Here is a 56373-nt window from a genome sequence, read left to right as displayed (position 1 = left end):
TGCAATCAGCAGCGCGCGGCCCGGAAACTCCATCCAGCTCAGCGCATAGGCTGCGAAGGCGGCGATCAGGATCGGGATGATGGTCGCCGGAATGGTCACCGTCAGCGAATTGATGAAGGACTGACCGATGCCCTCGCTCGTCAGAACGGTTTTATAGTTCGCCAGTGTGAATTCCGGCGGAGCCGATGCCGCGACATAGATGCGACGCGGGCGTTCGTCGGGCGCGAAGGCGACATTCTTCATGTAACGGTAGCTGCCGTCGCTGTTGATGAGCAGGCTTGCGCCGTCACCGAGATCGGCGGTCTGACCGGCCTCGAAGGCCGAAGGCTGTTGCACGCGTATGCCGAAGGCCTTGACCGAGCGGCCCGGCTGGTCTGCCAGCACATTGCCTGTGATAACGAAGATATCGCCTTCCTGCTTCTGCTGGTCGGGCGTGCCGAGGCGTGCGGCCACAGTCTGCGTGGAGCCGGCAAAGGCGGTCCACCAGCCGGAAACGGTGATCTGATCCCTGTCGCGCAGCGCGCTGACGAAGATGCCGAGTGTGGGTACCAGCCAGACGATGACGATGACGAGAACACAGAAGTGGACGAAAAGACGGGCGGGTCCGATCTTGAAGTAGCGCGTGGCTGTCGTCATCTCAGCGTCCCCTCAGTTCGGCATTGGCACGGCGCACGTTCCACACCATGATCGGCGTGACGGCGAGCATGATGATGATGGCGATGACAGCGCTTCGGCCGGAATCGCCGCCGCCGCGGAATAGCCAGTTGAACATCAGGTTCGCCAGCACCATGGTCTGCCACTGACCGTTGGTCATGGTGAGCACGATGTCGAAGACCTTGAGGACGAGGATGGTGATGGTCGTCCAGACGACGGCGATCGTACCCCAGATCTGCGGCACCATGATGCGCCAGAAGATCTGCCAGCCATTGGCGCCGTCGATGACAGCAGCCTCGATCGTCTCTTCCGGGATGCCGCGCAGGGCGGCCGAGAGGATGACCATGGCAAAGCCGGTCTGGATCCAGACCAGGATCACCATCAGGAAGAAATTGTTCCAGAAAGGAACGGAGATCCAGACCTCCGGCGTGCCGCCGAATGTCTGGACGATGGCATTCAGGAGGCCGATCTGCACATCGTTGCCGCCGCGGTATTCGTAGATGAACTTCCAGATGACGGAAGCGCCGACAAAGGAGATCGCCATCGGCATGAAGACGATGCTCTTGGCGATATTGCCCCACCAGATGCGGTCGGTCATCACGGCGATGACGAGGCCGAAGAAGGTGCAGCAGGCGGGCACGACGGCTAGCCAGAGAATGTTGTTGAAGATCGACTGGCGGAATTCGCGGTCGTTCAAGGCCCACAAGTAATTCGTCGCGCCGACGAACTCGTTGCCCGACCGGTCGTAGAAGGACAGAATGAAGGTCGCGACAACAGGATAGACGAGGTAGACGATCAGCAGGAAGAGCGCCGGGAAGAGAAACAGCCAGGGGCGGATCATCGCGCGCCGGTTCAGATTGCGCGAGGCCTGACGGATATCTCCGTCCTTCACCGGCAAGGCGAGATCGAGGATCTTGTTCGAGAAAAAGAAATAGGCCGAGCATGCAAAAACGGCGGCGACCACGACGCCCAAAGCGGACACTATCTGCAACAGCATTTCGTCCCTCCCCTGCTTCCCTGTCTTATTTTGAAGGGTTAACGCCGGATACCGTCAATAGAGCTTGTGTGTTTGACCACAGGATCCGACACGACCGGGCTCCCCCTCCGGAGCCCGGTCGCTCATTCCGGCAATGCCGCCGGCTGCCCGGCGGCATGAGCTTAAAGGAAATTACTTGATGCCGTCCCAGGCGCTCTGGATTTCGGCTGCGGCGTCCTGAGCGGACTTGCCGCCGACGAAATCGACCATGCCGGTCCAGAAGGCGCCGGCGCCGATCTTGCCGGGCATCAGGTCGGAACCGTCGAAGCGGAAGGTGGTGGCCGAGGTCAGGATCTCGCCTTCCTTCTTCATCTGGTCATTGGCGTAAGCATCGACGTTGACGCCCTTATAGGGGGTCAGGAAGCTCGACTGCGCCATCCAGAGCTCATGAGCAACCGGCGTCTTCAGGAAGTCGACGAAGGCGCGAGCCGTCGGAGAATCCTTGGCGATGGTAACGAGCGTGCCTGCGCCCAGAACCGGCTTGCCGAGATCGGCATGTGCGGCATAGGTCGGCATGTAGAAGAAGTCTGCATCAGTGCCGAGCTTCGTGCCTTCAGGGAAGAAGGACGGGATGAACGAAGCCTGGTGGTGCAGGTAGCACTTCGGCGGAACGGCGAAGAGGCCCTTCGGGCTGTCGCGGAAGTCGGTCGAAGCAACGGCTGCAACACCGCCATCGACATACTTCCCGTTCTTGGCGAACTTGCCGAATTCGTCGATCGCAGCAACGACGGCCGGATCGGTGAACTTCACTTCATTGGTGGTCCACTTGTCGTAGACATCAGGCTTCTGCATGCGCAGCATGATATCTTCGACCCAGTCGGTTGCGGGCCAGCCGGTCGCGCCGCCGGAACCGAGGCCGATGCACCACGGAACGCCGCCATCCTTGACGATCTGGTCGGTCAGGGCGTGCAGCTCTTCCATTGATGTCGGGATCTTGTAGCCTGCTTCCTCGAAGTTTTCAGGAACATACCAGACGAGCGACTTCACGTCGGCCTTGTAAGGGAAGGCGAAGAAGGCGTCCTTGCCGTCCTTGCCCTTGTAGGTGCCGTAACCAACCCAGCTGTCGCCGGCGCCGTAGTTGTCCTTGACCCACTTGGAAGTATCGTCGCCGAGCGGCGTCAGATAACCTTTGCTGGCGAGATCGGCCAGCAGACCGGGCTGCGGCAGGATGGCGATATTCGGCGGGGAGCCTGCCTGTGTATCGATGACGATCTGCTGCTCGTAGTTTTCAGAAGAGGAATACTTTGCGTCGACGCCGGTCGCCTCGACGAAGTAGGCAAGAATGCTCTGGAAGAAGGCTTCGTCTTCACCGCGCCAGGGACCGAAGATCGTCAGCTGCTGTCCCTTCAGGTCGGCATGGGCAGACTTGAAGTCATCATAGCTCTTCCAGTTGAACTTGGAGTCCTGGCCGGGCGGGAACTTCAGATCCGCGGCCGACGCAGCGCCGGCAAAAAGCGCCGCAAGTGCAACGCCCATCAAGAATGACTTTTTCATGTGATCAACCTCCCATCACAATCCGATAGCGCAGAATTTCATTCAAAGGAAATCTCAAAGCGCTTTGACAACGCAACTCATTCACTTTCGGTGGAATGAAGTCAAGCCATTTCACGAGAACGGCTGGAATACAGGCCTGATATCGCGTTGCAGCAAGGCTTGGTGGGGAATATGGAGCGATTTTTCTTGAGTCAAGCGCAGCAGATGCTACATATTTTAAAGCGCTTTGGAAGCCACTGGGAGGCGGCGGCCACTATTTGACGGCCATAGGGCAGGCCGGGAGGAAGCATAGCAGGTGAATCTCAAACAGCTATCGGAATTGCTGGGGCTTTCGCAGACAACCGTGAGCCGCGCGCTCAACGGTTATCCCGAGGTCAACGAGGCGACACGGGAACGCGTGCTCCGGGCAGTCAAAGAAACAGGATACCGACCGAATAAGGCAGCCCAGCGGCTGGCGACCGGCAAAGCCGGGTCGATCGGCCTCGTGATGCCGACCGCGCCCGGCCATCAGTCGGACGTGCATTTCGGCGAGTTCCTGGCAGGTCTCGGCGAGGAAGCGGTGCGCCATGACTTTCACTTCGTGATCATGCCGGCGGACCCGGACGATGAGGTCGCAGCACTGCGGCGCCTTGCGATCAGCGGCAATGTGGATGCGCTCTTCGTAGCCTATATGCGCGGCCACGACCCACGGCTCGCCATGCTGAAATCGCTTTCCATGCCCTTCGTGGTGCATGGGCGCTCCTTCGGTTCAGAGCCGGACTATCCCTATCTCGATATCGACAACGAGGCGGCTTTCTACGAGGCGGCGCGGCTTCTGCTGCAGCTTGGCCATACGCGCTTTGCGCTGATGAACGGGCCGGCGCATCTCGACTTCGCCATTCGCCGCAGGAACGGCCTCATTGCGGCGCTCGGCGAACGCGGGCTGGAGCTAGCGGACGACTGCACGAGCCATACTGTGATGTCGGATGAAGAAGGGCTGATCGCCATGGAGCGCTTCCTGCAGCTTGCCGAGCGGCCGACCGCCATCCTATGCTCAAGTACGGTGCTTGCGCTCGGCGCGATCCGGGCCGTCAATCAGGCCGGACTGAAACTTGGTGAGAATATCTCGCTGATCGCCCATGACGACGTACTGCCGCTGTTGAAGCCCGAAAACTTCTCGGTGCCGCTGACAACCACCCGGTCGTCACTGCGCGCTGCGGGCGTGCGTATCGCGCAGCGGCTCATCGGCACGGTCAAGCAGGCTGGCCCCTTCCCGGAGCAGGAACTCTGGAAGACGGAACTGATCGTCAGGGCCTCGACAGGCCCGGCCCCGCAAAGCTGATCAGAATACCGGCGGCGTCAGTCCTGCCGAGCGATGGGCGGCAATCACCGTATTGGCCATCAGCATGGCGATCGTCATCGGGCCGACGCCACCCGGCACCGGGGTGATGACGGCGGCAACCGGGGCGACCTCGGCAAAGGCGACATCGCCGACAAGGCGGGTCTTGCCCTCGCCGCGTTCGGGGGCGGCGATGCGGTTGATGCCGACATCGATGACGGTGGCACCGGACTTGACCCAGTCGGCCTTGACCATTTCCGGACGGCCGACGGCCGCCACCAAGATATCGGCGTTGCGGCAGATGCCGGCCAAGTCCTTCGTGCGCGAATGGGCAATGGTGACCGTCGCATTGGCATTGAGCAGAAGCTGCGCCATCGGCTTGCCGAACAGGTTGGAGCGACCGATGACGACAGCGTTCAAGCCTGAGAGGTCCTCGCCGTGGGTGCGGCGGACGAACACCATGGCGCCGGCCGGCGTGCAGGAGACGAGGCCGGTCTTCAGGTCGCCGGTCGCAAGCTTGCCGGCATTGACGACGCTCAGGCCATCGACATCCTTCTGCGGCAGGATCGACTGGATGATCGGCTCGCTGTCGAGATGTTTGGGCAACGGCAGCTGCACGAGAATGCCGTGGATCGAGGGATCGGCGTTGAGCGACGCGACGAGGGCTGCAAGCTCCTCCTGGCTCGTCTCGACCGGCAACGTGTGCTGGACGGACTTGAAGCCGCATTCCTTGGCCATGCGGCTCTTGGAGCTGACATAGGTGTGGCTCGCCGGATCGTCGCCGACGATGATGACGGCAAGCCCCGTCTGAATGCCTTTGGCGGCTTCCAGCGCAGCATTTGCCGATTTCACGGTTTCGATTACGGAAGCGGCAACCTGCTTGCCGTCGATTACTGTCGTCACGCGTCTTCTCCGCCCAATTTCGCGCCAGTCTATTCGCCCGCGGCGGGAATGATTTCCCGATAACGCCCTATCCCGTTTAAAAACGGCAAATGCAAGAGCAATCTGCGGTCGGGGCGTTCGCTTACCGCGAGGTCTGGTGAGCGTGAAAGCGATCGCGCAAGCTGGCGATCTGCGAGCGCAGCGCATCGACTTCGTCAGCTGCCTGCGTGACCAGTGCCTGCTCTGGAACCTGCACAAGTTCGGGCACGGGGGCAAGGATTGGAGCCTGGATGGAAACTTGGAGCGGCGCCTGTTCTGGCTGCCGGCGGAAGAGACGCGGCAAGAAAGTGAGACCGAGGCCCACCGCCAAACCGGCAAGACCACCCATCAGCGAATGGACACCGAAACCGTCGTCGCCGGAAGCCGGCAGCGCAAGGGCGGGTTTGCGAACCGTGACTCGGCCATCGCCGATGGCACCTGTCGTGGAAACCTCCTCTTCCAAGCGCGAGCGGGCGGCGGACGCCTTTTCCCGCAGTTCGGTCAGCTTGGCGAGATCGACGCCGGTATCACGGCTCTGGGCAATCAGCGCGTTGCGGCGATCGCTGAGTTGCTTGCGCGCATCGACGGCAGTCTTGGCTGCTGCATGTGCGTTCTGGGCGAGGCGCGCCAGCTCCTTGCCGATGTTATCCTTCAGACCATCGACCTCGGACTGCTGTTGGAGCAAGCGCGGATGGCGTGGGCCGAGGTCCGCCGAGAGCTGTGCCAATGCGGTCTTGGCGATCGCGTATCTGTCACGCAGATCCTGCAGGGCGGGCGAGATCATATCTGGAGCGAGCGAGCCGTCCAGCACGTCCGCGAGCTTGGCGGCCTTCAGTCTGTCGGCCTGCTCCTTGGCGGCCAGAATATTATTGTCGGCATTCTTCAGATCGGCATCGAGCCCGGTGATCTGGCGCTGCAGTTGCGTCGCAACCTTGACGTTGCCCTCGCCGTTTTTCTGACTGAAGGCCGTGAGCTCTGCCTGAGCCTGATCATTTTCCTTCCTCAAGGCGGTGGCCGTCTCGGCCGCCTTGCCTGCGGCGCTGCCGCCGGTCACGGTATCGGACAACCGCATGGCGATGCGCGTCGACTTGTCGGCATCGCCCGTCGTTACCATCAGACGGATCGTGCCGGTGCGCTCGTCGGGAATAACTGCCACGGCAGATTTCAGCGCGGCCTCTGCGCGCGATGCCGGATCGGCGGCTGCACCATTGCCGGAGAGAAGATCCAAGGCGACACCAAGCGCATCGGCGCTGCTGCCGGCAAATTCCGGATCGCGGTCCAGCTTCAGTGCCGTAACGGCAGAGGCGACGACAGGTACCGATGAGAGCCTTTTGACGGTATCGCCAACCAAGACGGTCCGGTTGCCTGCGCCTGCATCCACGGCAAGTGTCGCCTCTGCGGTGTAAAGCGCGGGTGAGGATGGGGCCAGGGTGGGGGTGGCAGCACCGCCGAACGAGAGGACAGCCACGATGAGAGCGCTTCTGATCCAGTTCGGGCGCCGAACTTCACGCGAAACCGTCGAAGTGGACGCTTTTTCAACGGGAGCGACTTCGCGAACCCGGGCGAATTGCGTCGTTGGCTCCGGCGCAGGGCGAGAGGGTTCAGGAGCGGGCGCAGCGGCGATATCGTTTGCAGCCTGCAGACGCGAGCCGAGGATCGTTTCGATACGGTCCACCAGCGGTTCAGTCAGCCGCGCTTTCGCACGCTGTTCATCGAGCAGCCGGCCTATGACGCGCAGCAGTTCGGCCTCAGAAGGGCGGATTTCCGGCGGCGGGCTTTTTCCGAGCGGAGGGCTCTTTTCGACACTTTGCCGCTGGCCGCGCGACGAGGTGGTTGCGCGATCATGGAAACTGTTTTTCGCCCTGGAATCGTGCATTGGCGTCACATCTCACGCGCATGATGGCCGAGTTCGCTCAACCGCGCCGACGCGGATGATTAAGCTACTCTAAATATACATGGCAAAGAAATGGTTAACCGGAGCCTGCAGAAATCTGTAATCAGCCGGCTTTTTTCGTCTGCTCGATTCTCTTCGGTTCGCCTGCAGTGTGCGCCGCAGCCGCCCGTTCATCCGGCTGACCAAGAATCCGCGCATGCCGGCTGAAGCGATACTGGAACACGCGGAAGAGGAAGACCGGAATACCGAGGATATAACGGCGCCAGAGGCGCCCCGGCTCCTGAACTAGCCGATAGGCCCATTCCAGACGCATCATGCGCACCGTCTTCGGTGCGCGTGGCACAGTGCCCGAGACGAAATCGAAAAGTGCACCGACCGTCAGAACGAGCCGCGCGTGATCGGCGCGGATATTCTGGTGAACCCATTTTTCCTGCAGCGGCGTGCCCATGCCGACGATCAGGATATCGAGCTTCCGGCGCTCCACCTCGTCGGTAACGGCTTCTGGATTGGCCTTGTCGAAGAAGCCATCGGAGATCACGAAGAACTCGTGCCAGGGCGCGTGCCTGGAAAAGTTCTCGGCCGCCTTCTCGACAACCGCCCGTGTGCCACCGATGAGACCGATACGACGCGGCGTTTCCATAAACGTCAGGAAGGCCGGCACGAAATCGGTGCCGTTCAGATTGGCGGGAAACGGCGAACCATGCGTGACCTGGGATGCGATATTGAGACCGATGCCATCAGGCAGCACGAGATTGTGCGACATGATCTGATAGTATTCGTCGTCGCGCAGAGCCGTCAGCATGTTGTGGGCATTGACGAAGCAAACCACGGTCTGCCCGACAGGAATGGAAGCCAGTTCGTTGATGAAAACCAGTGCATCGTCCCAGCCGAGATCGCAGACCGGCAGATCGAAGATCGTCCGCCGCGATGCGAGCACCGCGAAGTTTGCAATCAGATTCATTCCAACCTCCTGCCGAGGGTGCGTCATGCGCCCGACATCCCGGAAAATAAGCCCACATTTCCGCAGCGGAGGTCTTGTAAAGACCAGCAGCGTCCTGCCTGGAACGACTTCCCCCAACCCCGTGGCGGTATCTTCCCAAGCTTGTGCCGCGTTTGTATCAGTTCGGTTTCAAACAACCCTTAGGAAAAAGGGGCGGATTTTCATACTCGCATAAGTGGTTTGTTAACCAAGGCGAGAACGCGAAAACGGCGCCTTTCGGCACCGTTTTCAAATGACTGGAGATGGTGATCAGTGACCAGAGGACTGAGCCGACGTTTCGGAAGCCGGCGCGGTCTCGACGATCTTGACCGGCGCGCCGACCTTCGCCGGTTTGCCGCCGGAGGTCTCCTTCACATCTTCCTTCGAGAGGTAGTCAAGCTGTTCCAGCATGACTTCGGCAACATATTCGCCGCCGAGACGCTCGTTCATGCCCTTCTTGATCTCCTGGCGGAAAGCACCGGGATCGAAGGCCTTGACGTTGGAGACATCGATCATCTTGTTGCCGACGAGCAGGCTGAAGAGTTCGTCGGTCGTCATCTCCGTGATCGGCAGATTGAGGCCCGCGATCATGTCCTTGTGCATCATGAAGGAGATGCGGCCGAGGAAATAACCGTTGACCGCACCGTTGCCGATGACAGGCACGGTGATCGTCTCGCCCTTCACCAGTTCAAGTGCGCTCTGTTTGGTGTCCGCTACAGCCGGCGCCGGCGCGGTCGCCATGTTCACCGAGAAATAGACCGATGCCAGCGTGACGGCGCAGACCCAGACACCTGTAAGGACGAGCTTGATCATCAGGCGTCCCGCGCGACGAACTGTTCCTGGGAATAGGTGCCATCGGCATCCGCATCCTGCACGGCATTCTTCAAAAGATCGGCAACGGCGCGAACCGCCTCCAGATGCGCTTCCACACGACGTGCGTTCAGCACCAGCTTCTTTTTCAGACCATGAAGCTGGTCAAGATGTGAAGCGGCAAGTTCGGCCGGATCGGTGTCACGGAAAAGCATCGAGAGCTCGTACAGGCACCGGCTCTTATGCGCATTGGAGACCTTGAGATCGAACTGCGGATCGCTGCCGATCCGAGTATTCTCATTGTCGATTATCATTTCGAGGCGCCCGAGAACGGATTTGATCCTATATTCGTTCGAAACTATTTCCATTTTATCCTCGATTATGCGTCGCTTGTTGCAGACTTATTGTCGGCAGTCGGAGTGCCGAAGGTCTTGCGCTGAAACTCGTCGATCATGCTCATGGCCGTCTTGCGATCGTCTTCATCCGTGGAGGCATTGACGACCTTGCCTTCCTGGCGGCGCAGCTGCTCGGAATACATCTGCTTGGCAATGCCGATGCCATCGCCCTTGGCCATGACGTTGCCGAGCTGCTCGGCCATCATGCCCTTCCAGATGTCACCCGTCGCGCCCTTGCCGAAAACATTCTCGGCATCGCTCGGCAGCATGGACTTCACGAAGTTCTGCAAAACCATAGCCTCGAACTTCCGGTAGGTTTCCGGCACTTCCTCGGTCTTGGTGCGATTCTGAATGTTGTTCAGGCCGCTCTTCTGCTTGACGTGGTCGAGAATGTCGACTGCGGAAGAAAAGCCGTTACCGCTGTCTGCCAGGCTTGTCGCAGCAAAGGCCGCACGGTTGGCCTTCAGTTTTTCCTGGGCAGCCTGAACCTCCATGGGGTCGGCCGCCTTGACGACGTCCATCACCAGATCGCTGGGGGGTGAAATAGCCACGTTACAATCCTCTAATGTAAGATCGTGGCGATTATTATTTTTGAAGCTTGCTGGAGGCTGGCGTTGCGAACTGCTGATCGATTACGTCGTAAACGGCATTGTCATCCGCCTCGCGACGCTCTGCCTGAAGGGCATCGAGCATGTTTTCTTCCAGCCGGTCGCCCTTGGCACGCTCGCGCGTCAGGCGCATTTCGTGCACCTGCTGCATGCCGGTCAGTTGCTGGTCCTTGATGCTCAACCTGCCGAAGCGGTCGGCATAACTCTGCGAAAAAGCACGATGGATAGGGTCCAGCGAACCGAGCGCAAGAATGGCGACATCCATGGCTGCATTGACCTCAGCACGCTGACGGCTGGTTTCTGCGAGATCGTACTCCGCCATCTTTTCAAGATGCCGCTGCACCGCGACCAGGCGCTTGAGCTTGTCGGAGCGCTTCTTCTCGATCACCGCCCTCACCTCCCCACGAATATGCCGGCGAATGACTGGCCGAATTGGCTGATCAAGGCAGCGATGGAGAAATAGAGCAGGAAGAGGCCGCCCATCAGCAGATAGGGCGTGGAGATGAAGTAGACCGGGATCTGTGGCGCGAGCTTGTTGATGAAGCCGATCGAGATGTTGAAGATCAGCCCGTAAATCAGATAGGGGCTCGCCAGCCGCAGCATGATGTAGGTGGTCTGCTCCAGCGTATCAGTGAAGGTGATGAGCGTGGAACGCATCTGCATCAAGCCGCCGAAGGGCATGGTCGTGTAGGAATCGATCAGCGCGCGGAAGACGATGTGATGGAAGTCCATGATGAAGAGAACCATCAGACCGGTCATCGTGATGAAAGCCGTCAGGCTGATTTCGGCCGAATCTTCGACGACATCACTCGTGCTCGGCTGCGTGTAGCCGACCATCATGGACACGATCGAGGCCGAAAATTGCAGCCCGAGCGTATAGAGGCGGGCAAGCATGCCATACATCACACCGATCAGCGATTCGCTGAAAATCAGGCCGATATAGGTGCCGGAGCTGGTGTGAACGGACGGATAGACCGTGTCCCAGAGTACCGGCAGCACCGCAAGCGAAAGTCCGGCTGCGATGAAGACGCGCAATTGCTCCGGCACGCGGGCGGAAGAGAAACCCGGAAGGGTCAGCACGCAGCCACCGATCCGGCAGAAAACCAGAAACAGCGCCAGAACTGTCCCTTGCGGGTCTGAAATCATGAAATCGAGCCCAAAATCTTGATTTCGATGCCCTTGGCCAGTTCCACATGCGAGAGCACGGGAAGCGTTGCAAAGAGTCGCTCGATGATCATGCGGACATAGGAGCGCGTTTCCGGCGACGTGACAAGGGCGAAAGGCAGGCCCCTGTCCATGAATTCACGGATAACCTTCGTCGCCTGTTCGCTGAACTCCTCCAGCGTGCGCGGATCGATGTCGAATTCGACGACTTCGCCCTTCGCATCGCGCTTGAGAGCCTGATGGAAGGCCAGATCCCACTTGCTGCCGAGCCGCAACACGCGCAACACGCCGTTGTCGGCAAGGTCGCCGCAGAGCTGCTGGGCCATGCGGATGCGGACATGCTCGACGATCTGCTCCGTCTTTCTGACATGCGGGGCAAGTTCGGCGACGGCTTCCAGAATGAGGTGCAGGTTTCGGATCGAGACGCGCTCGGCAAGAAGCAGTTTCAGCACCGCCTGCAGGCCCGAATAGGACATGTGGGACGAGCAGATTTCATCGGCGAGCTTCTTGTATTCAGGGTCGAGACGATCGATCAGGATCTTCACGTCCTTATAGGAGAGAAGCTGCGGCAGGTTGTTTCTGATAACCTCGCTCATATGCGTCAACACGACCGAGACGTTGTCGATCGGCTGGAAGCCTTCGCGCTTCAGATCGTCGGCGAAGTTTTCGAGGATCGAAACCGCCGGCATGCCGAAAGCGGGTTCGCGGATTTCGTCACCCGGAATGCTCGGCTTGCGGCCGGCGCCGGTGACGACGAGGACTTCGCCGACACGCAGCAGGTTCGAGGCGACCGTCGTGCCGTGAATGCGGATCTGATACGACTTCTCGGGGATGCCGATATCGTCCGTCACCTTGATTTCCGGCACGACGAAACCGTACTGGGTGGCGAACTTCTTGCGCATCTTGCCGACGCGGAAGGCGAGCTCCTGGTGGGCGCCAAGCAGGCGGGTCGAGACCATCTTGCCAAGGGCAAGCTCGATTTCGGACGTGCGGAGAACCGACTTGACCGAATCCTTTTCGAGCTCCTTGCTCTGGACGACCTTCTTTTCTTCGGCATCACGGCGGATCTTGTTTTCGGCTTCGACCTGACGCGGAATGAACCAGGCGCCGAAGGCGAGAAGACTGCCGAGGATCACGAAGGGAACAAACGGCAGACCCGGCATCAGGGCCAGGACGAACATCAGCACGGCCGAAACGGAGAGCGCGCGGGGATAGCCGCTCAGCTGATTGACGACCGCCTGGTCGGTGGAGCCGGTGGTGCCGCCGCGCGAAACGAGAAGGCCGGCGGCGAGCGAAACGATGAGAGCCGGCATCTGCGAGACGAGGCCGTCACCGACCGACAGCTTGACGAAAACGTCGGCGGCTTCGCCGATCGGCATGCCGTGGCGAAAATAGCCGATGATGATACCGCCGAAGACGTTGATGGCTGTGATGAGGAGACCCGCAACCGCGTCACCGCGAACGAACTTCGATGCACCGTCCATCGCGCCGAAGAAGGAGCTTTCTTCTTCCAGCTCCTTGCGGCGGCGCTGGGCTTCCTTCTCGTCGATAATGCCGGCCGAGAGGTCGGCATCGATCGACATCTGCTTGCCGGGAATGGCGTCCAAGGTGAAACGCGCGCCGACTTCCGCGATACGCGTCGCACCCTTGGTGATGACGATGAAGTTGATGGTGATGAGAATCAGGAAGACGATCAGACCAATGACGAAGTCGCCGGACATGACCAGGCTTGCAAAACCGGCAATGACGCCGCCTGCGGCATCATGCCCCTCGTTGCCGTGCGAAAGGATGACGCGCGTCGTCGCGATGTTCAGCGCCAATCGCGTCATCGTCGCGATCAGCAAGATGGTCGGGAAGGACGAGAAATCGAGAGGCTTCTGAATCCACAGCGCGACCATGAGGATCAGCACCGAGAAAGCGATCGAGAAGGCCAGTCCCATATCGATCAGGAACGGCGGGATCGGCAGGAAGAGGATGCAGATGATACCGACAATGCCCATGGCAAAGCCGATGTCACGCATACTCGGAGCGACTTTCGGAAGGGGTAGTGCAGGTGGTTGCGCCATAGCGATTCCGTCTCTTCATGAGAGGAGGCGGACATCAGAATCCGCCCAGTTCGGATCGACAGTTAAATGGCGAAGCTTGCGCGAAGTTGGCTCAGAAGCCGGACTGGATGCGCGAGAAGACCAGGTTGGTAAAAATGGAAACCTGAGAGCCCACGAAGGGAGCGGAAATACCGATCGTGACCAGAACGGCGACGATCTTCGGGACGAAAGTGAGCGTGGCTTCCTGCACCTGGGTGAGCGCCTGGATCAGCGCGATCACGAGACCGACGACCATTGCCGCAATGACCGCAGGACCCGCGGCAATGAGAACGGTCCAGATCGCAGCCTGGAACAGGTCGAGTGCATCAGCTTCATTCATCGTCAGGCAACCTCATATCGCCTTGAAAGCAGCCAGCCCGGCTTAACCGGACCGGTATTTTTGGCATCATCCAAACGAACGCGCGTCAGGCCGCTTCGTCACTTCAGGTATCGTCCGAACCACTATCGTCGCCAGAAGCTTTGGTCGGCGCCGAATCGGAAAGCGAGATGCCCGGCTGGATGAGAATTTTACCGCCATTGTCGAGCGTTGCAATAAGGCCGTCCGAATAAACCTTGACGGATTCGACCGTGCCCTTGGTCTTGCCATCGGCACTTTCCATGTACTTACCGATATAGCTGCTTGCCTGGGTCAGGCTGGAGCTCGTCAGCAGCGTGTCGAGCTTCGAGTTCGTCTGGATCGTCTGCTCGACCTGCGAGAAGCTCGCGAGCTGCGACATCTGCTCGCTCGCATCCATCGGATCGGTCGGATCCTGGTTCTTCAACTGCGCGACCAGCAGCTGAAGGAAGTTGTCGTAGTTCAGCGTCGCCTTCTGCTGTGCGGTATTGGACGAGCCATACGTGCTGCTGCCACCGCCTACGCTCTGGGTTCCGTCTACCGCCATGGTGCGATCTCCCTGCGAATCTGCTCGACCATGGTCGGGGGCAGCTCGTGATTGTTGAGGATGCTGTCTTCGATCGCGTAGAGACCGCGGATCGCCTTCAGCGCGTCGAAGGCGCGACCAGTCGAAACGAGTGCGTCGATACGCTTCAGTTCGGCGAGGATTTCCTCGTTCTTGAAGCATGTGAGCAGCATCGTGATCGACTTGCGGAACATCGCCGTCGAATGTTCCTTGCCCTCGGGATTGATGAGGATCATCTGGGCAATGAAGTAGAGTTGGCGAAGCGGCGTGGTCGCGCCTTCCGGCTGCAGCACGTGGTTTTCGAGAAGGAACGTCACATCATTCAGGAATTCCAGTGCGACCTTACGGTCGACACGCAGGACAGCGCCGTTGATGAAGATTCTTTCCCCGGCTTTCAGAGAAATGCGAAGTGTACTTTTCATTTAAGTCCATCCCTGATGATGGTGGTAACGTCGATGATGCCCTGGTAGTTATTCGACTGACGTTTTCTAATTCTGTCGCATTCCTTCAATATCCAGATCGCAATCGAGATGAGGTTTGCCCTGAGCTCGACTTCCAACTGGTTGTCGGGATGTTTCAAATCCTCAATGAAGCTGATCCACACCCTGCGGGTATAAAAGAGAGCTTCAATAGCCTCCCGGGTATACTTCTCCTTGTCGCGCGCCACCGAGAGCAGTTCAATCGAACGTTCGAGAACCTGCCATTCCCGCTCTTTCGCGTCGGCAACCGAGTCTTGCATGACCTCGGCATACGAGAACTGATACATTCATGCATCCTTCTTTATATTGCGCGCCTTTGCTCATCAAAGGTAGTTCACGAGACTCAACTGCTGGATCTTCGATACGATCGTGTAAGCGGTTTCGAGCTGGGTTTCCAAAGTCTTGACAAGGGTCGAGGCCTCATAGGGATCGACGCCCTGGATATCGACGAGCTTGGTCTGCATGATGTTCGCCTGGGCATCGAGGGCGTCATTCGCCTTCTCGACACGCTCCTGCGACAGACCGAGCTGGCTACCCTGGGTGATGATGCCCGTGGTGGCTCTGGTCGTGTAGGTGATCGCCTTTGAAGAGACCGCGCTCATCGCGTCCGTGCTGAGGTTCTGACCCATCAGCGCGGAGGTCATCACAGTCGCCAGAGCGAAGTAACGCATGCCCTCGGAATTGGCATTGGTCGAGGATTCAACGACTTCCGAATTGCTGATGCGGCTCGTCATGTTCTGGCTCGACGCCTTAGACCAACCGGTGGTCGGATCCGTCCAGGCCGCTTCGCTGAACATCGGTTCAACCTGCGTTTCGATGAACGTCTTCATCTCGTCGCCGGTCATCTCCTTCACCGGCTTGCTGAGTGTCGCCGCGTAGGCGTTCAGCCTGTTCGTGATTTCCGTCGTCGTCGCTGCCGTCTTGTCCGTCAGCGGCTGAATGTCAGTATTGATACCGGCGAAGAGATACTCGCCATTCACCATGGAATTCGACGTATCCATCATCGTCGAAAGCGCGCTCGTGGCCGACTGGATTGCGACGGTGATGCTGCCCGGATCGTGGCTGCTCTGCAGGGCGGTCAGCTTGGAGAGGAAGCTATCACCCGCCTTCTTCATTTTATCGAGCCCGGTTTGAGCCGATTCCATACGGGCGTCTACGAGAGCATTGCTCAGCTTGATCGATTTGATACGGTCGACTTCACGGGTGAAGTCGATGCTCTTGGCTGCGTAACCGCCCAGCGACACACCAATATCGGCGTAGGTGCCGGTGGTCGCTTCCATCGTCGCCTTCGTCATCTGGTTCTGCGCCTGGCGGATTGTCAACCGCATGGCGTTCTGGATGGCCGAACTTGAAATAAATGAGCTCTTCATGGCTTAACTCGCAATATCCAGCAATGCTTTCAACATCTCGTCAACGGCGTTCAAAATCTTGGTCGCCGCCTTGTAGGACTGCTCTATGTCGAGAAGGAGCGTCAGTTCCTCATCGAGGTTGACGCCGGTTTCATTGGAATAAGCTTCATCGGTTCGCGCTGAGGCAGCCTGGGTATTTTCCGCAGCCTTGGTCGCATCGCTCCGGTTCTGCTCGAGCCAGCCAATCGAATTGGTGGCGTAGCTCATGATGCTGACATTGGTGTCCAGACCCGAATCGGTATCGAAGGGAATGCCGCTGTCCATCGCCGTGTAGAGCCGGTCGAGCTCCGCGGAGTAGCCGCTCGAATTACCCGGATTCGAACCGGGACCTCCGTTGATGTTGCCATTGCGCAGGCGCATGGGATCGCCGGCCGGAGTGCCGCTCGTCAAGACACCCTTATTGATAGCAATCGTTCCAGCAATGCCATCGATAATGCCGCCGACCGGCGGATCCACCGGAAGTCCGCCAGCCGTGCCGGTCGCCGGGTCTGTCCAGACGAAAAGACCGGGAGCGCCCGCTTCCTGATAGAGATCGACAAGACCGCGGGCGACTTCGTCGAGCTGGCTCTGGAACTTCGGCGCGATATCGTCGCGGATCTGCAGGAGCGAGCCCAGGCTGCCCTGCGCACTGGTCGACGCACCTGAACCCATGTTGGCGGCCACACCGTCGACATAGACCTTGTTGCCTTTAGTGCCTGCCGCGTAGGACTGCGTCGGCTCGAAGCTCACCGTACGCGGGATCGTTTCGAAAAGGGTGGTGCCATCGGCCGTATAAAGCACCATATCGTTGTTGCTGCGCGTCACCGTAGAGACACCAACGATCTGGTTGATCTGCTTGAGAACCTTTTCGCGCTCATCGAGAGCGCTCGAAGGATCCTCGTTGCCGGCCGTCGCCTTCTTGACGGCGTTGTTGGCCGTTTCGAACTGCTTCAGCAGGCTGTTCAGCGAATCGACCTGGTTCTTGATCTGCTTGTCGGCGTCGGAACGCTGCTGCTGCACTGCCTTGGAAGCATTGTTCAGCGACGTCACGACATCCTGTGCCGCCGTGATCGCACCCTGGGCGGCAATAAGGTCGCCCGGGGTCGCGCGGAACGTGCCGAGCTTGTCGCGGAAGGTGCGGAGGGCAGTTTCAGGCGAAGTCTCGTTATCGTTGCCGCCCATGATCGATTTCAGATCTTCAAGGCCGCCCAGCAGGGTCTGCTGGGCGCTGTCCTGCGAGGCCGCCTTGAGATACTGTTTCAGCAGTGCATCTTCCTGTGCGCGGCTGATCTTGACCACCTGGGCGCCGTTCAGCGAGGTGGTGAGCATCGCCTGCCGGCGCACATAGTCCTTGTTGCCGGCGTTCGAGATATTGTTCGATACGATGCTGCTCTGCGTGCCCGTATTGTTGAATATGCTCTGCGCGGTGTTAAGTGCTGAAGTGAGCGACATGGCTTACCCGTTACCCTGATTAACGCTTGAGGTTGACGAGAACGTCCATGAGATCGGAACCCGTCTGGAACACCTTGGAGTTGGCGGTGTAGCTGCGCTGGGATTCGATCATTTCGGTCAGTTCACCGGCGAGGTCGACGTTCGAACCTTCGAGTGCGCCCGACTGGATCTTGCCGAAGCCGCTGGTCTGCGGGAAACCGGTGACGGTCACGCCCGATCTGCCGTTGGCCGAGTAAACATTGCCGGACATCAGCGTCAGCAGGTCCGGGCTTGGAACGTTGGCAAGCGGGATTTGGAAGACGGGCTTGGTGCTGCCGTCATCATACTTCGAGTAGACGATACCGTCGGAGTCGATTGTGATATCAACCGGCGAATTTGCGCCCTGACCGTCAACATTACCCGAACCGGAGAAATTGTCGCCGACCTGGGAAAGGTCGAGATTGAGGTCAATGCTGAGGCCGGTCGCGGGATCGGTGATCGTCGAGTTGGCCGTCGAAGTCATCTGGCCTTTGTCGTCAAAGTAAACCGTCTTGGTCGCAACAGGACCAGAGCTGTATGGGAAGGAGCTGGTGCCAGACGTGGCTTTGTCTCCGTTGCGGAATACGGCCATTTCCCACTGGTATTGCGAACCCGCAGGAGGTGCCGGTATTGCCGCAGCGTCGTAGGGAACTTTGGTGAAGTAGATGTCGTACATCACCTTACTGCCAAGCTTGTCGTAGGTGACTATCGAATACTTCTGAGTATTCGTCGTCGTGGGGTCTACGGCAGCGTTGGCGCTCGGCAGCGTATCGGGATCCGTGACGACAGTCGCACCGGGCTTGAGGTTACCAGTCCAAGTGCCGTTTGATGTCGCAATCGCTTCCAGCTTCTGATTGCCGAGAACGTTGATCGGAACCAACCCGTCAAAACCGTTGACGACGACGGCCGGAGCCGAGGAACCCCACGGATAGCCCATGAGCGTGAAGCCGGCCGAGTTGACGAGGTTGCCGGTGTCGTCCTTCGTAAAATCGCCGGCACGCGTCAGGACGGGAACGCCATCGCCGCCCTGGACGATGAAGAAACCGTCGCCGGAAATTGCGAGGTCGTAACCGGAGGTCGTGTAGGAGATATCACCCTGGTCGGAAACAGCCTGACGAACCGTCGTCGTCACGCCGCCCGAATTGTAGTTACCGGAGCCCGATGGCAGGACCAGCGACGAGAACGCGGTCGAAACTGCCTTATAGCCGCTGGTGTTCACGTTCGCGATGTTATCGGAGACGGTGCTGAGGCGGTTTGCCTGCGCGTTCATCCCCGATACTGCCGTCTTCATGCTGCCGAAAATGCTCATCTGAAAACCTCGTTTTACCTGTTAAGTACAACAGTATTTGGCGGGCCTTGCGTGAAGCTGTCTGTTGTGCCGGGTCGCCGATCGAAATATTCCGGCTTTCCCGCGCGGCACGACCCGCGCCGAAAAAATCAATTCCAATCAATGCAATAGCCAAGGAAGCGCTTGGAATCGACCGGGTCGACGCCGAGCTTTTTGCGCAGCTTCTTGCGCAGCTTGGAGATGTGGCTTTCGACGACGTTTTCTTCGACTTCCTCGTCGAAAATGCCGTAGATCGCATTGAAGATCTGGGTCTTGGTGACGCGACGGCCACGATTGGCGATCAAGTATTCGAGGATGCGGCGCTCGCGGCGCGGCAAAGCGAAGGTTTCGCCGTTGATTTCCGGATCGCGCCCATCGGAGAAGACGCGGATGGCGCCGATGTCCGTGTAGTTTGCGATCGCCTTCAGGCGACGACGGATTGCAGCGGCGCGCGCGAGAATCTCACGCGGATGCACCGGTTTGCGTACAACGTCGTCGACGCCGCAATCGAAAAGGGCAAGCGTGTTTTCGAGCGACGGCTGGTCGCTGACAGCGATCACAGGCGCCATCGAGCGATCCCTGATCGCGCGCGGCAACTCCAGTGCGCGCTGGCCCTGGCCGATCAGGAATGCCTCGACCGCAGCGATATCAGAATCAGCCGCCGTCTGCACCCATTCGCCGAATTCATTGGGATCAAAGCCGGTCGAGGGAATACCCTCACGGCCAAACAGAGAAGTGTAACCATCCTTCACGAGCTCACGCTCATCAACCACTACGATCATTCGTCCGCCTCCGAATCAGTGTGGCACATCGATGATCTATGGATACGAATCGCGCGAATCAGCGGCTACTCGTGAAAGTTAATGGCAGAAATTAATAATTGATTAAGAATTGGGTGCCGATTTGATCTAGATGTAGTAGGTCAACGTCGTTATGCACACAAAAATTTCGTGGAAAAGTTAACATCTACTTAATTACACCTTGCACGCAGGCTTCATGCCGAATTCCTGCCACACTCTGACACAGTTCGGTCATAATTGACCGATTCAATTATTAATTGAATTAATTTTCGCAGAATTTGCTCGCATTGGGAGTCCACTTGCCATAGCCGGTGGCAACCAGATTTGCGATGACGCGACAGACATACCGCTTCTGCGCCGGATTGTTGTTCGGTCCTGCGTGGTACCTTGCTACCGCCATCGTCCATGTCTCATGGCGGTCGTGAAGGTTGCGCAAGAACTTTGCGGCATATTCCACGTTGCGATGAGGATCGAACATTTCCTCCACGGAACTGAAGTTCTCGCCGTGAAAATAGTGATTGATCTGCATACATCCGATATCGATGAGCTTCGCGCCGCCTCTGCTGGCGGTGTCGAATTGCCGCAGCGCGGCCTGCTCGGAGGATGGAAACAGAGCCTTGCCTTCGACGTTCATCGCATAGGGATAGAGCGATCCCTTGCGCCCGGTTTCCGTCAGTCCGACCGAATAGAGAATGCCTTCCGGGATCCCGTATTTGGCCGCTGCAGACTGAATTTCACGCTCGCAGGCGCCTGTGGAGGCCGATACGCTAGAGGTAGACGCTGCCAGAGCGGCTACCGCCAGCATCGACAGCAGAAGCGTTCTCAACACCGTTCCCGCCCACACCATTGAAGCCTCCATCCGTCTGCCGCGCTGTCTGGTTCTGGCGCTCGCGCGCCTCGCCGCCCTGGCCCTGCTGGGCGAGCGACTGTTGCTGCTGCTGCTGTGAAGTCTGTCCCTGGCTGGTTGCCTGGTTACCGGCATCGGCTCGCTCCACAGGGGCCATGCTGATCGTCACGTTATCGACCGCGTAGCCCTGACTGCGCAGCGCCTCGAGGATCTTGCCGTGGTCTTCCTTGAGCTGGCGATAGGCAGCACCCGTCTCGACCTTGAGATCGACGTTCAGCGTATCGCCTGACAGACGCATCGTGGCGGTGACGAGGCCGAGGTCAATCGGGCTCATCTGGATCTTGAGGGTGTTTACCACCTTGCCAGTGCTCGTCCATTCCGCGGCGTTCGACAACGCGGAGCTCGGCTGCATGGCCTGCGCCCATTCCTTGTCACCCGAAAGCGCCGCTGTCACGTTCGCGGAATTCGGGTTCTGAACCAGACCGAGATAGCGGCGTGATTCCAGAACGGAGACATTTTCAACGCTCGACTTTGTCGATTTCTCGGAGCCCGGCTGTTCAGCGCCGATCTGCATGTCCATCGTCTGGCCACGGCCATCGGCGCGGCTGATCCTGAACGTTTTGCCTTCGACACCTTCAGCATTCTCCGTTCCCGGCACATGCGCGTCATTGCCATGCGAGGCAACAGCTGCCAATGCATCCGACACATGCGCATCAGCCTTGGCACCGTTTACACTTTCGGCCTTGGCGTCTTTCTTGCCGGCCGCAGCGTCGTCCGCCTTCGCGACGGCATGATGAGCGGAAGCCTGCAGGACAGCCGCGGCATTACCGGGCTCCTGCTTCAAAAGGCCGAGGACATCGGTGATATCGCCGTCGCCGGCCTCGCTAACCGCGCCCGCATCGGTATCGATATTAAGCTCATTGGTCTTGGTGTGCTTGGCGGGCTTGCTCACCGTTTGTGCGGCGGTCTCGGCTGCCTGATCCCTGGCGCCCGGCTTGCCCAACCCAAAGACTGCCGTGTTCTTGCCCTGGTCCTTTTCGGATTTCGCAGGCATATTGTCGGCGTTTGCGATGGTTTCGGGCTGCACGTCCACCTGTCCCTTGAGCGAGGCGTCGTTCAGATCGATCAGCGGCTTCGGATTGCGGCCGCGCAGATTATGCGCCGCTGTCTCGTCAGCGGCCTGCGGGTCGGACGTATCAGCTGCATCCGCATCCTGATCGGCATTGCCGGCCTTGGAGAGGACATCGGAGAAGCCGCCGTTCTGATCCGCAGCCTCGCCCCTGCCGGCCTGCCTTCCGGTTCCTACGGACGCAGACGCGCCCGTGCCGGGCGCTCCGCCCGAGACGCTGATATCCATCATCATCTTATTTGCCTTCTTGGGCCAGGAGACCGTCGATTTCGTCGAGCTTGGATCGATTGGTCGTCACGAAAGAGGTGAATGAAGGGTCGACATCCTGGCCTCCCGAGCCAGCAGAAGCCGTGCCTTCGACAACAGGTTCCGGAGCAGCGGCCGGCGCTCCTTCCGGTTGCGCAGCCGTGGCGGCTGCAGCCTGTTCAGAAGTGATTTCTTGATTAGTACTATTAGGGGTGGAGCCTTGTGTCAGGCTTGCGGGATCCGGAGCCCGCAATATCTGCTCGGCAACGGATCTTGCAGCAGCCTGCAGCGCCTGGTCCTGTGGCGAGAGCGATGCCCCGGAGATGTTGGCGATATATTTGGCAGCCTGGTCGATGTCGTCGGTGGGAACGTTCGCCATACCGTTGTAGAAATCGGCGAGCGGTCCAAAAGGATTGGCCGTCCCCTCGCCCAGCGACTGAACGCGCTGGGCGGCCATACGGGCGAGATTGGGCTTTCCGGCAATCGCGGCAGCGCGCGCGACACGCAGATAGACCTCGCGCTGGCGCGGCGCATCCATGAAGGACAGAATATCGACAACCGTCTGCGGATCGACATCGTGGTCGTGGCTGACGATCAGCTTCACGAAGAGATCGGCAAACTGGCTGGCATAGGGCGAATGAAGGAAACGGCGGACATAGCGCTGCGAATAGGCAAGTCCCTTGTCGACATCTCCGGTTTCCACGCAGATGGCAAGCGAGCGGCGCAGCGCTGCCTCTTCCACGATGGTGCCGGGCGCATTGAGCCGCGCCCTGTCATACATGGTCAGGGCGTCAGCTGGTCTTGTGGCGATCAGCACGTTGCCACCGATCAGCGCCAGATAGGGTCCGATCTTCTTGCCGTCATATTCCTTGGCGGTTTCTTCCAGCGTCTTGGAGACGAGCAGGCCCTTGCCACCAAGATATTTCCGCAACACGTCGGTGACGCGATTGTCGAAATAACCGTTGACGTCATGAGAAACGAGATATTCCAGCGTCTGCGGATTACCGCCGCTCATCACATAGATCAATGCCGCATCGACATTGCGGTCGTCGTCGTAGACGGACAGATCGACGGTTCGCAGGCGCTGATCGATCTTGCCAAGCATGAAGCGCTGCATTTCACCGGCGGAGTGATCGCCTGTTACAACCGAGTCCTGAACGAACTGCAGGGACCGCAGCATCTTGTATGGCGCGAGATCGTCCGCATCTGCGGCACGACCGACGGCTGGCGACATCATCGCCAGGCCGAAGACTGCATATCTGAAATAGCGATGCTGCCTGCGCGTCATGCGGCTATCCTTGATCTGCCTGCACGAGAATCTCGATCCGGCGGTTTGACGCGTCGTAGGGCGCCTCGGGCAGCTTCAGGCGACGGTCGGCGAAGCCGGAAACCTGGGAAATACGCTTCTCGTCAAGGCCGCCACGAACGAGCATGTAGTAGGCGCTCTGGGCACGGTCCATCGAAAGACGCCAGTTCTCGTTGAGATCGCCCTTGAACTGCCGGCCGTCCGTATGGCCGCGGATGGCGACAGCCCCTCCCCTCTGCTTCAGGATCGCGCCGATCTTCTGCATCGCGAGGACCATTTCCTGCCGCGGCACCGCAGAGCCGATGTTGAACATGGAGTCGTCGTTCTGGTCGGAGATGCTCACCAGCAGGCCGCCTTCGGACGCCGTAACCGTCAGGCCTTCAGCGAGCTTGCCGGCGACGCCCGCGATCTGCTGGGCAATCTCCTGCTGCAATTCCTTGGCCTGTTGCATCTCTTCGGCCTGCTTGGCCTCTTCCTTTTTATCTTCGGCCTTGTCGGCGTCCTTGGTCTTGTCCGCCTGCTTGTCTTTGGTCTTGTCGGCCTGCTTCTCTGCCGAAGCGGCGACGGCGGCGCTATTGGGGTCCTTGCTCAGCAGAGTGGAGGGCTGGCTATTTTCGGCCTTGGCGAGCTCATTCGGCTCGGCCTGCGAATCGAGCGGCGAAGGCTGCTGCGGCTTGCCGGCGGTTGTAACCTCGACCTGCTTGGTCCAGAAATCCGGATCGAAGGGGTCGCGATAGGCTTCGCCGCCATCGGCACCGGTCGCCGGGCCTGAATCCGCCGCCCCGCCGTCACCCTTGGCGCTGACGTTTGCCTGCTGGCCGACTTCCTGGGCGATCTCGGCGAGAACCGAATAGGGGTTTTCGAAGAAATCGGCTTCCGAATAATTGGTCTTGTCGCCGGAGGTCGAGGTCTGGTCTTCGCCATCGGCGGCAGATTTGCCCTGGTTCGGGTTCTCTTCCTTGTTCTTCGACTTTTCCTGATTCTGCTCGCCCTCGGCCTGGTCGACGGGCTTCTTCAAGCCCTTTTCGGTCGGCTTTTCATCTGACAGTTTGATCGGGTTGAAATAGGTCGCGATCGAGGCCTTGGTTTCCTCGTTGGCGGCGTTGACGAGCCACATGACGAGAAAGAAGGCCATCATTGCCGTCATGAAGTCGGCATAGGCAATTTTCCATGCACCGCCATGGGCGCCATCGTGATCCCCACCGCCATGTTTCTTGACGATGATGATCTCGTTCTTGCCGTGGTGATGGTTCTCGCCGTCGCTCATTCGGAAACTTTCTTCAAGCTAGCCGCCCAGGCGGAAATACGGGTCACGAGTACAGTTTCGCCAATCTCGGCAGCAAGGTCGACGTCATCAGCCTCATGATGGCGGACCAATGCGGCATGCTCTCCGAGTTCATCCTTGAGAATACCGAAAAGCTTGGCCGGACCACGCACGGTGATTGGGGCCGCAGCGCCGTCGAGAATTGCCTCGCGCAGCAGGACGGCGAGATTTTCGGCTGCTTTTTTCGAGAGCGCTTCGGTCATGATGGGTGCGATGGCCGTCGCAGTCACTTCGCTGACGACCGTGGCGATCTCTTCGGCCATGTCGCGGATACGGGAAGCGATGACCGCAGCCGCTTCGATCTCGTAGCGGAGTTTCAGCTCCTCTATCTCACGGGCATGCGCTTCGGCGGCAGCCTGGGCTTCGCCTTCGTATTTTTCGGTCAGTTCCATGGTTGCCGCCGCGAAGCCTTCGGAATAGGCCTCACGCCGCTCCGCCTCGACATCGATTTCGGGCTCTTGCGGCAGTTCCGCAAATGCGGAGGCGGTTTCAGCCGCGAAATCATCTACATCGATGATCGGTGAGGGATTCGGCTCACCGAAATCCTTCAAATACCGGGAAAGCATAATGCTCATAAAAAACCGTCCAGTATTCGGGAAGCATGCGGCATGCCCCGCTTGAAAAATGACCATCGTCCTTGCCGACATGCCGTTCCGGTTGGGGAGAGGCTCGGGGCCTGTCGCCGGCATGGATTCGGACGCTGCCTTCATGCCGGAAACTAGAAACCCAAACTTGCGCGAGGATGAATGGTGCCGCCCTCGCGCCGATCACTATTCGAGCAGGATGAGAATTTTACTGGCGGACGTGTTCAGAATGGAGATCGCTTCAACGGCCATCTGCTTCTGGGTTTCGATAGCCTTCTGGCGGGTCGAGGCCTCATCCATATCGGTGTCGACGAGGGCGCCGACGCTCTTGTCGACAGCGTCGGACAGGTCTGCGGTATAGTCGATCTGATCGTCGATGCGGGCCTTCATGATACCAATCCCTGCCGCCGAATTCGTAAGCTGCTTGAGTATGGCGTCCGTCGCCGTCAGCATATCCGTAAGCTGCGAGTCGGTGGTCGACTTGCTGATGGAGATTTCCGTGCCGGTCGCCGGCGTCGCGGAGTTCGCATTCAGGAGATAATAATTGCGGACGGGCGTGCCGTCGGCATTGCCGTTGATCTCCTTGGTGAACAGGCCGCCATTGGCATTGTTCCTGTCTATCAGAATGGTCTGTGACGATGGAAAGTCGATGGTCTGCGCCTGATACTCGCCTGTCGGGGCGCGCACGAAGCTGCCGATGATCTTCCACTGCGGCGGTGCCGCGGGCTCGCCGTTCAACAGCCAGTTTTCGCCGGCAAATGCCGTTCCTTCGACCATCGTCTGCAGCTGGTTCTTGTACTCGGTGATTTCCGCGTTGATCTTGTCCTTATCGGCGCCGGGCTCACGCGCCGCAACCAGCTTGGCTCTGAGATCGCCGAGGAGATCGATGGCGGAATTCATCGCCGTATAGGTCGAATCGACCTTTGCGGCGCCAAGGCCAAGGGCATCGCCAATGGTGCCGAGATTGGTGCTGTCGGCGCGCATGACGCTCGCGATCGACCAATAGGTCGCATCGTCGGCCGCAGTCGCGACCCGCTTCGCCGTCGAAATCTGCTGCTGTACGTCGGTTGATTCTTTAGTGATGCTGCGCAGCACTGCCAGCGCACTCACCGCGGCCGCGTTGGTAATCTTGACGGTCATCGACATGGTCTCGGAAAGATGAAGGGATCAGGCCGGTTTTGCCGGCAGCGACTGAACTGGCCTCATGCCCCCGGCGGGTCCCCCACACCGGTGCGTCGCAAAACAAATCAACTCGCGGTAACGTTAACCCGATATCAACCAGTTTCGCAAGAGCGGAAACAGGGATTGAAACTGCGCCACCGATACCTTTGCAAATGATTGAAATAAAAGAAAAACCGCGCCGAAACGACGCGGTTTCCGGGCTGCCGCAAATTGACGGCACAAGGTTTGGTCCAGCTTCAACCGCCGGCTTAGCTGCGGAAGAGCGTGAGGACGTTCTGAGCGCTGGAATTTGCAATCGAGAGCGACTGGATCGCCAGCTGCTGCTGCGTCTGTAGTGCCGTGAGCTTGCTCGATTCCTCTTCCATGTCGGCGTCGACGAGACGGCCGACACCCGAGTCGATCGAGTCGCCAAGGGCCGCGACGAAGTTTTCCTGCAGCTCGATGCGGTTGGAGATGGAGCCAAGCTGAGATGCTGCCTTCGTCATCGCCTCCAGGCCCGCTTCGATTGCCGTCAGTGCCATAGCGATTTCCGTCTGACCAAAGGAGGTGATGTTCATGGTGTAGATCGACCCGATCGTTCCGTTGGAAGTGCCGATGATGCCGGTGCTCGAATCGATGGTGCCGGTCGTGGTCATGCCGAACAGGACGTTACCGTTGGAAGCCGCGTTCAGGACATAGTCGGTCGTCTTGACCGAGACATTGCCGTTGCCGTCGCGGACGAAGGTGGAAACGACGCTCTTGGTCGAGTTGCCTGCAACCCAGTTCTCACCGGAGAAGGAAGCCGACTGCGAGATGCTCATGAGCTGAGCCTGGAGCTGGCTGATTTCTTCCTGGATCTTGGTCTTGTCGACACCCTTTTCAGTTGCGGCGACGATCTTGGACTTGATTTCGCTGACAACGTCGATGGCGTTATCCATGGCGGTGTAGGCCGTGTCGACCTTTGCGGCGCCGAGGCCGAGAGCGTCGGAGACTGCCGAAAGGGCCTTGTTGTCCGAACGCATGGTCGTTGCGATGGACCAATAGGCTGCGTTGTCTGCTGCCTTTTCAACGCGATAGCCGGAAGATACGCGGTTTTGAGTATCCTGAAGATTATTGCTGATACCACGGAGGGTCTGTAGCGCGGCCATGGCCGCTACGTTGGTCAAAATGCTTGTCATGAAATGATTGCCCCTTGTTGGCAGACGTTAAAATAAAGGGACATTCCGGATAGCGACCGGGAACGACGATCAGCCTTCATGCCTGTTAACCCGTTCTTAAATTTGGTTAACTCGCCGTCTCGTTGAGACGCAGAAAACAGCAATATGGTTAATCAATCGTTAACGGAAATCAAAAAAGCCGCGCTCCATCGAAGCGCGGCTTGATTTGCATGGGACCCGCCGATTGGCCGGCGGGTTATGTTTGGCGATCCTATCAGCCGCGGAAGAGCGACAGGATGTTCTGCGAAGAGGAGTTGGCGATCGAGAGAGACTGGATCGCGAGCTGCTGCTGGGTCTGCAGAGCCGAGAGCTTGGAGGACTCTTCTTCCATGTTGGCGTCAACGAGGCGGCCGATACCGGAGTCGATCGAGTCGGAGAGCGAGTTGACGAAATCGTCCTGCATGGTGATGCGGGTGGAGATCGAACCGAGCTTTGCGCCGGCAGAGGTCATTGCCTTCAGGGCGTTTTCGACGTTGGTCAGAGCGAGGCCGAGGTCGGCGCTGGTGAGGTTCGTGATGTCGAGCGAGTAGACCGAACCGATCGTACCGTTGCTCGAGCCGAGGATACCCGTGGAGGTTTCGATCGCACCGGTCGTGGTCATGCCGAACAGAACGTTGCCGGCCGAAGCGTTCGACAGGACGTAGTCGGTCATCTTGACGGAAACGCCGTTCGAACCGTCACGAACGAAGGAGGAAACGACGCTCTTCGTGCCGTTGACACCCGCAACCCAGTTTTCACCGGAGAAGGAAGCCGACTGAGCGATGCTCACCAGCTGGTCCTGCAGCTGGTCGATTTCTTCCTGAACCTTCTTCTTGTCGACGCCGTTTTCAGTCGCGGCAACGATCTTTGCCTTGATTTCGCCGACGACGTCGATGGCGCTGTCCATAGCGGTGTAGGCAGTGTCAACCTTGGCAGCGCCGAGGCCGAGAGCGTCGGAGACGGCCGAGAGGGCCTTGTTGTCCGAACGCATGGTCGTTGCGATCGACCAGTAGGCAGCGTTATCGGAAGCCTTGCCGATGCGGTAACCGGAGGAGACATGATCCTGGGTCTTGTTGAGACCCTGGTTGATGCCACGCAGCGTCTGGAGAGCTGCCATTGCAGCGTTATTGGTGTTGATGCTCGTCATAGTTTGCTTGCCCCTTTTGGCAGATGTTAAGAAGGGACATTCCGGATTTGGGCCGGCCCACAGCGATCAGCATCATGCCTGTTAACCATTCTCGTTAGGGTTAACTCGCCGTTTCGATGGGCCTAGAAAACAGCAAGATGGTTAAGGAAAACTAAATTCGAAAAGGAAATTTCGTAAAAATATCTGATACTTAGAAGCGTTTCCATTAACCTTATATTAAAACATTCGAGGCCGGGAGTTACCCGGCCTCGACGTTTTTCGCGATGTTGCTGGACCGCTCTTAGCGGAAGAGCGACAGGATGTTCTGCGAAGAGGAGTTGGCGATCGAGAGCGACTGGATCGCGAGCTGCTGCTGGGTCTGCAGCGCCGAGAGCTTGGAGGACTCTTCTTCCATGTTGGCGTCGACGAGGCGGCCGATACCGGAGTCGAGCGAGTCGGACAGAGCGGAAACGAAATCGTCCTGCATGGTGATGCGGGTGGAGATCGAACCGAGCTTTGCGCCGGCAGAGGTCATTGCCTTCAGGGCGTTTTCGACGTTGGTCAGAGCGAGGCCGAGGTCGGCGGTGGTGAGGTTCGTGATGTCGAGCGAGTAGACCGAACCGATCGTACCGTTGCTCGAGCCGAGGATACCCGTGGAGGTTTCGATCGCACCGGTCGTGGTCATGCCGAACAGAACGTTGCCGGTAGAAGTGTTCGACAGGACGTAGTCGGTCATTTTGACGGAAACGCCGTTCGAACCGTCACGAACGAAGGAGGAAACGACGCTCTTCGTGCCGTTGACACCCGCAACCCAGTTTTCACCGGAGAAGGAAGCCGACTGAGCGATGCTCACCAGCTGGTCCTGCAGCTGGTCGATTTCTTCCTGAACCTTCTTCTTGTCGACGCCGTTTTCAGTCGCGGCAACGATCTTTGCCTTGATTTCGCCGACGACATCGATGGCGCTGTCCATAGCGGTGTAGGCAGTGTCAACCTTGGCAGCGCCGAGGCCGAGAGCGTCGGAAACAGCGCCGAGAGCCTTGTTGTCCGAACGCATGGTCGTTGCGATCGACCAGTAGGCAGCGTTATCGGAAGCCTTGCCAACGCGGTAACCCGTGGAAACGTGGTTCTGCGTGCTGTTGAGGCCCTGGTTGATGCCACGCAGCGTCTGAAGAGCGGCCTGGGCGGAATTGTTCGTGTTAATGCTCGTCATAAGTGTGTCCCCTAGAAAACTAGATACAAAAAAGGAGGACATACCGGACTATAAATACCGGCGATGACGGACCAGCTTCATGCCACTCGGTGCCTTTGTTCTTGGCCCAAACCCGTCATGTCCAGGGCAATCTCGCAGCCAATACTTGCCAACTTCTTAAAAGCGGGGCTCCCGGCCAAGTCGCTTCAATTGCATGGTTAATGTTGCTTGAATCCGTCTTCGAAGCCGCAGCTTTCCCGGAAAGCGGGCATTCGGCTGCACCGGTTTCAAGCAAGCTTCGAATGCCAATGTGGCAGAAGCCGGGATAGTATCGTCGGGCAACCTGCATTCTGCGGGAAGGCCTGATTGCGGGCGTCCCGTCGGTCACCATTTCATGCCGGAACATTTCCTCACGGAGTTAGGTTTTGAACAGCAAAGTTTCGTTCTCGGCGGCATCCCGGGATTATCAGGCGGGTCGCTATACACAGTCCCTGGCGACGCTCAACCAGCTCATCGATACCCAAAAGGACGCCAAGACCTACTCTCTTTTGGCCAAGAACCTGCTGCAGCTGGGCTTCAAGACCGATGCTGCCAAGGCCTATGGGCTGGCGGCCGATTGCGCCGGGCAAGGCGGGTTCGAATTCCTGAAGACTGCCGCCAAGATCCACCTTGAGGCCGGCAACGAGGACGAAGCCCTTCTGATCGCGATGCGCAATCTCAGCAAGGCGCAGGAAGATTCGGAACTCGCTTTCATTATCGCGTCGATCTATCTACGCCGGCAGCGGCGCGATCTGCTGCGCCCCTTCAAGAAGGTCTTGTCCGAGAGCCAGAATCCTGAACATTCGCGCCTCGCCGCGCTACTGCTTAGCGACGATCTGATGGACGAGACGAATCAGACACTCGCCCGCAACCTCTTCCGGCGCTATCCGAACAATCTTGCCTTCCGGTTCCTCTATCTTGTCTGCGTGCGCGAATTCAACGAATTCGACGAGATAACCAAGCATCAGGCATTTATCGACGCGGCACTCGCCAAGAACGACATCGACCTGCTGAGAAAGGACAACCCCTTCTATCACCTGCACTGGTGCGGTAACGAAGATTACAATCGCCATGCGACGATCGGCACGAAGCCGCTCGAACCGGCCCGCGTGGCTTTCCGCCGTGGCCTGCCGCACACATGGTCCGACAAGATCCGTATCGGCTACATGTCCTCGGACTTCTGGGACAGCCATGCCACGATGAAGCTGCTGCAGCGCGTTCTCGAGCTTCACGATCGTAACCGCTTCGAAATCACGCTCTTCGATCACACACTGCCCGAATACCTCGAGAAAAACAACAAGACCGACCGCAGCCGATGGGGCAAGATTATCGACGTCTACGGCTTGTCCGACGAAGCGATCATGAGGGCTGTCCGCACCGAGAACATCGACATCATGGTCGACCTCAAGGGCCATACGTCGGGAAGCCGTGCCTCCGCCTTCAACCTGCCGCTGGCGCCGATCCAGGTCGCCTGGCTGGGCTTCCCGGGCAGCACGCTCAATGTCGACTTAGACTATGTCATCGGCGATCACTCGGTGCTGCCTGATGTGGCCAAGCCCTTCTACCACGAAAAATTCCTACGCATGCCGGAGAGCTACCAGCCGAACGACCCGGCGAACCGCCCACAGCCGCAGCCGGTCACCCGCGAACAGGTCGGCCTGCCGGAGGATGCCTTCATCTTCGCATCCTTCAACGGTAACCGTAAGATCACCCCTGAGGTGGTCGACAGCTGGTCGCGGATCCTGAAGCGCGCGCCTAACAGCGTCCTCTGGCTGATGGCCAATACGCTCCGCAACCAGCAGAACATGCTGGAACGCTTCCAGGCGAACGGCGTCCCGCCGAAACGGATCATCTTCTGCCCGCGTGCGCCCTACGAGCAGCATATCAGCCGTCAGCAGGCCGCCGACCTCGGTATCGATACCTTCCCCGTCAATGGTCACACCACCACCTCGGAACAGCTCTGGGGTGGCCTGCCGGTTCTGACTGTGAAGGGCACCAACTTCGCCTCCCGCGTCAGCGAAAGCCTGCTCAGGGCAATCGATCTGCCGGAGCTCGTCGCCGACGACCTGCAGGCCTACGAGGACCTGGCTGTCGAGCTCGCGCTCAACCCGGAACGCGTCGCCGGCTACAAGACGCACCTGCGGGAGAAGCGTTACATCGCGCCGCTCTTCGATGCCGAGCGCTTCTGCCACCACCTCGAACGTGCCTACGAGCTGATGGCTGAGCGGGCCAAGCAGGGCCTCGGCCCCGATCATATCGACGTTCCGGCGCTGCCGCCGCGCACCGAGCCCTTCGGTTCGAATAGCTAAGTCAGGCACATCCACAATCACGAAGCCCACCGGAGCGATCCGGCGGGCTATGTGTTTGTGAGGGGGAAAATCTGCGAGACGGCGGCCTGGCTTCTACCCGTCAGCTGAAGGAACGCACGAGACTGCCGACCAGAAGGTTCCAGCCGTCGATCAGCACGAAGAAGAGGATCTTGAATGGCAGCGAGATCGAGGTCGGCGGCAACATCATCATACCCATGGCCATGGTGATCGTCGCAACGATCAGATCGATGACGAGGAAGGGCAGAACGATAAGGAAGCCGATTTCGAAACCGCGCCGGATCTCCGAGATCATGAAGGCGGGCAGCAGGATGCGATAGTCGATCGGCTCGGTCGTCTGGATATTCTGGCCACGCTCGCGGGCAAGGTCGGCGAAGAGCGCGAGGTCCTTGTCGCGCGTATTGGCCGACATGAACGTGCGGAACGGCTCGGCGATGCGCTGAACTGCCGTTGCCTCGTCGATCTGGTTGGCAAGCAGCGGCTGAACGCCGTCCTGCCAGGCCCGGTCAAAGGTCGGCGACATGACGTAGAAGGTCATGAACAGCGAGAGCGAGAGAAGGATCATGTTCGAGGGGGTCGAAGAGAGACCCATGCCCGAACGCAGGATCGAAAAGGCAATGATGAAGCGCGGGAAGCTCGTCACCATGATGAGGATGCCCGGCGCGACCGAAAGCACGGTCAGGAGGCCGAATGTCCTGATGATCCAGGCGGCGACGGATCCGTCGACCGGAATATTCAATAGGTCAGTCGGCAGCTGCTGGGCTACCGCCAGTTCCGGCACCGCCATCATGGCAGCAAGGAAGGCTATGAGTCGAATCATTCGATGACAAAGGTCCTGAACATGACCTTCGATACGCGCCCTTGAGAGCGAAGGTCAACACGTTCCTGGATGTCATCCTTGAGATATTGAAAGCCGCGCGGCCCTTCGATCTGCTGAAGGGAAATGGTCCTGACATAAGCGAGAATATCCTGGTGAATATCCTCGGCGACCTTGACATCCGGCGGCCCGTTGAACATCAGCGCCACCTCGAGTCGGATCCAGTTTTCCGAGGGGTAAGCGAGGTTCGAGGTGACCGGGTCGAGCAGCACGATGTTGTTGGCTTCGTTGGCGATCTTCGGAAGACCGCCCTCGGCCTTCTTCTTGGCCTCGGCCTCCTTCGCCTGTTCAGCCTCCGCGGCACTGCGGATATTCGGGGCCACCATGTTGCCGACCGCCCAGCCGCCGCCGGCACCGACGAGCGTCAGCACGGCAAGGCCGATGATCGTCATCACCATGCCGCCCGATTTCTTTTTGCCTTCGCCTGTTTCGTTGTCTGCCATCTTGGTTCAGCCTCAAAGCGGCGAGAAGAGATCGATGGCCTGCTGGCCGCGCGGCGGCTGCTGCACTTCCATCAGGCGGCCGCGGCCACCGTAGGAAATACGGGCCTCGGCGATCTTGTCGTAGGAGATCTGGTTGTCGGAATTGACGTCCTGGGGACGTACGATGCCGGCGACGTTGAGGATACGCAGTTCCTGGTTCAGGCGAACTTCCTGCGAACCGCTGATAACCAGATTGCCGTTTTCGAGAATGCCGGTGACAACGGCGGCAACCAGAAGGTTGAGCTTGTCGGTACGCTCGATCTTGCCCTTGCCGTCCGTGCTCGTGTCGGAACCGTAGGTCAAATCCGTCTTGGATTGTGGCGTCCAACCGAAGATCTGGGCGTTGACATCCCAGGCCATGCCACTCGAATTCTTGCGGCTGCGATTGGTCTCGTTGTCGAAGGATCCCTTGTCATTGATCTGGATGTCGACCGTCAGGATATCGCCGACGTTGAGCGCGCGCGCATCCTTGAAGAGCGCGGCCTGCGAATCGCTCCACAGCGAATAGCCCTGGGCCACCGCGCGCGGCTGCTTCGGATAGAGCCCCATCTGCGGCGTTTGGCCGTAGGCGAGACCGCTGCCGATCGGGCTCATGGCAGGCGCGCGGCCGATCTCGTTGACTGCCGTGGACTGGCAGCCTGCAAGGAGGGCGACCGCGGCGATCACAGCCGGTAAACGCTTATTCATGAAGGATCCTTCGAGGTATTGGGATCAGACGCACTTGCGATGATGCCGGCGATGTTGGCAGCCTTGGTGGAATCCATCTCATTCAGGATCAGGCTGGACTGGCGCGGCCCGAGCCGCATGATGACGGCGGCGGCCAGTTCGGGCCTGACGTCTTGCAGCTGCAGTGCCGCCGCATCCGGCTTCATCTTCTTGTAGATATCCGTCAGGCCGGCCTCGGCCTGCTTGAGGAAATCGTCACGCCGCTTCAGCCAGTCCTGATATTCAGCCTTGCGCTTATCCATCTCGGCAATGCGGCTGTCGATATCTGCACGCAGCTTCTCGAGTTCCTGTTTTTGCAGAAGATAGCGCTGATCGCGCGCCGGATCGGCGATATTCGTGCAGAACTGCTTGACCTCGTCCGTTGAGGTGATGTCGCCCGCCGGCGCCACTTCCTGGGCGAAAGCGCCGGGAATGGAAAGCAGCATGAGGCCTGCGGCCGGCAATGCCATCCGGCGCAACAGTTCGACGATCGGGTTCGTGATCTTGCTCATTGCAGCACAAGCTCCGCTTGCAGGGCGCCCGCAGATTTAATGCCCTGGAGAATGGCGATGATGCCATCCGGTTTGACACCGATATTGTTGAGACCGGCAACGAGAGTGCGCAGGTCAGGACCGTCGATGATCGCAACCCGTCCGCCGGTTTTCTGCGCCTGGATATCCGTCTGCGGCTGGACAGCGGTCTCACCGCGCGAGAAGGGCTCGGGTTGGATGATCTGCGGCGTTTCGGTGACCTGCACGGTCAATGTACCGTAGCTGACGGCGACCGGCGAGACGCGAACATCCGAGCCGATGACGATCGTGCCGGTGCGTTCGTTAATGACGACCTTGGCCGGTGTATCGGTCTCGACCACGAGATTTTCGATATCGGCCATCAGACGCGTCAGATCGGCCTCGCGCGGCTTCTCGATGATGACCTCCTGCGAATCCTTGGCTTCCGCAACCGGACCGCCAAAGCGTGCCTTGGCGTAGCCGTTGACGATATCTGCGATGCGGATCGCCGTAGAGAAATCGGGGTTGCGAAGCTGCAGAACGAGGTTGACCGAATCCTTGAAGCGGGACGGCAATTCGCGCTCGATGATCGCACCGCCCGGCACGCGACCGGCTGTCGTCACACCTTCGGTTAAGGTCGCCGCCTGTCCCTGGGCCTGAAAGCCGGTGACGATCGCGGCGCCCTGGGCAACGGCATAGATCTGGCCGTCGGCGCCGGACAGCGAGGTCATGATGAGCGTACCGCCACGCAGCGAGGTCGCATCGCCGAGCGAACTGACCGTTACATCGATGCGGCTGCCGGGGCTTGCAAAGGGTGGCAGGTTGGCGGTGACCATGACGGCCGCCGTATTCTTGGCGTTCGACTGGCTGCCCTGCGTGGAGATGCCGAGGTTCTGCAGCATCGCGCGCATGGACTGCTCGGTGAAGGGTGAAGCACGGAAACCGTCACCGGTTCCCTGCAGGCCGACGATGAGGCCGTAGCCGATGAGCTGGTTGTCGCGGCCGGCCTGCAGCGATGCAATGTCCTTGATGCGGGACGTCAGCGCCCATGCAGGCGCGACATCGGTCAGGCTCATCGCCAAAACCGCAACCAAGCTCAGGGTGCGAAAGAAGAACTTCATTTTGCCCTCACATGGACCGTACCGTCGGCGAGCACGGTGCCGCTGACGATAACGCCGGAATCCATATTGCGTGCACGGATCATCTGGCCGGTCGCACCATCTTCGAGAGGCGAGCCGGCAGCGGAAATGGTCATCTGGCCAAGCTGGAAGACCAGGCGGATATTGGAACCGCGTGTGACCGTGTAGGGCTCGCGCAGGGCGGAAACCGAAATCGTCCGGCCCGGCAGGAGCGTGCGCTTGGAAACCAGCCCTTCGACCTGGGAGACCGACTTTGCATAATCTCCGGCGAGGTTGGGATTGGTGACCTCGACTTCCTGAAGCTGGGCGCTCGAAATCGTGTCGCCGGGGTAGATGATCGTTGTCGGGACGACGGCATAACCCATGCCGGCATCCGCTGCTGCCGGCACGACCATACCGGCGATTGCGATCGTGGCCGCAGCCACCCATCCTTGGATGTGTCCTGCCCGGCGAAACGTCATGTTCGGCCCTTCCCTCTTACTTCAGGTTCTTGCTGACGATGGATGCCATTTCATCAGCTGTCGTGATCACCTTGGAATTCATTTCATAAGCGCGCTGTGCCGAGATCAGCTCGGTGATTTCCTTGACCGGATCGACGTTCGAGGATTCCAGATAGCCCTGCTTGAGATAGCCCATATTGTCTTGGTCAGGATTGCTGATGACCGCTTCGCCGGATGCGGGCGTTTCCTGAAAGAGGTTGTCGCCAATCGGCTGCAGGCCAGCTTCGTTGACGAAATCGGCGAGCGTAAGCTGGCCGAGAGTGCTCGGAGTGGTCTGGCCGGGCAGCTTGGCGGTGATTTGGCCGGAGCGGCTGATCGTCAGCTCGGTGGAACCCTGCGGGATAGTGATACCGGGGATGACTTCATAACCGTCGATGTTGACGAGCTGGCCCTGGTCGTTCTTGTTGAGCGCACCGGCTCGGCTATAGAGCGTCGTGCCATCGGTCGACTGGATCTGGAAGAAACCCTTGCCGACGATTGCGACGTCGAGGTCGTTGCCGGTCTGGGTCAATTCACCCTGCAGATGCAGATTGCGCACAGCCGAAGTCTGGACGCCAAGACCGATATTGGCGCCTTCCGGAACGACAGCCTGGTTGGCGCGGTTGGCGACACCCTTGGCACGTTCGGTCTGGTAGAGAAGGTCGGTGAACTCGGCGCGGGCGCGCTTGAAACCGGTCGTGTTGATGTTCGCGATGTTGTTCGCGATGACTTCCAGGTTGGTCTGCTGGGCATCCATGCCCGTTGCTGCGATGGCGAGCGCTCTCATGTGTTCGTCCTCAAATCAGTTACATCTGCATCTTGGTGACTTCGAGGAAGGCCGAGACGACCTTGTCGCGAATGGCGATGGCAGTCTGAAGGGTCTGCTCGGCCTGCAACATCGAATCGACGACTTCGCGTGTGGAAGCCGTGCCCTTGATGCCGGCGAAAGACATGTTTTCCGCGCCCTTCAGGCTGCTGACGGCTTCGCTCGCCATGTTGCCCATGACGGAGGCGAAGCTCAGGCCGCCGGATGCGCCTGCTGCGGCAGACGACGTCGCGGTCGAGGAAGAGGCAGAATTTTCGGTATCGATGGCGCCGAGCGCGCGGGTCATCGAGAGATTGCTGACATTCTGTATGCTGCTGATCATTATTGTCCGCTCTTCAGGAGATCGATCGTCGAGGAAATGAGGTCGCGAGTCTGCTTGATCGTCTGCAGATTGGCGTCATACGAGCGGTTGGCTTCGCGCATGTCGGCCATCTCGATCAGGATGTTGACGTTCGGCATCTTGACGATGCCCTTCTCGTCCGCAGCAGGATTGCTCGGGTCGTATTCCTTAGTGAAGTCGCCTTCATCAACGCCGATCTTCTTGACGTTGACGGTTTCGACGCCGCTGGTGCGATCAAGCTGCTGGCCGAAGGTGATGGTCTTGCGGCGATAGGGATCGGCACCAGGTGTGTCGCCAGTCGAACGGGCGTTGGCGATGTTTTCCGAAACGATACGCAGACGTGTCGACTGCGACTCGAGCCCGGAACCTGCGATTTTCATTGCTGCTGAAAGCGGATCCATGAGCCTACTTCCTTACCGTCATCAACATCATTCGATGAAAGGAACTGACCAGCGAGGTGTTCAGGTCGTATTGACGCTTGATCTCGCCGGACTTGGAAAGTTCTTCGGCCACACCGACAGTGTTGCCGGATTCCTGCACGCCGATTTCCTGGTCGAGCGCGGCATCCTTCACGTCGATGTCACCGCTCGTGCTGAAATCGTTGCCGCTCAGATGCATCGGATTGGTGCGCGCCATGGTGACATCCGACTGGTCGAGCACCGCCTGAAAAGGCGTCACGTCCTTCGCACGGAACTTCGGCGTGTTTGCATTCGCGATGTTGCCGGCAACAACCTCCTGACGAATCGTCAGCCATTCCGCCTGCTTCGAAGCCAAGTCGAAAAGTTGAATCGGTTGCATGAGAACTCTCCGTTTTTACTAGGCCGAACCTAGGGCGGTAATCTTGCGTGGGACTTACGGTAAATGCAGGCTTTACAAGCCATTCTTCGAGATTGCTTGCAGGCACCAACCGCCGCTGCCCGACCGTTTCTCCGACAGGGCCTCGCAGCGCTTCGCTTTTGCCTGAACTAGTTGTTCTGGTAGACCTCACCCTTGGAGGTGACGATCACCCATTTGCCGTCGCGCTGTTCCAATGTGGCAAGACGGCTTTCGTCAGGCAGGATCGAGCCGACGCGCACGACATACATGCCCGAGGGATCTTCGATGAGTGCCCGGCCGTTGGCCACATGCAGCAGGCGGAAAGAGCCTTTGCCGGGGAAAGGCTGATCCTCCATCGAGGCGTCGCCGTTGCGCTCCTTGCCGAGCTCGGAAACGGTCGCCGTTGTCATGTTGTCGATCGGTGGAACTTTCTTGCCTTCATCCTTCTTGTTGACCATGGCGAGTGGTGAGACGCTGAAGACGTTGCGCGCCGGCCAGTCCGGCAATTCACGGGAGGTATTGCTATCGGCGACGCTGATGCCGAACTTGTCCTCGTTGAAGAAGACGTACCAGGGGAAGAAGGCGGAGGCACCGGCAAGTGCCAGGCCCAAAAAGGTCAGCGCGCGGTCGAGCAGCAGTCCTTTGTTGCGCTCTTTCAGCGCGGCGATCCGTTCGTCTTCGAAATCGGCCATGATCAGGCCCTCCTTTGAATAGGCGCACTCGGAGTGGGTACGCCGGCGGCGGCCTTGAGAGCACCGGCAAGATCGGCGAAGGCATCAAGCGATTCGCGATCTCCCGGAGATTGTTTCAGGACGTCATAGATGATCGGCACCTGCTTGACCGCCATGTCGAGATCGGGATCGGCGCCCGGACGGTAGCCGCCGATGAGACGCAGATCGCGCGTTTCCTCGAAGCGGTGGATCAGTACCTTAAGGCGGGAAACCAGCTTCTCCTGATCCGGAGTCCAGGCCTTGCGGGCAAGACGCGAGATGGATGCGAGCGGATCGATCGGCGGGTAGCGCCCCTCCTCCGCCAGGCTGCGCTGGAGAACGATATGGCCATCCAGAATACCGCGGGTGGAGTCGGCGATCGGATCGTTATGATTGTCGCCATCGACGAGGATGGAGATGATCGCGGTAATTGTGCCAGTCCCTTCCGCACCGGGACCGGCGCGCTCAAGGAGACGCGGCAGCTCGGTAAAGACGGAGGCCGGATAACCGCGGGCGATCGGCGGCTCGCCTGCCGCGGTCGCCACTTCACGAATCGCATGGGCGAAACGCGTCACGCTATCGACGATGAAAAGAACGTTTTCGCCCTTATCGCGGAAATGCTCGGCGATCGTGATTGCCGTCAGCGGCGCCATCTTGCGCAACATCGGGCTCTCGTCGCTGGTAGCGACGATCGCAATCGCCTTCTTCATGTTGCTGCCGAGCGTATCCTCGATGAATTCGCGGACTTCACGGCCGCGTTCGCCGACGAGCGCAATCACCACCTTGTCGAAAGCGTCGGCGCGGGCCAGCATCGACAGCAGCGTCGACTTGCCGACACCCGAGCCCGCGAAAATGCCGAGACGCTGGCCGAGGCAGAGCGGAGAGAAGATATCGATCGCGCGTACGCCGGTCTTGAATCCGTTTTCGACGCGCTGACGCGTCATCGAAGGCGGCGCAGCGTTTGAGATCGAACGGCGATCCAGGCCTTCGGCGATCGGGCCGAGACCGTCGATCGGCTCGCAGAGGGAATTGATGGTGCGGCCGCACCAGCTGTCCGACGGAGAGATACGGAAGGCACCCTTGCGGATGACGACGTCATGGATGCCGATCGGTTCGCCCGGTTCGATAGGGCAGACATAAACCAAATCCGGCTCCACCCTGACCACTTCGCCGAGATGGACGCCCGTCGCGGATTTATGCGCGACGAACTCGCCGAGGCGCACATGCCGGGAAAGGCCGCGCACGGTATAGTGGCCGGCGGCGATCGTGTGTACGCGACCGCCATGCGTCACCGAGAATTCTGGCGAGGCATAGCGTTTTGCCAGGTCGCCGAGATGCGTGAGCTTCGGCGAGAGTGCGTCCTCGGTCAACAGGGTGGTGTTCATGCTTCACACCCTGCCTTAGCGGCTGCCGCCCAGCGTCTGTACTGCTTCCTTGAAGGAGTCTTCGCTATCGCGCATCAGCGACGATACGCTTTCGAAGGCCCTGTTGACCTCGATAAGCTGTGTCATCTCATGCATCGCATTGACGTTGGAATTTTCGAGATAGCCCTGCTCGACGCCAACATTGAAACGGTCGACGACGGCGCGCGGCGGTTCGGTCGTCATGATGCCGCTGTTTTCGTAGCGGAGGTAACCCTTGTCGATATCGGCTTCGAAGAGGCCGAGTGAAGCGACCTGGCGGTCATTCTGATAGATGATGCCGTCCGTACCGACCTTCGGTTCGCCACCGGCGGCGTTGAGTACGATCGGCGCACCGCCTGCATCGAGAACCGGATAGCCGCGGGTGGAAACCAGTTCGCCGGTATCGCGTATCGTGAAGCGGCCATCCCTCGTCAGAACGCGGCCGGCCGGCGTGTCCAGAGAGAACCAGGCATCGCCTTTGATGGCGAAGTCGAGCATGTTGCCGGTGTGCTGCATTTCGCCATGGGTGGTGTCCAGATAGTCGTTGCCCTGGGAGACGAAGGCGACCTTGGTGTTCGTCTTGTTCTGGTTGTTCGCCATCATTTCATCGAACTTTACCTCGGTGCCGCGAAACCCGGTCGTGTTCACGTTGGCCATGTTGTCGGCGATCGTCGTCAGGCGTTTTTCGAGGGCCATCTGCGACGACAGGGAAACGTAAAGACCGGATTGCATGTCGGTAAGCTCCACATTGGCGATAAACGGGACGAAACACCGGGCTCCTTTTCGTTCGGCCACGGGTTCCGCTGAGCGGCATCTCAGACATGGGCGCGCATAGGCCCACTCGTCACGTTCAATATGAAGGCAAATCCTTGCGCGAAGCTGGCAGCGCAAACTAATGCGCGAAAGCCGCTTTCATCAGCCTCACGCAAGGCACAAACCCTATCCGTCGCAAAGAAAAGCAACGTTCAGATTGGGCTGACGATGAATATTATTATCGGATTTGTAGTTGTCTGCGGCTGTATCGTCGGTAGCTTCATGGCCATGGGCGGCGAAGTCGATGCTCTTTTTCAGCCCTTCGAATTTCTGATCATCGGCGGCGCCGGTCTTGGCAGCTTCATCATGGCGAACCCCATGAAGGTTGTGAAGGACTCCGGCAAGGCGCTCGGCGAGGCCTTCAAGCACGCCGTCCCCAAGGAGCGCAACTATCTCGATACGCTCGGCGTGCTCTATTCGCTGATGCGCGACCTGCGCACGAAGTCGCGCAACGAAATCGAAGCGCATATCGACAACCCGGCCGATTCGACGATCTTCCAGTCGGCCCCGACGGTTCTGAAGAACAAGGAACTGACGGCCTTCATCTGCGACTACGTGCGCCTGATCATCATCGGCAACGCCCGCTCCCACGAGATCGAGGCGCTGATGGACGAAGAAATCAACACCATCCTTCATGACAAGATGAAGCCCTACCATGCGATTCAGATCATGGGCGATTCGTTCCCTGCCATCGGTATCGTTGCGGCGGTTCTCGGCGTCATCAAGGCCATGGCGCACATCAACGACTCGCCGGAAGTGCTCGGTCACCTCATCGGTTCGGCACTCGTCGGCACATTCCTCGGCATTCTGCTTTCCTACTGCGTCTGCTCCCCCCTGGTCTCGCAGATCAAGGTCGTCCGCTCCAAGCAGCACCGCCTTTACGTTGTCGTCAAGCAGACCCTGCTTGCCTACATGAACGGCTCGGTGCCGCAGGTCGCCCTCGAATACGGCCGCAAGACGATCTCGGCGTATGAACGCCCGTCGATCGACGCAGTGGAGCAGGAAATGATGAACCCAGGTGGCGAAAACAAGGCAGCTTAAATGACTATGAGCAATGCTTCGCATGACAACCAGACAATGGATCCTGCCCTCCTTGCCAAATTGACCGGCGGTCTTGGCGACAAGGGCAGGGTTGCCAAGCTCTGCAGTTCCTTCGGCGACATCTACAGCGAGTTCTTTCCCGATGTCCTGAAAAGCGAAACCGGCCTCGATGTGACAGTCGGCTATCTCGGCTGCGAGATCGGCTACAAGAATCACCTGATCGACGATCTCAGCACCAACATGACGCTCGTCGATGCGACGCTGCGCAATTGGTCCCAAAACATCACCATCGGCTGTGGCAATGGTTTCATCATCACCCTGATGGAGCACCTGCTTGGCGCCACTGCCGAAACGATCGAGGAGCCGGCCGACCGGCTTCTCTCTGTTATCGAACTCGATCTCGCCGGCATGGTGTTCGACAAGATTGCCAAGGTACTACGTTCGGCCGTCAACGCGCCGGGCGGATTCGAGCCCAGTCTGTCGGCTCCCTTCGCACATGAGACCCGTGTGCGTCCGCCGGAAGATCGCACCGACGAATTTGCTGCTGCGATCAACATGTCGATCACGCTTGCCGGCATCGTTTCCGAATTCAGCCTGATCGTGCCGCAGACGGCGCTGCTCAAGACGACGGTTTCGGCCCCGAAGCCGAAGAAGCAGCCCAGCAAATCGCCCGAGTTCACCGAGCAGATCGGCGACCAGGTTCGCCGCTCGCACGTAACCCTCGAAGCGAAGATCCATCTGCAGGACCTGACATTGCGAACGATTTCCAAGCTGATGGCTGGCGATGTCATTCCTTTCCGCGACAGCGGCGACGTGCGTGTCGAAGTCAGCGCCAACAGCCGGGAATTGTATGTGTGCGAGTTCGGGCGTTCAGGCGACAACTACATGGTGCGCGTGAAAGACACCATGAATTCGGATGACGAGCTGATCCGGCACTTAATGAATTAATCGGTTCTCTCGCTCTCAGCGCCACAAAGGCAGTTTGAGGCAAGTTTCAACTGGAATAGTGATTTCATGGCTACGAAGAAGACACAGCAGAATAGTGACCTCTCCCTGGACATGCCGGGCAATGAAGCCGATCTGGATCAGGCTATCGACGACCTGCGCGGCGTGCTGAAGAAAGATTCGGATGGCGACCTTCCGCAGTTCGGCGACGACCTGCAGAATGATGCTTTCGCAGCTGGAACGGACCTCTCGCCATTCGGCGGTGATGCCGGCGAAACACCCTTCGGCGGTGCCGACTTCGCAGGAAGCGATTTCGGGGGTGACGATGCTGGCGGCACGGGTGCAGCAGGCTTTCCCGGCCTCGAGGCTGCGCCAAGCTTCGGCGGCAATTCCTTCCAGTCCGCTCCGGCACCGCTCGGCAGCGCGCTGAACTCGAATTTCGACCTGATCATGGATATTCCTATCGATGTCCAGATCGTGCTCGGGACGAGCCGCATGCAGGTTTCCGGCCTGATGAACCTCACTGAGGGTGCCACCATCGCGCTCGACAAGAAGATCGGCGAGCCGGTCGAAATAATGGTGAACGGCCGCAGGATTGCGCGCGGCGAGATTACGGTCCTTGATAACGACGACACGCGGTTCGGTGTAAAACTGATAGAAGTTTTGAGCACGAAAAAAGCCTGATCCCTGTGCGGGACGGAGAGGTTAGACCATGATGGACTTTGACGATTTCGGCGGCGCACTTGCCGGGAAACCGTTGACCCAGGCTGAAAAGGCGGCGGCAGTTCTTCTCGCTATGGGGAAGGGGGTCGCCGGCCGGCTGCTGAAATATTTCACGCAGGCCGAGTTGCAGACCATCATCGGATCTGCCCAGGCGCTTCGCGCCATCCCGCCGGACGAGCTTCTTCAGCTCGTCGGCGAATTCGAAGATCTCTTCACCGAAGGCGCCGGTCTGATGGACAACGCCAAGGCGATCGAAGCCATCCTCGAGGAAGGCCTGACGCCGGACGAAGTCGACAGCCTGCTCGGCCGCCGCACCGCCTTCCAGGCCTATGAGACCTCCATCTGGGACCGTCTCGCCGAGGCGGAACCTGCCTTCGTCGCCCAGTTCCTGTTGCGCGAGCATCCGCAGACCGTTGCTTATATTCTGTCCATGATGCCCTCGTCCTTCGGCGCGAAGGTGCTGCTACAGCTTCCCGACAACCGCCGCGCAGACATCATGAACCGCACGGTCAACATGAAGAGCGTCAGCCCGAAGGCCGCGCAGATCATTGAAAACCAGGTGATGACGCTGCTTGCCGAGGTCGACGCGGAACGCAACGCATCCGGCTCGACCAAGGTCGCCGACCTGATGAACGAAATGGACAAGCCGCAGGTCGACACGCTGCTCACCTCGCTCGAATCGATCAGCCGCGAAGCGGTCAACAAGGTCCGTCCGAAGATCTTCCTCTTCGAAGACCTCATGTTCATGCCGCAGCGCAGCCGCGTCATGCTGCTCAACGATATCTCGTCCGACGTTCTCACCGTCGCGCTGCGCGGCGCATCGGCCGAAATCCGCGAATCGGTCCTGTCAGCCATCAGTCCGCGCCAGCGCCGCATGATCGAATCGGATCTGCAAAGCGGCATGGCCGGCGTCAATCCGCGCGAAATCGCGATTGCCCGGCGCGCTGTCGCGCAGGAAGCGATTCGTCTGGCCAATGCCGGCCAGATCGAACTCAAGGAAAAGGAAGGCGGTCCGGCGGCCGCCTAAAGCCGTCGCAGTTGTTGACAAGACCGTTCGCCGGCAAGGCAGCGGTTGATCGGCAGCAGGCACAAGACTACCCTTCATGGAAACAGGCCGCACTCCAGCAGCGGCCTTTTTCTTTGACGGAGGGCCGCGCATTTGGCCGATGAAGACAAGGACAGCAAAACAGAAGCCCCGACCGCGAAAAAGCGGTCGGATGCCGCCGAAAAAGGTAATACCCCCCACTCGCGTGAAATCTCGATCTTCGCGACGATTCTGGCGACCTTCATCTATCTCGTCTTCTTCCTTCCAAACGCAACGTCACACATGGCCGAAACCCTGCGCGACATCTTTGAGCAGCCGGACCAGTGGAAGATCGAAACCGGGCCTGACGTCCTCTCGCTCTTTGCGAAGCTCGGCTGGGCCGTGGCTGCGTTTCTGGCCCCTGCCTTCATCATGTTCATGGTGTTCGGTATCGCCTCGTCCGTCTTTCAGAATCTGCCGACGCCGGTTCTCGAACGCATTCGTCCACAGGCCTCGCGTATTTCAGCGATCAAGGGATGGTCGCGGCTCTTCAGCCTCCAGGGCCTCGTCGAATTTGGTAAATCGCTCTTCAAGGTGGTCGTCGTCGGGGTGATTCTCTTCTTCGTCCTCAGAAGCGAATATTTCGGCTCGATCGATGCGATGTTCTCGGATCCGCAGACGATCATGGTTCGCATGATGACGGCGATGCGCAAGATCATCATCGTCATGCTGGTCGCCACCGCTATCGTCGCCATCGCCGACGTCTTCTGGACGCGGTATCATTGGTTCACCGAGCTGAAGATGACGAAGCACGAGGTGAAGGAAGAAAACAAGCAGTCGCAGGGCGACCCCTTCGTCAAGAGCAGGCAGCGCTCCGTCATGCGTGACCGCGCCCGCCGGCGCATGATCTCCAGCGTCCAGCGCGCCACCCTCGTCATCGCCAACCCGACCCACTATGCCGTGGCGCTGCGTTACGTACGCGAGGAAAACGATGCGCCGGTCGTCCTTGCCAAGGGCCAGGACCTTATTGCGTTGAAAATCAGGGAGATCGCCGAAGAGAACAACATCCCCGTGTTCGAGGATCCACCTCTCGCACGCTCCATGTTTGCGCAAGTCTCGGTGGATAGTGTCATACCGTCAGTCTTCTATAAGGCCGTCGCGGAACTCATTCATCGGGTTTACGCCGCGGAGGCCAAGAACAAACGGGTAAGATAAGTCGAATGAAAAAATGCCCCTACTCTGCCCAGCGTGAAAAAATCCTTGCAGAAGCGATCAGCCCGGTCGCAACCGAGCTCAGGCTTCTGGATGCATCCGATCTCATTTCTCTGCTGCGTTTCGAGTATTACGGCAATCTCGCCGACCTCGTCGCTTCCGCGGCGGAACTGTTTTTCCATCCTGGCACTGTCAACTTCGGCCTGGGTGGAAATTATACGCTGGAATGGGGTGGCAAGCCCGAAGTTGTGCTGGATCTCGAAATCAAGCCGCGCGGCGTGACCGTCTATGCGCAACTGACGCTGGCAGAAGACCACGCCGGCATCGAGATCAATCATATTTCCTTCCAGAACGCTTCCAGCGATCCGGACGCAAACACGGCTTTTCTCCAAAGGAGCCTGCACGAAGCGCGCTATATCGTGGCGAAGCCGCAGGCGCTCGCCGGCTAAAGCACTTTTTCCGCCTGGGAATATCAGGCCCGGTCCGCAAGGCACCGGGCCTTGCTGTGTCAGCTAATGTAACCCAAACGTATCGCCTTGGCGATCGCCTGGATGCGGTTGACCGAATCGAGCTTGATGGTTGCCGAGCCGAGATAGGCGTTCACCGTATGGACGGACAGGCCGAGCTTGTCGGCGATTTCTTCGCTGATACGACCATCACCAGCGAGCTGAAGGCAGGCGATCTCGCGCTCACTCAGTGCTTCGCTCGCCGCCGCACGCCGCTCATCGAGGGACAGCAGATCCATCATGACATTGCAGCACCGGCCGTGCAGCTCGATGATCGTATCGCTCTGAGGATCGATTTCATCGCCGGTGAAGAGCACGAAGCCGTTGCCGATGGCGCCGAGGCGCACCGGAAAAGCAAGACCGGAGAAAGGCACCATGCCATCTTTCAGCCTCACCATGAAAGGTGAGAAGTCGGCAGGGCCTGGAGCCGCGCTGTCGTGGCTCCCGGCCCAGAACAACGGCAACAGCGAACGATCGATATGGTCGAGCAGCGCCTCGCCATAGGCATCGATGAAGGCCTTGCCGAAGCCGGCATTCGAGGGACCCCAGTTCTCCAGCTCGCAGATCAGTCGCTGCTTTGCCGGCACACCGGAGCCGCTGACACGAAAGACGGCGAAACCCTGCGTATCCGCGAGCTTCTGCATGGCAATCAGGCGCGGGAAAAGGTCAGACCGGCTGGAAATCCTGTTCACACGTACCATGCGCATCTGGTCCGTATTGCTTATCACCCTGCCTGGTTGATGCCCCATAATTCCCCTCAAACGAGATTGTTGCGAACGGCGAAGGCTATCGCCTCGGAACGAGTCTTCGTTGCAGTCTTCCGCATCACACTGGTGATGTAATTATTGATGGTATTCCGGGAGATGCCGAGGATCATGGCGATCTCGTCGCTCGTCTTGCCTTCCGCAATCCAGAAGAGGCATTCCAACTCTCGGTCCGTCAGTTCGAAATCGCGATCGACCTTCGTGCCCCCGCACCGAAGGAAGCTTGCGAAATAGCCCGCCAGGAGGCCTACGTCCCGAAGACGTTCCGGCGACAGAACGACGCCTTCCCTGAACAGGAACATCAGCACCAACCGAGAGCGGCCGACATTGAGGGTCAGAGAGCAATATTGCCGGCTGGCGCCATGCGGCACGTCGGCGCTCTCCGGCAGAAGCGCAAAGCCCGGTTGCAATACCTGCATGCACTTCTCGAACTCCGTCGAGCGCGCATAACCGGCAACCAGGTCATTGGCGACATCCTTCACCAGATCGAAGGGCCAGTCAGACGAAACGATAAAGTCCAGACCGCTTTCCTGGATGAGGTCGCAGCGCGCCATCAGATAATGCATGGCACCGACATAGTCGGTCAGCGCCCGCAGGCCGGCCTGCAGCTTGCCGGTCTCAGCAATGACGCGCAGGCGATCGATCAGTTCGTCGCGCGGCTGAAGATCCGGCACATTGGCGCCTAGGAAGTTCGCCATCTGCTTCTCGCCTTTATTCGCCTGAAATATGTCCATATCCATTGGCAGTGACCTGCGGCTGAGAAACTGTCGGTTCTCGCAAAGAAGTTCTGTTTTTGTGAAAGGGATTCAAACACATGCCCCACACGAATCCCACTTCGAATCACTTGAGGGTAAGCCAACCATCGTAAATCACCATCTCCGACTTCTGGGGATTTACTTTTGCGACTTTCCATGCAGTGATTCGATCACCACTCCACTCTCGCGAAGATATATAAACTAGGATGATTCTGGCATTGGCCGCAACGTTCCTCGCCTTATGCGCGAGTGACGCTGAGCGGAATTATCGATCTGAATGACGTAATTGTCACAGTTCCGACCGGGGGCGTGCCGCAATCGAATGCCCGGCGAAAGCAAATCTCAAACGCACAAAAGCAACGAACTATTGTTCTACTGTAGAAATACTCATGTCGCCCACCCTATGCAAGGCTTGAGCCTCATGCGAACGACGCCATCCCGCTGCCCGGCGATCTCTACATCCGAATTCTCTGTCATAGAGAAACCGACTCTTTAAGAGCCGGCTGCGATCATGGGTCACGTTCTTGTTACCGATTGATGTATCCACAGCTAAGAAAAGAAAAGGCCGGTTTCCCGGCCTTTTCATCATGCTGCTTCGTCGATCGCCCATTTCCTGAGGATCTTCGCGGCGCGCTCCTCGTTGATCTCCACCATGCGAGCAAGCTTGCGTTCCGGACCTTCCTTGACCCGGCGGTTGAAGTTGCCGTCATCGTCGCCGAGGCTGAGCAGATCCTCGGTGCTGTCGAAGCCGAAGTCGGAGCCGAAGCCATCCATGAGCGCGCCGCCCGAAGAAGCGCCCGCCGGCGCGAAGTCCGGCAGTTCCAAACCAGCCGATTCGGGAGTGGCGTCGCCGAGCACTGCGGAGGAGGAGCCCGAGCCGTTGACGGTGCGGATGAGGGGGCGCACGCCCAGCCAGACCACCACGAAGGCAACTGCAACGAAGGCCAACGAGTTGATGATACCGGCGAGGTTGCGGCTCAGAATATCCATGACATGGACGCCGCCATTCGCATCGTCGAGAAGCTGGTTCTCAAGGAAGTCCATCGCCGTGACGGTAACCACATCGCCGCGATTCGTGTCGAGACCAGCGGCCGAAGTAACGATCTTCTGCATTTCAGCGAGGTAGGCGTCGATCTTGGCCTGGTCAGCCGGTTCGCCGACCATCTTGGCGATGCGGCCCTTGTTGACGACGACGGCGACCGAGAGCTTTTCGACCCGGTATGCGCTGCGCGTCGTGGCCGTGGTCTTGCTGTTGATTTCGTAGTTGGTCTGCTCTTCGCGCTTGTCGGACTTGTCCTCAGACTGCGGACCATTGGCGCCACCGGCATCAGGTGCTGCTTGTGGAATGTTCTGCTCGACCGTCGTCGCATTGTCAGACTGACGCTGCTGGGACTGGGCGTTTTCCTTCGTGGAGCGGACCGAGCGCTCGACTTTGGATTCCGGATCGTAGGTAGTTTCCTGGATCTGCTGGGCGTCTGTGTTGAGGTTGGCCGTTACGCTGGAGCGGAAGTTATCCATGCCGAGGAAGGGTGCGAGCGCCTTGTCGATATTCGATTCGACTTCCTGCTGGACGTTCTGGACGATACTGAGCGAGCGGTTCAGCATACTGTTGCTGGCTTCGTCGCCGGAAGCAAGAAGCTGGCCGGCGGAATCGAGGATCGTCACGTCATCGACATCAAGCCCCGGCACGGCCGAGGCGACGAGGTGACGGATCGAGGTGGCGGCGTTTCGCCCCGTCGCGGCACTGGCGCGAATCATGACGGATGCCGTCGGCTTTTGTTCGGCCTTACGGAAATTGCCGACCTCGGGCATGACGATGTGGACACGTGCGGCGGTGATGCCGGAGATCGACTGAATGGTGCGGCCGACTTCACCTTCGAGAGCACGGACGCGGGTCACTTCCTGCATGAAGGAGGTGAGGCCGAGCGAACCGACATTGTCGAAGAGCTCGTAACCGGCGTTAGCGCTGTTCGGCAGGCCGCGTTCGGCAAGCAACAGGCGGGCCTTGCCCGTCATGCCGGCCGGTACGGTGATGCTTGAACCGTCTGTTCCGACCTGAAAATCGATGTTGCTTTCGGCGAGCGCCATGCTGATCTGGTTGAGATCGGGCGTCTCCAGGCCGACATAAAGCGTTTCCTGGGCCGGTTTGTTGACGAAAATGGCCGCCGCCAGGATGATTGCGATGGAAGCGGCGCCGACCCCACCAAGGATCATCAAACGCGTCCGCCCAAGCGAACCAAAGTTCTTAATAATCTGAACTAATTGATTTAACAGATTCATTCTGTTCTCGCACGATCCGTCAAAGACAAAGCAGGCTTATTGCCTCATTTGACGAATAGACGCCGAAACTTGTGCGAGCGTTTCGTTCGGCGCATGCGGGAATGAATTGCGATGCTAGAAGAAATCGAAGTCGCCGGCCGCCTTGCTGAGCGGCTGGGAGTGGCCGTGACGGGTACCGCCACCGAGAGCTTTCTGCATTTCGGCAAGCTTGACGAGGCTGAGTGCGGTGGCGACATCGATCGACCAGTTCTGCGGAATTTCACCGGTGATGGTGTCGATGAATTCAGCGAGACCCCGCGATTTCTGTACGGCGAGATCGATGCCCTGCATCACCTTCATGCTGTCAGGGGAATTCAGGATTTCCGAGCCGCCCAGTTCGATCAGCTGGGGTTCGATCCGCTCCATCAGGTAGGCCACGTCGTGAAGCTCGGAGACAATGCGCATCAATACGTCGCTTAGCGCCTCTACCGGCGATGGCGGCTCGATTATCGGTGTAAAAGTCATATAAAATCCTCGCCATTAAAAGAATTCGATACTGGTCTCGGCGGGCTTCTGCGGAGCGGCGGGACGCTGCTCGAGAGCGACAGTTCTCTGGGTTTCGGCACCGGTCAGGGGGTATTGCCGGGCACGGCCGGACACCGGCCAATATTCGATCTTTCGTCCATGCTCACCGCCTGTGCTGGAGCTGACCACCGGAATGCCTTCATCCCGAAGGAACTGCATGGCGAAGGCTGCGTTCTGCTCGCCGACATTCGAGAATGTCGAGATCGTCTTCGCTCCTCCGAATATCTTGGCCTCCAGCCGGTCGCGCCGCGCGCCCTTTTTCAGGAGGCCGTTGATCAGCAGTTCCATGAGATGCACGCCGTAGCGCGTGGCATCGCCGCCGGTCATCGGGGTGTTGCCTGTCCCCGGCAGCAGGAAGTGGTTCATGCCGCCGACACCTGCGACGGGATCTCTGAGGCAGGCTGCCACGCACGAACCAAGGATGGTCGAAAGCACCGCATCCGGGTCGCTCAAGACCTTGTATTCACCCTGAATGATGTGCACGCGGCGGGCCGCACCCTCAGTGATCATTTCAGGGCTCCAAACACGGCTTCGATAGCCGCTTTCATCTTTTCGATGGTGAAGGGCTTCGCCAGAACGTTGTTTGCGCCGAGCTGGGCAGCTTTCGTCACCAGCGCACGGTCGCCCTGTGCGGTGAGGATGATGAAGGCCGCCTTTTTGGTGTTCGGATTGCTGCGCACGGCCTGCAGGAAGCCGATGCCGTCCATCTTCGGCATATTGAAATCCGAGATCACGAGGTGGTGGGGCTGCTCCGTCATGATCTTCATACCCTGCTCGCCGTCACCGGCAGCGGTGATCTGCTTGAAGCCGAGCTGCGTCAGTGCGTCGCTGAGCAGCAGGCGGCTGGTCACCTGATCGTCAACGATCAGAACTTTGATTTTCTCCGCGATCGACATTATTCGGTCCCTTCCTTTCGGGCGGCTGTCATTTTCAATATTTCCTCGCCGATGGCAGCCAGCGGAAGCTGCTGCTCAACTGCGCCAAGTTCGTAGGCAACTCTTGGCATTCCGTAAACAACGCAGGTTTTTTCGTTCTGACCGAGCGTTCTTGCCCCTGCGTGTCGCATTTTCAACAACCCGGCAGCCCCATCGCGACCCATGCCGGTGAGGATCACACCGACGGCATTGCGCCCGGCGAGTTCGGCAACCGAATCGAAGAGCACATCGACCGACGGGCGATGGCCATTGACCGGCCCCCGCTCGACCAATCGGCAGCAGGGCGCCGATGTATTCGAAACCTGCAGATGGCGCTCACCACCGGGCGCGAGGTAGACCTTGCCGATTTCCAGACGGGCGCCGTCGGTCGCTTCCTCCACGACCGGCGCACAGAGCCGGTTCAGCCGTTCGGCAAAGCTCCTGGTGAAGGTCGGCGGCATATGCTGGGTAATGACGGTCGGCGGGCAATTCGCCGGGAATTTCTGCAGCACGGCGATCAGGGCTTCCACGCCACCGGTCGAAGAACCGATCGCCACGATCTTGCGGCCGACGCGGAAGTCGGCGACTGCGGGTGGCGGCGTGACGGCAGCGGGCTTGGCCGGTTGGGCGAAGTTGCGCTGCGTGCGGGCGGCAGCCTTTACCTTCTCGGCAAGATCGCCGAAGGGGCGCGGCTCGCCCGGCTGCGGCTTGCCGACGCAATCGAAGGCACCGATTTCGAGAGCTGCAAGTGTCGCCTCCGCGCCGCGATGCGTCATGGTCGAGACCATGATCACCGGCATGGGCCGCAGGCGCATGATCTTTTCGAGGAAGTCGAGGCCGTTCATGTTCGGCATCTCGATATCCAGGGTGAGGACATCGGGGTTCAGCCGCTTGATCGCCTCGCGCGCCTCCAGGGCGTCGCCGGCCTGGCCTATGACGTTGACTTCGGGATCCGAACTCAGGACGGCCGCAATCAGGCCGCGCATGGTCGGCGAGTCGTCAACAACGAGTACTCTTGCCGGAGCGCTCATGCCTTCCTCCCGAGACCTTTGGTCGTATAGCGGTAGGTGGTGATACCGATATTGTCGAAGACGTGCTTGGCCTCGCCCGAGACGCGCTCGGAGTGGCCGATATAGAGATGGCCGCCCTCCGGCAGCAGGCCGGCGAAGCGCTGCCAGATCTTGATCTGCGTCGGCTCGTCGAAGTAGATGACGACATTGCGACAGAAGATGACGTCGAACTTGCCCTTGAATGGCCATTGGGCCATCAGGTTCAGCTCGTTGTAAGTGATGATGCGCTTCACGCGGTCGTCGACCTGGAACTTGCGGCGTCCCTGAATCTCGACCTCGGTAAACCATTGCTTACGCATGGCAGGCGAGACGGTTTCCAGCGCGTTCTCGTCGTAAGCGCCGGCCCGGGCGATTGCGAGGATCTTCGGATCGATATCGGTCGCGAGAATCTTGAAGTCGTAGTCGGCAACGTTCGGCATCATTGACAGAACGGTCAATGCGATCGAATAGGGCTCCTGCCCATCCGAGGACGCAGCCGACCAGATCCGGACACGGCCGCCGGCGCGCGCCCGGTTCAGAAGATCGGGCAGCACATGGTCGCGCAAGTGCTCGAAATGATGGTTTTCGCGGAAGAAGCGCGTGAAGTTCGTCGTCAGGTGCGACAGCATCTCGCGCCGGGCGGCAGCACCTGCCGGCGAGGCGACAAGCTCGCAATATTCGCGAAACCCTGAAAGGCCAAGGTTGCGGATGTGCTTCGACAGACGCGAATAGACCAGCGAGGCTTTCGTCTCGTTGAGATAGATTCCGGCATCCGCATAGATCATGGCGGCGATTTCCGAGAGGTCGCGGCGTGTCAGCGGGTATTCCCCGCTCGCCAGCACCTCATCGGTCGACTGCCTCTGATCTTTTACGCCCAGTACATTCATGCGGCTTCGCTTTCGGTCTCGGGGAATAGGGCTTCGAGTTCGATCAGGCAGATCATTCGCTTATCGATGGCGAGAATTCCCCGAGCGAACTGGCGCTCGAGGTCGGAGGAGACCTCGGGCGTCGGCTGGATATCGTCATCGGTGACGGTCAGAATGTCGGACACCGCGTCGACCAGGAGACCCACCACCTTGCGACGGACCTGGGCGACGATGATGACGTGGCGGGCACTCGGATCGGTCGGCTTCATGCCAAGTCGGCCCGACAGATCGACGATCGGCAACACCGCACCACGCAGGTTGATCACGCCTATCATATGGGATGGCGAATGCGGCATCGCGGTTGCCGGGGTCCAGCCCCGGATCTCGCGAACCGACATGATGTTCACGCAGAATTCCTGATCGCCAACACGAAATGCGATGAGTTCGCTTCCGCCCAGGGTCAGATTTTTTGCCGTGTACGACATTGCCCTTTACCCTGCTGCCGCCAAAGACATTTCCGCCTTGAGGGACTGACCGCGCGAGGCGCCGACGACCGCGTCCACGTCAAGGATGAGCGCCACGCGGCCGTCGCCGAGGATGGTCGCTGCGGCGATACCCGGAACGTGGGTGTAGTTCGCCTCGAGGCTCTTGATGACGACCTGACGCTGGCCCTGGATCGCATCGACCATGAGCGCACGCTGACCGCCGCCTTCGGATTCGACGAGAAGTGCGACACCTTCGACCGGATTGGCCTGGGTGGCACGGAAGTTCAGGATGCGACCGACATCGACCAGCGGGCAGAAGCTGTTGCGGATCGAGATCAGGCGATGGTTCGCACCGAAGGAGTGGATCGCGGCGGCTTCCGGCTGCAGCGTTTCGACGATGGCCGTCAGCGGCACGACCAGCGTCTGGCCGGCGACCGTGACCACCATGCCATCGAGAACGGCGAGCGTCAGCGGCAGGCTCATCGTGAAGACCGAGCCCTGGCCCGGCCTCGACGTGATGTTGATGCGGCCGCCGAGCGCCTGGATAGAGCGCTTGACGACGTCCATGCCGACACCACGGCCGGAGATGTCGGAGATCTTGTCTGCCGTGGAGAAGCCCGGAAGGAAGATCAGGTTGTCGATTTCCTCGTCCGAGAGATTGGCGTCGGCCGGGATGAGGTCATTCTGGATCGCCTTCTGGCGGACCTTCTCGCGGTTGATGCCGGCGCCATCGTCGGCAAGCTCGATCAGGATGCGACCCGAACGATGTTTAGCCGTGAGGCGGACCGTACCTTCGGTGTTCTTGCCGGCGGCGGCACGCTTTTCAGGCGTTTCGATACCGTGGTCGACGGCGTTGCGGATCATGTGGGTCAGCGGTTCGGCCAGCTTGTCGATGACCGTCTTGTCCACTTCGGTGTTTTCACCTTCGGTGATCAGGCGGATCGACTTGCCGGTCATGTCAGCGATTTCGCGAACGATACGCGACATGCGCTGGAAGACCGGCTTCACGGGCTGGGCACGGATCGCCATAACCGAGTCCTGGATCTCGCGGGTGAGCTGCTGCAGCTCTTCGAGACCCATATTGATCGACGAGGTGCCGGTCGTATCATTTTCGATGACGCTCTGGGAGAGCATCGCCTGGTTGATGACAAGCTCGCCGACGAGGTTGATCAGGCGGTCGACGCGATCGAGATCGACGCGGATCGTCTGGCCGGCGCTGGCAGCATTGTTCTGGGCTGCGGCACTTGCCGCTGCAGCGGCAGCGGCGGCGGCCGATTCCTTCTTTTCGACGCGGGCAGCGGCAGCAGCCATCTGCGTGACATTGGTCGCCGTTTCAGCGGCGGCAACGGCAGCAGCTGTGTCGCCAGCCTTGGTCTCGGCAGCGGCAGGCACTTCGGCGGCACCGCCATCGTCCAGGATCGAGAGATCGAACGGAACCGGGATCATCGGCAGTTCTTCATTGGTCTCGCCCGGCTTGCTGTCCTCTGCCGGCTTCACGGTCAGATCGCAATCCCATTCGGCGAATTCGAAGACCGAGCGGATGGCGTCTTCGCCCTTGTCCGTCTTGATCGTGATGTTCCAGAAGAAATAGGCGCCTTCCGGATCGAGCTCGTCGAGGCCCGGCAGGGCGTCGGTGTTGCAATAAATGCTCATCTCACCGAGGCGGGAGAGATCGCGCAGCAGGAGAGTGGCGTCGTTGCCCTTCGAATAGAGCTCGAAGCGCGGCTTGAAAGTGATCTCGTAAGCCGGCAGATCGACCGGCTTCTCTTCGCCGCCGAAATCATCGAAGGAGAAGGGGATCGGTTGGAAGCCGCTGTCGTCGGTCGGCTTGGGAGCCGGGGCTGCGGCAACCGCAGCGGGAGCGGCCTTCGGTGCCGGCTTCGGCGCGGGCGCCTCGGAGATTGCAGAGGGAGACGGCAGCTCACCATTGG

At 59.3% G+C, this 56373-nt stretch carries 60 protein-coding genes (2 of these 60 running past the window's edge); 8 read left to right on the top strand and 52 right to left on the bottom strand.

Annotated features, from left to right (window positions below; translation table 11 throughout):
- From FHT87_RS11615 to FHT87_RS11605, 3 genes are all read right to left on the bottom strand, one after another.
- On the bottom strand, window positions 1-636 hold the 5' portion of the coding sequence (locus FHT87_RS11615; protein WP_183801916.1) for a carbohydrate ABC transporter permease. 528 nt of this gene lie to the left of the window's left edge; the window shows 636 of its 1164 coding nt (coding positions 1-636); its start codon is at window positions 634-636; its stop codon lies off the left edge, out of view.
- A gap of 1 nt (window position 637) precedes the next feature.
- Window positions 638-1651 carry a sugar ABC transporter permease gene (locus FHT87_RS11610; protein WP_183801913.1) on the bottom strand — a complete coding sequence of 338 codons (1014 nt, stop codon included), beginning with the start codon at window positions 1649-1651 and terminating at the stop codon, window positions 638-640.
- A 171-nt stretch (window positions 1652-1822) separates the two neighbouring features.
- Window positions 1823-3184 carry an ABC transporter substrate-binding protein gene (locus FHT87_RS11605; RefSeq protein ID WP_183728652.1) on the bottom strand — a complete coding sequence of 454 codons (1362 nt, stop codon included), beginning with the start codon at window positions 3182-3184 and terminating at the stop codon, window positions 1823-1825.
- A 295-nt stretch (window positions 3185-3479) separates the two neighbouring features.
- On the opposite strand from FHT87_RS11605, the gene FHT87_RS11600 reads away from it, so the two are divergent.
- The gene (locus FHT87_RS11600; RefSeq protein ID WP_183801910.1) at window positions 3480-4505 is read left to right on the top strand and encodes a substrate-binding domain-containing protein; all 1026 of its coding nucleotides are present in this window, start codon (window positions 3480-3482) and stop codon (window positions 4503-4505) included.
- On the opposite strand, the gene folD is transcribed toward FHT87_RS11600, so the two are convergent.
- The 26 genes from folD to FHT87_RS11470 all read right to left on the bottom strand — a co-directional run bounded on the left by folD (window position 4506) and on the right by FHT87_RS11470 (window position 29870).
- Entirely contained in the window at window positions 4506-5405 is a 900-nt protein-coding gene (gene folD, locus FHT87_RS11595; RefSeq protein ID WP_183801907.1) for a bifunctional methylenetetrahydrofolate dehydrogenase/methenyltetrahydrofolate cyclohydrolase FolD, read from the bottom strand. It abuts the gene before it with no gap.
- Between the two features lie 121 nt (window positions 5406-5526).
- Complete coding sequence (locus FHT87_RS11590) at window positions 5527-7299, bottom strand: succinoglycan biosynthesis protein exop (RefSeq protein WP_183801905.1); 1773 nt, start codon at window positions 7297-7299, stop codon at window positions 5527-5529.
- A 121-nt stretch (window positions 7300-7420) separates the two neighbouring features.
- Window positions 7421-8278, bottom strand: a complete 858-nt coding sequence (locus FHT87_RS11585; protein WP_183801902.1) for a WecB/TagA/CpsF family glycosyltransferase — start codon at window positions 8276-8278, stop codon at window positions 7421-7423.
- Between the two features lie 288 nt (window positions 8279-8566).
- Entirely contained in the window at window positions 8567-9109 is a 543-nt protein-coding gene (locus FHT87_RS11580; RefSeq protein ID WP_183801899.1) for a hypothetical protein, read from the bottom strand.
- Window positions 9109-9474 carry a hypothetical protein gene (locus FHT87_RS11575; RefSeq protein WP_007825008.1) on the bottom strand — a complete coding sequence of 122 codons (366 nt, stop codon included), beginning with the start codon at window positions 9472-9474 and terminating at the stop codon, window positions 9109-9111. Before FHT87_RS11575 ends, FHT87_RS11580 begins: the two co-directional genes overlap by 1 nt.
- A gap of 11 nt (window positions 9475-9485) precedes the next feature.
- On the bottom strand, window positions 9486-10052 hold the full coding sequence (locus FHT87_RS11570) for a rod-binding protein (RefSeq protein WP_183728630.1): 567 nt from the start codon (window positions 10050-10052) through the stop codon (window positions 9486-9488).
- A gap of 34 nt (window positions 10053-10086) precedes the next feature.
- Window positions 10087-10497: a hypothetical protein gene (locus FHT87_RS11565; RefSeq protein ID WP_183728627.1), complete on the bottom strand. Its 411-nt coding sequence runs from the start codon at window positions 10495-10497 to the stop codon at window positions 10087-10089.
- 5 nt (window positions 10498-10502) lie between these two features.
- Window positions 10503-11255 (bottom strand): flagellar biosynthetic protein FliR, encoded by a 753-nt coding sequence (locus tag FHT87_RS11560; protein WP_183728624.1) that lies wholly within the window; start codon window positions 11253-11255, stop codon window positions 10503-10505.
- Window positions 11252-13339 (bottom strand): flagellar biosynthesis protein FlhA, encoded by a 2088-nt coding sequence (gene flhA, locus FHT87_RS11555; RefSeq protein ID WP_183728621.1) that lies wholly within the window; start codon window positions 13337-13339, stop codon window positions 11252-11254. Before flhA ends, FHT87_RS11560 begins: the two co-directional genes overlap by 4 nt.
- A 91-nt stretch (window positions 13340-13430) precedes the next feature.
- Window positions 13431-13697 carry a flagellar biosynthesis protein FliQ gene (gene fliQ, locus FHT87_RS11550; RefSeq protein WP_183801896.1) on the bottom strand — a complete coding sequence of 89 codons (267 nt, stop codon included), beginning with the start codon at window positions 13695-13697 and terminating at the stop codon, window positions 13431-13433.
- 103 nt (window positions 13698-13800) lie between these two features.
- Complete coding sequence (gene flgD / locus FHT87_RS11545) at window positions 13801-14259, bottom strand: flagellar hook assembly protein FlgD (RefSeq protein ID WP_183801893.1); 459 nt, start codon at window positions 14257-14259, stop codon at window positions 13801-13803.
- A complete protein-coding gene (gene flbT / locus FHT87_RS11540; RefSeq protein ID WP_132652630.1) occupies window positions 14250-14699 on the bottom strand; it encodes a flagellar biosynthesis repressor FlbT in 450 nt (149 codons plus the stop codon). Before flbT ends, flgD begins: the two co-directional genes overlap by 10 nt.
- Window positions 14696-15043 carry a flagellar biosynthesis regulator FlaF gene (gene flaF, locus FHT87_RS11535; protein ID WP_183728615.1) on the bottom strand — a complete coding sequence of 116 codons (348 nt, stop codon included), beginning with the start codon at window positions 15041-15043 and terminating at the stop codon, window positions 14696-14698. The genes flbT and flaF overlap by 4 nt, the downstream gene beginning before the upstream one ends.
- A gap of 36 nt (window positions 15044-15079) precedes the next feature.
- Window positions 15080-16126 carry a flagellar hook-associated family protein gene (locus tag FHT87_RS11530; protein WP_183728612.1) on the bottom strand — a complete coding sequence of 349 codons (1047 nt, stop codon included), beginning with the start codon at window positions 16124-16126 and terminating at the stop codon, window positions 15080-15082.
- A 3-nt stretch (window positions 16127-16129) separates the two neighbouring features.
- The gene (flgK, locus tag FHT87_RS11525) at window positions 16130-17596 is read right to left on the bottom strand and encodes a flagellar hook-associated protein FlgK (protein WP_183728609.1); all 1467 of its coding nucleotides are present in this window, start codon (window positions 17594-17596) and stop codon (window positions 16130-16132) included.
- 19 nt (window positions 17597-17615) lie between these two features.
- The gene (locus FHT87_RS11520) at window positions 17616-18923 is read right to left on the bottom strand and encodes a flagellar hook protein FlgE (protein ID WP_183728606.1); all 1308 of its coding nucleotides are present in this window, start codon (window positions 18921-18923) and stop codon (window positions 17616-17618) included.
- A 128-nt stretch (window positions 18924-19051) separates the two neighbouring features.
- Window positions 19052-19723 carry a winged helix-turn-helix domain-containing protein gene (locus FHT87_RS11515; RefSeq protein WP_183728604.1) on the bottom strand — a complete coding sequence of 224 codons (672 nt, stop codon included), beginning with the start codon at window positions 19721-19723 and terminating at the stop codon, window positions 19052-19054.
- A 280-nt stretch (window positions 19724-20003) separates the two neighbouring features.
- The gene (locus tag FHT87_RS11510; RefSeq protein ID WP_183801890.1) at window positions 20004-20567 is read right to left on the bottom strand and encodes a lytic transglycosylase domain-containing protein; all 564 of its coding nucleotides are present in this window, start codon (window positions 20565-20567) and stop codon (window positions 20004-20006) included.
- Window positions 20509-21948 (bottom strand): flagellar hook-length control protein FliK, encoded by a 1440-nt coding sequence (locus FHT87_RS11505; RefSeq protein WP_183802673.1) that lies wholly within the window; start codon window positions 21946-21948, stop codon window positions 20509-20511. Before FHT87_RS11505 ends, FHT87_RS11510 begins: the two co-directional genes overlap by 59 nt.
- A gap of 4 nt (window positions 21949-21952) precedes the next feature.
- Window positions 21953-23251: a chemotaxis protein MotC gene (gene motC / locus FHT87_RS11500; protein WP_183801888.1), complete on the bottom strand. Its 1299-nt coding sequence runs from the start codon at window positions 23249-23251 to the stop codon at window positions 21953-21955.
- A gap of 4 nt (window positions 23252-23255) precedes the next feature.
- Window positions 23256-24536, bottom strand: a complete 1281-nt coding sequence (locus FHT87_RS11495; RefSeq protein WP_183801885.1) for a MotB family protein — start codon at window positions 24534-24536, stop codon at window positions 23256-23258.
- Window positions 24533-25168 (bottom strand): hypothetical protein, encoded by a 636-nt coding sequence (locus FHT87_RS11490; protein WP_183801882.1) that lies wholly within the window; start codon window positions 25166-25168, stop codon window positions 24533-24535. Before FHT87_RS11490 ends, FHT87_RS11495 begins: the two co-directional genes overlap by 4 nt.
- Window positions 25169-25363: 195 nt before the next feature.
- Complete coding sequence (locus tag FHT87_RS11485; protein WP_183728593.1) at window positions 25364-26317, bottom strand: flagellin; 954 nt, start codon at window positions 26315-26317, stop codon at window positions 25364-25366.
- A gap of 290 nt (window positions 26318-26607) precedes the next feature.
- The gene (locus FHT87_RS11480; RefSeq protein ID WP_183728591.1) at window positions 26608-27516 is read right to left on the bottom strand and encodes a flagellin; all 909 of its coding nucleotides are present in this window, start codon (window positions 27514-27516) and stop codon (window positions 26608-26610) included.
- Between the two features lie 253 nt (window positions 27517-27769).
- Window positions 27770-28681 (bottom strand): flagellin, encoded by a 912-nt coding sequence (locus FHT87_RS11475; protein ID WP_183728588.1) that lies wholly within the window; start codon window positions 28679-28681, stop codon window positions 27770-27772.
- 280 nt (window positions 28682-28961) lie between these two features.
- Window positions 28962-29870, bottom strand: coding sequence for a flagellin (locus FHT87_RS11470; protein ID WP_183728585.1), 909 nt, complete (start codon window positions 29868-29870; stop codon window positions 28962-28964).
- Between the two features lie 404 nt (window positions 29871-30274).
- Between FHT87_RS11470 and FHT87_RS11465 the strand changes: the two genes are divergently transcribed.
- A complete protein-coding gene (locus tag FHT87_RS11465) occupies window positions 30275-32197 on the top strand; it encodes a glycosyl transferase (protein ID WP_183801879.1) in 1923 nt (640 codons plus the stop codon).
- Between the two features lie 100 nt (window positions 32198-32297).
- On the opposite strand, the gene fliP is transcribed toward FHT87_RS11465, so the two are convergent.
- The 13 genes from fliP to flgF form a co-directional block, all read right to left on the bottom strand.
- Window positions 32298-33035, bottom strand: a complete 738-nt coding sequence (gene fliP, locus FHT87_RS11460; protein ID WP_183728579.1) for a flagellar type III secretion system pore protein FliP — start codon at window positions 33033-33035, stop codon at window positions 32298-32300.
- On the bottom strand, window positions 33032-33535 hold the full coding sequence (locus FHT87_RS11455) for a flagellar basal body-associated FliL family protein (RefSeq protein WP_183801876.1): 504 nt from the start codon (window positions 33533-33535) through the stop codon (window positions 33032-33034). Before FHT87_RS11455 ends, fliP begins: the two co-directional genes overlap by 4 nt.
- Window positions 33536-33547: 12 nt before the next feature.
- A complete protein-coding gene (flgH, locus tag FHT87_RS11450; protein WP_183728573.1) occupies window positions 33548-34261 on the bottom strand; it encodes a flagellar basal body L-ring protein FlgH in 714 nt (237 codons plus the stop codon).
- Window positions 34258-34791, bottom strand: a complete 534-nt coding sequence (locus FHT87_RS11445) for a MotE family protein (protein ID WP_183728571.1) — start codon at window positions 34789-34791, stop codon at window positions 34258-34260. The genes flgH and FHT87_RS11445 overlap by 4 nt, the downstream gene beginning before the upstream one ends.
- Entirely contained in the window at window positions 34788-35909 is a 1122-nt protein-coding gene (locus tag FHT87_RS11440; protein ID WP_183801873.1) for a flagellar basal body P-ring protein FlgI, read from the bottom strand. The genes FHT87_RS11445 and FHT87_RS11440 overlap by 4 nt, the downstream gene beginning before the upstream one ends.
- On the bottom strand, window positions 35906-36388 hold the full coding sequence (gene flgA / locus FHT87_RS11435) for a flagellar basal body P-ring formation chaperone FlgA (protein ID WP_183728565.1): 483 nt from the start codon (window positions 36386-36388) through the stop codon (window positions 35906-35908). Before flgA ends, FHT87_RS11440 begins: the two co-directional genes overlap by 4 nt.
- Window positions 36389-36404: 16 nt before the next feature.
- Complete coding sequence (gene flgG / locus FHT87_RS11430) at window positions 36405-37193, bottom strand: flagellar basal-body rod protein FlgG (RefSeq protein WP_183728563.1); 789 nt, start codon at window positions 37191-37193, stop codon at window positions 36405-36407.
- 19 nt (window positions 37194-37212) lie between these two features.
- On the bottom strand, window positions 37213-37554 hold the full coding sequence (locus FHT87_RS11425; protein WP_183728561.1) for a flagellar hook-basal body complex protein FliE: 342 nt from the start codon (window positions 37552-37554) through the stop codon (window positions 37213-37215).
- The gene (gene flgC, locus FHT87_RS11420) at window positions 37554-37973 is read right to left on the bottom strand and encodes a flagellar basal body rod protein FlgC (RefSeq protein WP_183728559.1); all 420 of its coding nucleotides are present in this window, start codon (window positions 37971-37973) and stop codon (window positions 37554-37556) included. Before flgC ends, FHT87_RS11425 begins: the two co-directional genes overlap by 1 nt.
- Window positions 37974-37977: 4 nt before the next feature.
- Window positions 37978-38370: a flagellar basal body rod protein FlgB gene (flgB, locus tag FHT87_RS11415; protein ID WP_007816099.1), complete on the bottom strand. Its 393-nt coding sequence runs from the start codon at window positions 38368-38370 to the stop codon at window positions 37978-37980.
- Between the two features lie 167 nt (window positions 38371-38537).
- Window positions 38538-39080, bottom strand: coding sequence for a flagellar protein (locus FHT87_RS11410; RefSeq protein WP_183801870.1), 543 nt, complete (start codon window positions 39078-39080; stop codon window positions 38538-38540).
- Between the two features lie 2 nt (window positions 39081-39082).
- Window positions 39083-40483 carry a flagellar protein export ATPase FliI gene (gene fliI / locus FHT87_RS11405; protein WP_183728553.1) on the bottom strand — a complete coding sequence of 467 codons (1401 nt, stop codon included), beginning with the start codon at window positions 40481-40483 and terminating at the stop codon, window positions 39083-39085.
- Window positions 40484-40498: 15 nt separating this feature from the next.
- A complete protein-coding gene (flgF, locus tag FHT87_RS11400; RefSeq protein WP_183728551.1) occupies window positions 40499-41233 on the bottom strand; it encodes a flagellar basal-body rod protein FlgF in 735 nt (244 codons plus the stop codon).
- Window positions 41234-41482: 249 nt separating this feature from the next.
- On the opposite strand from flgF, the gene motA reads away from it, so the two are divergent.
- The 6 genes from motA to FHT87_RS11370 all read left to right on the top strand — a co-directional run bounded on the left by motA (window position 41483) and on the right by FHT87_RS11370 (window position 46708).
- The gene (gene motA / locus FHT87_RS11395) at window positions 41483-42355 is read left to right on the top strand and encodes a flagellar motor stator protein MotA (protein WP_183728548.1); all 873 of its coding nucleotides are present in this window, start codon (window positions 41483-41485) and stop codon (window positions 42353-42355) included.
- Window positions 42356-43303 carry a FliM/FliN family flagellar motor switch protein gene (locus FHT87_RS11390; RefSeq protein ID WP_183801867.1) on the top strand — a complete coding sequence of 316 codons (948 nt, stop codon included), beginning with the start codon at window positions 42356-42358 and terminating at the stop codon, window positions 43301-43303.
- A gap of 66 nt (window positions 43304-43369) precedes the next feature.
- Window positions 43370-43984 carry a flagellar motor switch protein FliN gene (gene fliN, locus FHT87_RS11385; RefSeq protein WP_183728541.1) on the top strand — a complete coding sequence of 205 codons (615 nt, stop codon included), beginning with the start codon at window positions 43370-43372 and terminating at the stop codon, window positions 43982-43984.
- 28 nt (window positions 43985-44012) lie between these two features.
- A complete protein-coding gene (fliG, locus tag FHT87_RS11380) occupies window positions 44013-45050 on the top strand; it encodes a flagellar motor switch protein FliG (RefSeq protein ID WP_183728538.1) in 1038 nt (345 codons plus the stop codon).
- A 132-nt stretch (window positions 45051-45182) separates the two neighbouring features.
- Window positions 45183-46262: a flagellar biosynthesis protein FlhB gene (gene flhB / locus FHT87_RS11375; protein WP_183728535.1), complete on the top strand. Its 1080-nt coding sequence runs from the start codon at window positions 45183-45185 to the stop codon at window positions 46260-46262.
- A gap of 5 nt (window positions 46263-46267) precedes the next feature.
- Window positions 46268-46708, top strand: a complete 441-nt coding sequence (locus FHT87_RS11370) for a hypothetical protein (RefSeq protein WP_112541535.1) — start codon at window positions 46268-46270, stop codon at window positions 46706-46708.
- Between the two features lie 59 nt (window positions 46709-46767).
- Here FHT87_RS11370 and FHT87_RS11365 read toward each other — a convergent pair whose 3' ends face one another.
- From FHT87_RS11365 to FHT87_RS11320, 10 genes are all read right to left on the bottom strand, one after another.
- Window positions 46768-47514 carry a helix-turn-helix transcriptional regulator gene (locus FHT87_RS11365; protein WP_183728532.1) on the bottom strand — a complete coding sequence of 249 codons (747 nt, stop codon included), beginning with the start codon at window positions 47512-47514 and terminating at the stop codon, window positions 46768-46770.
- Between the two features lie 8 nt (window positions 47515-47522).
- Window positions 47523-48269, bottom strand: coding sequence for a helix-turn-helix transcriptional regulator (locus FHT87_RS11360; RefSeq protein WP_183728530.1), 747 nt, complete (start codon window positions 48267-48269; stop codon window positions 47523-47525).
- A 600-nt stretch (window positions 48270-48869) separates the two neighbouring features.
- Window positions 48870-50564, bottom strand: a complete 1695-nt coding sequence (gene fliF / locus FHT87_RS11355; RefSeq protein ID WP_183728527.1) for a flagellar basal-body MS-ring/collar protein FliF — start codon at window positions 50562-50564, stop codon at window positions 48870-48872.
- Window positions 50565-50678: 114 nt separating this feature from the next.
- Entirely contained in the window at window positions 50679-51068 is a 390-nt protein-coding gene (locus tag FHT87_RS11350; protein WP_183728524.1) for a hypothetical protein, read from the bottom strand.
- A gap of 15 nt (window positions 51069-51083) precedes the next feature.
- On the bottom strand, window positions 51084-51638 hold the full coding sequence (gene cheD / locus FHT87_RS11345) for a chemoreceptor glutamine deamidase CheD (protein ID WP_112541540.1): 555 nt from the start codon (window positions 51636-51638) through the stop codon (window positions 51084-51086).
- On the bottom strand, window positions 51635-52024 hold the full coding sequence (locus tag FHT87_RS11340; RefSeq protein WP_183728521.1) for a response regulator: 390 nt from the start codon (window positions 52022-52024) through the stop codon (window positions 51635-51637). The genes cheD and FHT87_RS11340 overlap by 4 nt, the downstream gene beginning before the upstream one ends.
- Window positions 52024-53073 carry a protein-glutamate O-methylesterase CheB gene (gene cheB, locus FHT87_RS11335; RefSeq protein WP_183728518.1) on the bottom strand — a complete coding sequence of 350 codons (1050 nt, stop codon included), beginning with the start codon at window positions 53071-53073 and terminating at the stop codon, window positions 52024-52026. Before cheB ends, FHT87_RS11340 begins: the two co-directional genes overlap by 1 nt.
- Window positions 53070-53978, bottom strand: a complete 909-nt coding sequence (cheR, locus tag FHT87_RS11330; RefSeq protein ID WP_183728516.1) for a protein-glutamate O-methyltransferase CheR — start codon at window positions 53976-53978, stop codon at window positions 53070-53072. Before cheR ends, cheB begins: the two co-directional genes overlap by 4 nt.
- A complete protein-coding gene (locus tag FHT87_RS11325; protein WP_183728513.1) occupies window positions 53975-54442 on the bottom strand; it encodes a chemotaxis protein CheW in 468 nt (155 codons plus the stop codon). Before FHT87_RS11325 ends, cheR begins: the two co-directional genes overlap by 4 nt.
- A gap of 6 nt (window positions 54443-54448) precedes the next feature.
- A protein-coding gene (locus FHT87_RS11320; RefSeq protein ID WP_183728510.1) for a chemotaxis protein CheA crosses the window boundary here: on the bottom strand, window positions 54449-56373 show its 3' portion. Its footprint extends 373 nt past the window's final position; only the last 1925 of its 2298 coding nucleotides appear in the window; the start codon falls outside the window, past its right edge; its stop codon occupies window positions 54449-54451.

The organism is Rhizobium sp. BK316 (assembly GCF_014193695.1).
Classification (GTDB): Bacteria; Pseudomonadota; Alphaproteobacteria; order Rhizobiales; family Rhizobiaceae; genus Rhizobium.
The sequence above is the reverse complement of the archived record's forward strand: the minus strand, read 5'-3'. Positions and strand labels throughout refer to the sequence as shown.

Excerpts from the sequence above, each read along its gene's own strand:
- FHT87_RS11610 (WP_183801913.1), bottom strand. The coding sequence starts at position 1,651 with ATGCTGTTGCAGATAGTGTCCGCTTTGGGCGTCGTGGTCGCCGCCGTT.
- FHT87_RS11605 (WP_183728652.1), bottom strand. The coding sequence starts at position 3,184 with ATGAAAAAGTCATTCTTGATGGGCGTTGCACTTGCGGCGCTTTTTGCC.
- FHT87_RS11590 (WP_183801905.1), bottom strand. The coding sequence starts at position 7,299 with ATGCACGATTCCAGGGCGAAAAACAGTTTCCATGATCGCGCAACCACC.
- FHT87_RS11585 (WP_183801902.1), bottom strand. The coding sequence starts at position 8,278 with ATGAATCTGATTGCAAACTTCGCGGTGCTCGCATCGCGGCGGACGATC.
- FHT87_RS11580 (WP_183801899.1), bottom strand. The coding sequence starts at position 9,109 with ATGATCAAGCTCGTCCTTACAGGTGTCTGGGTCTGCGCCGTCACGCTG.
- FHT87_RS11575 (WP_007825008.1), bottom strand. The coding sequence starts at position 9,474 with ATGGAAATAGTTTCGAACGAATATAGGATCAAATCCGTTCTCGGGCGC.
- FHT87_RS11560 (WP_183728624.1), bottom strand. The coding sequence starts at position 11,255 with ATGATTTCAGACCCGCAAGGGACAGTTCTGGCGCTGTTTCTGGTTTTC.
- flhA (WP_183728621.1), bottom strand. The coding sequence starts at position 13,339 with ATGGCGCAACCACCTGCACTACCCCTTCCGAAAGTCGCTCCGAGTATG.
- fliQ (WP_183801896.1), bottom strand. The coding sequence starts at position 13,697 with ATGAATGAAGCTGATGCACTCGACCTGTTCCAGGCTGCGATCTGGACC.
- flgD (WP_183801893.1), bottom strand. The coding sequence starts at position 14,259 with ATGGCGGTAGACGGAACCCAGAGCGTAGGCGGTGGCAGCAGCACGTAT.
- flbT (WP_132652630.1), bottom strand. The coding sequence starts at position 14,699 with ATGAAAAGTACACTTCGCATTTCTCTGAAAGCCGGGGAAAGAATCTTC.
- flaF (WP_183728615.1), bottom strand. The coding sequence starts at position 15,043 with ATGTATCAGTTCTCGTATGCCGAGGTCATGCAAGACTCGGTTGCCGAC.
- FHT87_RS11530 (WP_183728612.1), bottom strand. The coding sequence starts at position 16,126 with ATGAAGAGCTCATTTATTTCAAGTTCGGCCATCCAGAACGCCATGCGG.
- flgK (WP_183728609.1), bottom strand. The coding sequence starts at position 17,596 with ATGTCGCTCACTTCAGCACTTAACACCGCGCAGAGCATATTCAACAAT.
- FHT87_RS11520 (WP_183728606.1), bottom strand. The coding sequence starts at position 18,923 with ATGAGCATTTTCGGCAGCATGAAGACGGCAGTATCGGGGATGAACGCG.
- FHT87_RS11515 (WP_183728604.1), bottom strand. The coding sequence starts at position 19,723 with ATGATCGTAGTGGTTGATGAGCGTGAGCTCGTGAAGGATGGTTACACT.
- FHT87_RS11505 (WP_183802673.1), bottom strand. The coding sequence starts at position 21,948 with ATGATGGATATCAGCGTCTCGGGCGGAGCGCCCGGCACGGGCGCGTCT.
- motC (WP_183801888.1), bottom strand. The coding sequence starts at position 23,251 with ATGACGCGCAGGCAGCATCGCTATTTCAGATATGCAGTCTTCGGCCTG.
- FHT87_RS11495 (WP_183801885.1), bottom strand. The coding sequence starts at position 24,536 with ATGAGCGACGGCGAGAACCATCACCACGGCAAGAACGAGATCATCATC.
- FHT87_RS11490 (WP_183801882.1), bottom strand. The coding sequence starts at position 25,168 with ATGAGCATTATGCTTTCCCGGTATTTGAAGGATTTCGGTGAGCCGAAT.
- FHT87_RS11485 (WP_183728593.1), bottom strand. The coding sequence starts at position 26,317 with ATGACCGTCAAGATTACCAACGCGGCCGCGGTGAGTGCGCTGGCAGTG.
- FHT87_RS11480 (WP_183728591.1), bottom strand. The coding sequence starts at position 27,516 with ATGACAAGCATTTTGACCAACGTAGCGGCCATGGCCGCGCTACAGACC.
- FHT87_RS11475 (WP_183728588.1), bottom strand. The coding sequence starts at position 28,681 with ATGACGAGCATCAACACCAATAACGCTGCAATGGCAGCTCTCCAGACG.
- FHT87_RS11470 (WP_183728585.1), bottom strand. The coding sequence starts at position 29,870 with ATGACGAGCATTAACACGAACAATTCCGCCCAGGCCGCTCTTCAGACG.
- fliP (WP_183728579.1), bottom strand. The coding sequence starts at position 33,035 with ATGATTCGACTCATAGCCTTCCTTGCTGCCATGATGGCGGTGCCGGAA.
- FHT87_RS11455 (WP_183801876.1), bottom strand. The coding sequence starts at position 33,535 with ATGGCAGACAACGAAACAGGCGAAGGCAAAAAGAAATCGGGCGGCATG.
- flgH (WP_183728573.1), bottom strand. The coding sequence starts at position 34,261 with ATGAATAAGCGTTTACCGGCTGTGATCGCCGCGGTCGCCCTCCTTGCA.
- FHT87_RS11445 (WP_183728571.1), bottom strand. The coding sequence starts at position 34,791 with ATGAGCAAGATCACGAACCCGATCGTCGAACTGTTGCGCCGGATGGCA.
- FHT87_RS11440 (WP_183801873.1), bottom strand. The coding sequence starts at position 35,909 with ATGAAGTTCTTCTTTCGCACCCTGAGCTTGGTTGCGGTTTTGGCGATG.
- flgA (WP_183728565.1), bottom strand. The coding sequence starts at position 36,388 with ATGACGTTTCGCCGGGCAGGACACATCCAAGGATGGGTGGCTGCGGCC.
- flgG (WP_183728563.1), bottom strand. The coding sequence starts at position 37,193 with ATGAGAGCGCTCGCCATCGCAGCAACGGGCATGGATGCCCAGCAGACC.
- FHT87_RS11425 (WP_183728561.1), bottom strand. The coding sequence starts at position 37,554 with ATGATCAGCAGCATACAGAATGTCAGCAATCTCTCGATGACCCGCGCG.
- flgC (WP_183728559.1), bottom strand. The coding sequence starts at position 37,973 with ATGGATCCGCTTTCAGCAGCAATGAAAATCGCAGGTTCCGGGCTCGAG.
- flgB (WP_007816099.1), bottom strand. The coding sequence starts at position 38,370 with ATGCAACCGATTCAACTTTTCGACTTGGCTTCGAAGCAGGCGGAATGG.
- FHT87_RS11410 (WP_183801870.1), bottom strand. The coding sequence starts at position 39,080 with ATGGCCGATTTCGAAGACGAACGGATCGCCGCGCTGAAAGAGCGCAAC.
- fliI (WP_183728553.1), bottom strand. The coding sequence starts at position 40,483 with ATGAACACCACCCTGTTGACCGAGGACGCACTCTCGCCGAAGCTCACG.
- flgF (WP_183728551.1), bottom strand. The coding sequence starts at position 41,233 with ATGCAATCCGGTCTTTACGTTTCCCTGTCGTCGCAGATGGCCCTCGAA.
- motA (WP_183728548.1), top strand. The coding sequence starts at position 41,483 with ATGAATATTATTATCGGATTTGTAGTTGTCTGCGGCTGTATCGTCGGT.
- FHT87_RS11390 (WP_183801867.1), top strand. The coding sequence starts at position 42,356 with ATGACTATGAGCAATGCTTCGCATGACAACCAGACAATGGATCCTGCC.
- fliN (WP_183728541.1), top strand. The coding sequence starts at position 43,370 with ATGGCTACGAAGAAGACACAGCAGAATAGTGACCTCTCCCTGGACATG.
- fliG (WP_183728538.1), top strand. The coding sequence starts at position 44,013 with ATGATGGACTTTGACGATTTCGGCGGCGCACTTGCCGGGAAACCGTTG.
- FHT87_RS11370 (WP_112541535.1), top strand. The coding sequence starts at position 46,268 with ATGAAAAAATGCCCCTACTCTGCCCAGCGTGAAAAAATCCTTGCAGAA.
- FHT87_RS11365 (WP_183728532.1), bottom strand. The coding sequence starts at position 47,514 with ATGGGGCATCAACCAGGCAGGGTGATAAGCAATACGGACCAGATGCGC.
- FHT87_RS11360 (WP_183728530.1), bottom strand. The coding sequence starts at position 48,269 with ATGGATATGGACATATTTCAGGCGAATAAAGGCGAGAAGCAGATGGCG.
- fliF (WP_183728527.1), bottom strand. The coding sequence starts at position 50,564 with ATGAATCTGTTAAATCAATTAGTTCAGATTATTAAGAACTTTGGTTCG.
- FHT87_RS11350 (WP_183728524.1), bottom strand. The coding sequence starts at position 51,068 with ATGACTTTTACACCGATAATCGAGCCGCCATCGCCGGTAGAGGCGCTA.
- cheD (WP_112541540.1), bottom strand. The coding sequence starts at position 51,638 with ATGATCACTGAGGGTGCGGCCCGCCGCGTGCACATCATTCAGGGTGAA.
- FHT87_RS11340 (WP_183728521.1), bottom strand. The coding sequence starts at position 52,024 with ATGTCGATCGCGGAGAAAATCAAAGTTCTGATCGTTGACGATCAGGTG.
- cheB (WP_183728518.1), bottom strand. The coding sequence starts at position 53,073 with ATGAGCGCTCCGGCAAGAGTACTCGTTGTTGACGACTCGCCGACCATG.
- cheR (WP_183728516.1), bottom strand. The coding sequence starts at position 53,978 with ATGAATGTACTGGGCGTAAAAGATCAGAGGCAGTCGACCGATGAGGTG.
- FHT87_RS11325 (WP_183728513.1), bottom strand. The coding sequence starts at position 54,442 with ATGTCGTACACGGCAAAAAATCTGACCCTGGGCGGAAGCGAACTCATC.